This window comes from Corallococcus sp. AB045 (assembly GCF_003668895.1).
Lineage (GTDB): Bacteria > Myxococcota > Myxococcia > Myxococcales > Myxococcaceae > Corallococcus > Corallococcus coralloides.
The window spans coordinates 57,326-100,511 of the sequence record NZ_RAWN01000007.1 but is presented as its reverse complement, the minus strand read 5'-3'; the positions used below and the strand labels follow the sequence as shown (position 1 = coordinate 100,511).

Below are 43,186 nucleotides of genomic sequence, written 5' to 3'. Positions count from 1 at the left end.
GGCCTCCACCCGAGCCTCCCAAGCCCGCCCCCGAGCGAATCGAGTGGCTGGAGCGGGGCGCGCCTGCGTTCGTGGACGTCAACGGCGATGGGACGGAGGACATCGTCGGCCACGTGCGCCGCTACGAAGGCACGGCTCCCCGTGAGTACATCGCCGCGTTCGACGGCCGGACGTTCCAGAAGCTCTGGGAGTCGTCGCCTTCGGAGGGGCCGGACGCCTCCCGCTACACGAAGGTCATCGCCCAGAACGGCCGGCTGGTGATGAGCGAGCAGCGCACGGTGAACCTGCTGGAGCTGGAGACCGGCAAGCGGCTGGGGCGCGTGCCGCTGACGGACTCACCGCGCCGGCTGTGCATCCCTCCCGGGGACACGACGTCCGTCTGGGTGGAGGTGGTGGACCACCAGCACCTGCTCTTCGACACGCGCACGGCCACCGCGAAGCCCGCGCCCCGCGCGCCGAAGGGCTGCGCCACTCCGCCCTTGAGCCCGCAGACGTGCAACATGAGCCGGCCGCCGGAGCACCCCACCACCTGCGAGCGCTCCAGCTACCCGCCCTCCGACATCCGCGGCTTCTCCACGAAGTACCTCCTCCGCACGGACGGCTACACGCTGGCGCTGGGCACGCGGTGGCCGGGGACGCAGGTGCCCCTGGTGGCGCTGTACGCGCCGGGCAACCGCAAGCCGCTGTGGCACGACACCGTGTCGGAGAAGGATCCGCTCCTCCTGCGGGACACCGCGCCGGAGGTGGGGGAGATCACGAAGGACGCCGTGTACGTCGTCTATCAGCTGGAGAAGGGCGGCACGCACCTCATCCGGCGCGACCTGCGCACCGGCGCCGTGGCATGGGACGTGGCCCTGCCCGAGTCCCATTTCAGCTCCATGCTGACGGTCCTCTGGGTCCGGGAGGGCCGCGTGTATGTCCCGCTGTGGGGCAACCTTCTCGTGTTGGATGCCGCGACGGGCGACCGCCTCGGCGGCATTGGAACGCAATGAATCAGTAGATGGAGATGAGGTGGACCCGCACGCGGGGGTTGCCGAGGTACTCCTCCAACCGCCAGCGGGTCCGCATCCCGTCCTCGCGGATGCCCACGCCGCCGTCCGTGGGAGGCTCCGCGCTGGCGAGCGCATCCCGCAGGTGGGACACCGCCCAGGTGTCGAACTTCGGGTCCCCGGAGCCCTCCAGCACCTGGAGGTCGATGAGGCTGCCATCGCGCGCCTGCCGCACCTCCACGATGGCGACGAGCGCGAGCACGGGGGCGGTGACGTCGGTCATGTAGACGTTCGCCGCGCGCCCGGCCTCCACGGCCGCGCGCAGCCGGTCGGACGTCTCCCCGCGGACGTCGCGCGCCTGGGGTGCGAAGGGAGTGCCCGTCTTGCCGAAGCGCTCGATGGACTCCAGCTGCTCGCGCTTCAGCCGGCGGACCAGCACATCGGTGTTGGGAGGGGGCGGGTTCACCAGCCGCTCGGAGAAGCCCTGGCGCAGCTTCGCGAAGTAGGGAGGCGTCGCGCCCGTGGCTCGCGAGGACGCGGTCGCATCCTTGGCCCAGCCATCCACCTTCTGACGCGCCTCCTCCGCCTCACGGGCCGCCAGGGCCTTGGGGTCCGGCTCCGAGCCAGGGACGTTGCGAATCGTCCGCCCCGTCGACGGGGGCCCCTTCAGGAGCCCACCGCCCAGCAGGCCGGGTGGTTCCAGTTGGAGAGGGACGTCCCGGACCGGAGGTGATGTGCGCTCGGAGGGTGCCTCCGCGAGCGGCTCCGGAGCGGCATCCCCCGGGGTCGCGGGAGCCTCGGCTGAAGCTGGCGCTTCGTCCTTCTCCCCCGCGCGCGTGGAGGGCTCGCGCTCCGCCAGGTGCGCTGGCGCTCCGTCCTTCCGCGCGCGCGTGGAGGGTTCGCGCTCCGCCGGACGCGCTGGCGAGCGCGGGGGCCGCGGCTCATCTTCTGGCACGGGGGGCACGGGCGGCACGGGGCGTGCGTCCCGGGTGACGATCTCCATCTCGACGACCCGCGACGGCTCCCCGTGATGGACGCGGGCAGACGGGCTCCGCCACAGCGCGAAGAGGAGCGCCGCGTGCAGGAGCCCGGACACGCCGAGCAGGAGGAGCAGCTGTGAGCGCCGGGACACGAAGGTCAGCTTGCTCCGTCCCGCCGCACGGGAGAAGTGGCGCGGAGCGTGGGTGTTGGACCTCCACGCTCCCCTGCCCTCCCCTCGCGCCCTACGGCGCCGCCGGTGTCCGGAACTCCGGAATGAGCTCGCCCGTGAGCCGGATGCTCTTCAGGACCTTGTCGTGCGCCAGCGCGCCCACCTGGTGGAAGGACATGAGCGCGTCGATACCCAGCGCCTGGTAGCGCTTGAGCCCCGCGCGCACCTGCTCCTGGGTTCCAACGATGAGCGAGTCCTGCGCGCTCAGCACCTCCCAGACCTGCTCATCCGGAACCTGCTCCCCGCCCATGATGCGGCCCAGGAGGCGCTGCGCCTGGGACTGCGGCGCGTTCGGGTCCTTCTTGCGCAGGTACTGGCCCGTCAGGCCGCCGCCCGCCGGGTCCTTCGCCAGCACCTCCAGCTCCGCGGCCGTCTTCACGAAGGCGTCCTTCGCCTCGAAGAAGGTGAACGACCCGCTGGTGTACCAGGCAGCGGCCTTCGCGGCGCCGTTCTCCATCGCCTCGCGCTCGCTGTCCGCGCAGTGCACGAACGTGAAGAAGGCGACCTGGTCGTTGACGAACGCGCCCACCGGCTCGCAGCGCGTGCGCAGGGCCTCGCGGTAGATGTGGATCATCTCCGCCACCTCCTCTGGAGAGGCCCAGAGTGTCACGCCCAGCGCGCCCACGCCGTTGCGTCCCGCCTGTTCGAAGGACGCGGGGCTGGAGCACGCCTGCCACAGCGGCGGATGCGGCTTGCGGTACGGCTTCGGGATGACGCTGACGTCTTTCAGCCGCAGGTCCGGCCCGTCCCACGACACCTTGTCCTGCGTCCACAGCTTCGGAATCAGCTCGAAGGCCTGCTGCATCTGCCCGCGAGTGGAGTCAGGCTCGATGTTGAAGGTGCGCCACTCCGGGATGGTGCTGCGCGCCAGTCCCAGCTGGAAGCGGCCCCCGCTCAGGTGGTCGATGAAGGCCGCGCGCTCCGCGACCCGGATGGGATGATTGAAGCGCGTGGGCGCCAGCACCGACGAGTGTCCGACGTGCAGGTTCTTCGTGCTCCGCGCGATGGCGGTGAGCATGATCTCCGGCGCGGAGCTGTAGCTGAACTCCACGGCGGTGTGGTGCTCCACCTGCCACCAGACGCCGTAGCCCATCTCGTCCGCCAGCCGCGCCTGCTCCAGCGTCTCCTGGATGAGCTGGTGCTCGTGGTCCGGACCGCTCCAGCGCTCCTTCGGGTGCTGCATCTCCGAAAAGATATCGAGCCGCATGATGTCCCCCTGAAATCGATTTCACTTCGCAAGCAACAACGGGAACGACTCCCGCGCCGTCCGGAAGCAAGCCGCTCCGGACGGCGTAGGTCAGACCGTCAGTCCGCCCAGTGGACCTTGCCCAGCCCCGCCGGGATGAGGTCGCAGACGTAGAAGATGTCGTCGTACGGGTAGTTGTCGTACACGCCCCGCGCGGGGATGCAGCGCGCCTGATTGGGATACGGCGCGTTGAACTCCGCGGCGAGCTGCTGGCAGTAGGAGTGGTCGCTGGGGCCACCACACTCCTCGGTGCACTGGTCCGCGCGGATCCACTGCGAATTGTAGATCGGGTACGAGTCCGCCTCCGTCCAACACAGGCCCGTCGCGCACTGGGTGTCAGCCGAACAGCCCTGGCCCACGGCGTTGAGGCCCTGCTCCTGCTGCGTCGGGGCGGGGGTCTGCGGCTCGGCGGCGGGACTGGCGCCACAGGCGAGCAGCGCGAAGGAGAAGAGGGTCACGGGAACGGCGAAGAGCTTCCGCATCTTGGGAGTACCTTTCAGGGAGAAGGAAGAGGGAACAGTGATTACGGCCCGTCGGGGGGAAGGGTGCAGGTCCAGGTGTTGTCGAACTTGCAGTAGCAGCTGCCCGTGGGCAGCCCGTTCAGACAGCAATCCCGATAGGTGCCGGAGGAGGGACACGACGTGCCGTCAATGAACGTGCACGAGTTGGCGCGCGTGCAGGCGGGCGGAGGATCCGCGGGACAGGACAGGAAGTTGCCATTGCAATTCACATACTGGCCGTCCACGGAAGAGCAGGAGCTTCCCGAGCACGACAGCGTCACGCCCGACGCGCAGGTCGTCGAACAGGTCGACAGGGCGCCTGAGACCTCCCCCAGCTCCTCCTCCGACACGTCGCCGGAATCCACGCCACCGCAGGCCGCCATCGTCGCGATGACCAGTGCCGCGAACACACCCGATACAAACTTCATGAGGCTCGTCCTTTCTTGCTGATACATCCAGCTAGACAGCTTATCCCCACAAGATTTGATTCGATAGGGTTCACACCGAAGGCGAGGACGCGGGCGTGGGGTACGCTGGTGGCACTTCACGCGAAGGGACCCGCCATGTGCCGGAGCATCAAGACGCTGTTCAACTTCGAGCCCCCCGCGTCCGACGCGGAGGTCCGGGCGGCGGCCCTGCAGTTCGTGCGGAAGCTGAGCGGCGCCAGCGCTCCGTCAAAGGCGAACGAGGAGGCCTTCAACCGCGCCGTCGAGGACATCACCGAGACAGCGCGACGACTGATGGACTCGCTGGTGACCACCGCCCCGCCGCGCAACCGCGACATGGAGGCCATGAAGGCGAAGCTGCGGTCCGCGAAGCGCTTCGCACCGCGCTAACGTGCTCCCCATGTTCCTCGCCTCGCTGCTGTCCGCGTTCGCTGGCGCCTGGCTGTTCGCGGCGGCGCCGTTCACCGTCACGATGAAGTCCGCGGGCTACTCCGCCCGCTCGGATGGTGAGACGGTCACCGTCACCCGGGTGGAGCCCAAGAGCGTCGCCGCCGAGGCGGGACTCCAGAAGGGCATGAAGGTGACAGGCATCACCCAGCCGCCCAGGGGCTTCACCCGGGTGCCCCTGCCCCAGCTCGACGCCACCGACCTGCAGGACGCGCTGACGCCCCAGCCCGCCGAGACCCTCTGGCTCCAGGTGGAGACGAAGCGGGGCTCCGACCAGCTCATCCTCAAGAGCCGGGAGCCCCTCCCCGACAACCCGTTCCCGGTCGTGCCGCTCACGGACGCGCAGCAGGCGCGCCTGACCCCAAACCAGGCCAGCCGCTACCAGCAGCGGCTCGTGCAGTTCGCCGTGGAGGCCATGCGTCGGCCCCAGGTCGAAGCCCGCCAGAACACCACCGCCTACGTGATGAAGGGAAAGCTCAGCGGCATCGACGGCGGCGGCGCAACGCCCCTCTGGCTCCATCCGAGCATCGAGCTGCGGCACTCCTGTGGCGACAGCCTGGAGAAGATGGAGCTGAGCAGCGCCGCGGGGAACGTGAACCTCACGCTGCGGCCCGAGGATGCCACCCAGGCGGGAGGCCCCATCCAGCTGGCCCCGCCGCTCTGGCCCATGCAGCAGGTGCTCCGCTGTGAAGGCGCCCCCACCGCCTTGCAGCAGACCCTGCACGTCAAGCTGGCCTGCAAGGGACGGCCTCCCGCGGAGCACGACTTCAACGTGAAGCTGACCGTGCGCTGTGACGATCTCCACTCCCAGCCCGGGCCGGCCCAACCGCCGCTGGTCCTGGAGGAGCCCAAGGACTTCCTCGTGGGAGACACGACCCCGCTCCAGATGAAGGTGTTCGCGCACCAGCTCGTCCCCCGCCCCACCGAGGCGACCCTCGTGGAGCTGGATGCCCAGGGACAGGTGCTCCGGCGGCTGACGCCAGTTCGCATGGGGAAGAACGCCCACGAACCCGGCCTGCCGCTCCAGGTCACGCTGGACACGACGGCGAGGCGCACCGCGCGGCTCGCGCTGGACGTGCGCTTCTCCGACGGAAGCACCTGGCTCAGCGAGCCGCAGACGCGGGAGATCCGCACCCGGGCGCAGGTGGACGGTCTGCGCCGGGAGGCGCTCGAGACCAACGCGAGGGCCTCCGCCTTCCTGGAGGAACTCAACGACACGTTCAGCGAGCCCTGTGACGACGTGCCCACCACGATGAAGTGGATCCTGGCCCATCCCGCCATCGAGGCCGCGCACACGGGATTCCGGAAGCTCCACTACAAGGTGAAGGGCAGCTCCCACTTCTCCGTCTTCATGTGCGGCTACGACTAGGCCGGCGCTTTCACGGCCGCTACAAGCGGCCGAGGATCTCCGCCTTCTTCTCCTCGTACTCGCGCTCGGTGATGAGGCCGCCGTCGGCCATGCGCTTCAGGTCCTCCATCGCCCGGACCGGATCCGCCGGGGGCGATGGCGGGCTAGCCGGGGCGGCCATCGCGAAGCCGGTGATGACGACGCGCTGGGGCTTCATCGGGTCCACCATCACCTGGACCCGAAGCCCCGGCCCCCAGGTGGCCGTGCTCGAATGAGGCGGCAGACGCTTGCTCACCCGCGCCTGATAGGGAGCACGGCCGGGGATGTGAACCTCCAGGAGCAGTTGGAGGACCGGGCGCTTGTTGATGCGGATCGCGGTGTCCCGCACCTCCAGCACCGTGGCCTCGCCGGCCCTTCCGTTCTCCAACTCCGCGCGATCCAGCCCGGCGCCCAACAGCCCCAGCAGCCCACCCTTCGGTCCGAACGCCACGCCCAGCCCTCCCGCCACGACGATGAGGAGGACGAGGAGCGCGGGGTCGGAGGTGATGGCGTCGAACATGGGGCTTCCAGCCTAGGGGATGTTGATGCGCGAGTGCAGGGCCCGGCCGTCATAAGCGGCGGCGCCGCAGCGCGCGTGGGCCCAGTCGCCGTTCACCGCGGAGCAGACCCGGAAGGCCTGGATGTTGGAGAACGGCACGTTGATGCCCGGCGTGTCGCAGCGTCCCTGGTAGGTCCACGCCAGGCTCTTGTTCACGGCGCCCACGCCGATGCACGGGCCAATCCACGCGCCCGTGTCCCGCCGCTGCACGTCGATGGAGTACTGCGCCAGCGTCTCCTCCTCGCTCCACTCCAGGTCCACGAAGGGCGTGACACCGCCGGGCAGCTCCAGGGACACGTCGTCGGAGATGCCGTCATAGGCCTTCTCCACGGAGGGCCCCCAGACGTTGTTGTTGGAATAGAAGAGGCGGAACGCGGCGATCTCCCCCTTCGTCACCACGCGGTCCCCGGCGCTGCGGCACACGCCGTCGAACACCGTCTTGTTGGACTGACCCAGCAGCACCACGGACGTGCACGGCCCCACCACCGAGCCATTCTTCAGCACGACGTCCAGCGAGTAGCTGTACCCCGCGAGCCGGTTCCAGCGCACGTTCACCTGGTTGAGCGACGTCATCGCCCCGTCCGGCTTGAACGCGACGCGCTGCTTGTACGTGCTGCGTGAGGTGAGGTTGCCCGCGCTGTCGAAGGCGCCCTGATGGAAGATGTTGAAGTACTCGCCCCGCCGCTCGACGATGACGTTGTGGCCGTGGGACTGCACCAGCCGGCCCGCGGAGTTCTTCAAGGGCAGGGACTGCCGCCGCACCGCCCGCGCCCGCGTGAGCTCCGGAACGGAGTCCGCCATCACGTAGTACATGGCGTACTGGCTGTTGTACCAACCGCCGCTGAAGACCATGTAGTAGCGCCCGTCGCGCTTGAAGAGCTCCGGCGCCTCGTTGATGCCCTCCTCGTAGGCCGGCGTCGAGAACACCGCCGGGCCCGCGTGGTTGTAGACGGTGCCGGGCGCGGCCAGCTTGAACGAGGAGATGTTGTTGCCGTTCTGGAACCAGACATAGAAGAGCCAGCGGTCCGCGCCATCGTTGAACGTCGCCGAGTCGATGCGGATGTTCCGGTTGCACCCCTGCGGCAGGCACGCCGTGCCGGTGGTGGTGCGCGGCCAGGTGGTGTTGGCGTTGATGGACTGGGGCACACCGAAGACCAGGTTCAGGTCCGTCGCCGTGGCGACGAAGGTCGTCACCTCCTGGCCCGCCGGAGGACACGCCGCGCCGTTGGGCACCCGGTGGCCGGAGAAGTGGAGCTGGTAGACGCTGCCCACCTTGCTCAGGTCCGGCGCCCACAGGAAGCAGTAGTCGTAGGTTGGATCCGCCGCGGACGGGTTGTAGTCGCGCTTGAAGCGGAACGCCGTCAGGTCGTTGGACTCATACAGCGGAATCAACACTCCGTTGCCCGTGCCGGTGAGGAAGAACAGGTCGTCGTTCTCCTTGTAGACGTCCGGATCCGCCAGCCACTGCATGAGCAGCGTGCGCGAGTTGTCCTGCGCGAGCGCACTCCCGGCGAACGTCGTGGTGAGGAGGGACAACAACAGGACGGCTCGGACGGGCTTCATGAGGCCTCTCCATGGAAGTCTTGAAATTCAAGCTTCCAGGGAAGACCCGGGCCGCGCAAGGCCGATGGGTTTTGACCGTCCAGCGGCGATCCGCTATACCGCGAACTTCGATAATGAAAATCAATTTCATTTGATATCGCCTTTCTCTGGATTGCCTTTCCCGTGAGCACCCCTCCCCGGCGGTTCCCTCCCCTCCTCGCGGCCCTCATCGGGGTCGTGGTCATCGCGCTCGCGGTCTTCTTCTGGTGGGGCCCGCGAGCTCCGGCCCCGGCTCCCGTGCCCTCGGAAGGCGCGGCGCCGGCTCCCGCGCCAGGGGCGGGCCGGACCATTGCCCACGCGCAGGGCAGCACCGTCGTGACCGAGCACCCGAAGCAGGTCGTGGTGTTCGACCTGGCGGCGCTGGACACGCTGGACGTGCTGGGGGTGGACGTGCAGGGCGTGGCGGGTGAGTACTTCCCCGGCCAGCTGGCGAAGTACGCGGACGCGAAGAAGTACCCGCGCTACGGGACGCTCTTCGAGCCCGACTACGAGGCCCTGCACGCCGCCCGGCCCGACCTGGTCATCACCGGCGGCCGCTCCAGCGCCCGGTACACGAAGCTCGCCGCCATCGTGCCCACCATCGACCAGACCACGGACGACGCGCACTTCCTGGACACCGTGGTGGGCAACACGCAGCGGCTGGCGGCCGTCTTTGGCAAGGAGGAGCAGGCGCGCGCCCTGGTGGAGTCGCTGCACCAGTCCATCACGACGCTGAAGGGCACCACCGCCAGCCGGGGCAAGGGGCTCATCGTGCTGACGTCCGGAGGGCGGATGAGTGCGTACGGCCCGGGCTCGCGCTTCGGCGTGCTGCACGACACCTTCGGCATCCCGCCCGCGGCCCCGTCGCTCAAGGCGTCACTGCACGGGGAGGCCGTGGGCTCGGAGTTCATCCTGGAGACCAACCCGGACTGGCTGTTCGTCATCGACCGGGACGCGGCCATTGGAGAGGGCGGCGGCGCGCAGCGGCTCTTGGACAACGAGCTGGTGCACCAGACGACGGCCTGGAAGCAGGGACAGGTCGTCTACCTGGAGCCAGCGAACACCTACCTCATCGGCGGCGGCATCCAGTCCCTGCGGCGCCTGATGGAGCAGATCTCCGATGTCTACGCGAAGCCCCGACAGCCCCCCGCTCCCTGAGCCGGGCTTCGCACTCCCCGGGTCCGAGGCTCCCCTGCCCCTGCTCGCCGTGGCCGTGCTCGGGGTGCTGGTGCTCGCGGGCATCAGCCTGCTGATTGGCGTGAGCCACGTGTCGTGGGAGGCGCTGCTGGCGCCGTCGGAGCACCAGCGCGCCGTGCAGGTGCTGGTCATCAGCCGCGTGCCACGCACGCTGGCCCTGGTGCTGGCGGGCATGTCCCTGGCCGTCGCGGGACTCATCATGCAGATGCTCGCGCGCAACCGCTTCGTGGAGCCCTTCACGGCGGGCACGGCGGAGTCCGCGAGCCTGGGCCTGCTCGCCGTCACGCTGCTCGCCCCCGGCCTCCCCATCCTCGCCAGGACGGCGGTCGCCGCAGGCTTCGCCATGGCGGGCACGGCGCTGTTCCTGCTCATCCTCCGGCGCATTCCGCTGCGCTCGGCGCTCGTCGTGCCCGTGGTGGGACTGGTGCTGGGCGCCATCTTCGACGCGGCGACGACGTTCTTCGCCTACCGCTTCTCCCTGCTGCAATCGCTGATGGCCTGGACCACGGGCGACTTCTCCAGCGTGCTGCGCGGCCGGTACGAGCTGCTCTGGGGCGCGTTCGTGCTGACCGTCATCGCCTACGTCGTCGCCGACCGCTTCACCGTCGCCGGCATGGGCGAGGCCTTCACCACCAACCTGGGCTTGAGCCACCCGCGCATCATGGCGCTGGGGCTGGCCATCGTCGCCATGGTCACCGCGGTGGTGGTGGCCACCGTGGGGATGATTCCCTTCATCGGGCTCGTGGTGCCCAACGTCGTCAGCCTCATCGTGGGTGACAACGCGCGCCGCTCCATTCCATGGGTGGCGGTGCTGGGCGCGGGCTTCGTGCTCCTGTGCGACATCGCGGGGCGGGTGGTGCGCCAGCCCTATGAGATTCCCGTGGGCACCGTGGCGGGCGTGGTGGGCAGCCTCCTCTTCCTCCACCTGCTGCTGCGGAGGGACGACCGTGTCGGCTAGCACGCTGCGCCTGGAAGGCCATGAGCGGCGGCTGCTCCTCCTGGGGGGCCTGGCCACCTTCTGCGTGGTGGTGTTCATGACCGTGGACGCGGGTGGCAAGTGGGACTTCGTGCTGCCGTTCCGCGCGCGCAAGGTCGCCACGGTGCTGCTGGTGGGCTACGCCATCGCCGTCTCCACGGTGCTGTTCCAGACCGTGGTGGAGAACCGCGTCCTGACGCCCGCCATCATGGGCTTCGACACGCTCTACCTGCTCCTGCAGACGAGCCTGCTCTTCTTCCTGGGCTCGCGCACCATGGCGAGCCTGGACCCCAGGCTGCTCTTCACGGTGGAGGTCGCCATCATGGTGGCCTTCTCCGCGGTGCTGCACCGCTGGCTGTTCGAGGGCGGCCGGCGCAGCGTCCACCTGCTGCTGCTCACGGGCGTGGTGCTGGGCGTGCTGTTCCGCAGCCTGTCCAGCTTCCTCCAGCGCCTCATCGCGCCGGGCGAGTTCGACTTCCTGCAGGACCGCTTCTTCGCCAGCTTCAACAACCCGGACTCGGACCTGCTCATCGTCTCCGCGCTGATGACCCTGGGCGCATCCATCCTGGGCTTCAGCCTGCTGCGCACCTGCGATGTGATGAACCTGGGGCGCGACGTGGCCATCAACCTGGGCGTGGACCACCGGCGCACGGTGTCGCGGCTCCTGGCGGTGGTGGCGGTGCTGGTGTCGGTGTCCACGGCGCTGGTGGGGCCGGTGACCTTCTTCGGGCTGCTGGTGGCGAACCTGGCGCACGGGCTGGTGCGCTCGCACCGGCACGCCCACGTGCTGCCGGCCGCCGTGTTCCTGGCGGTGATTGGCCTCTTGGGCGGTCAGCTCGTGCTGGAGCGCGTCTTCTCCTTTGGCGCCAACCTGCGCGTCATCATCGAGTTCCTGGGCGGCCTGATGTTCATCACCCTGCTCATGCGAGGCGTGCTGCGATGATCGAAGCCCGGAACGTGTCCCGCCGCTACGGAGACGCCGTGGTGGTGGACGACGTCACGCTCCAGTTCCCGGAGACGGGCGTGACGTCCATCATCGGGCCCAACGGCGCCGGCAAGTCCACCCTGCTGTCCATGGTGAGCCGCCTGTTGCCGCTGTCCTCGGGCACGGTGATGGTGGACGGCATGGACGTGGTCCGCACGCCCGGCGACGCGCTGGCGCGCAGGCTGGCCATCCTGCGGCAGGACAACGCCGTCACCTCGCGGCTCACAGTGCGCGACCTGGTGACGTTCGGCCGCTACCCGCACTCCAAGGGCCGCCCCACGGTGGAGGACCGCGCCTTCGTGGAGGGGGCGCTCCACCACCTGGGCCTGGAGCCGCTCGCGCACCGCTTCCTGGACGAGCTGTCCGGCGGCCAGCGCCAGCGCGCCTTCGTGGCCATGGTGCTGTGCCAGGACACGCACTACGTGCTCCTGGACGAGCCCCTCAACAGCCTGGACATGAAACACGCCGTGGCCATGATGAAGGAGCTGCGGCGCGCGGCGGACACGCTGGGCAAGTGCGTGGTGCTGGTGCTGCACGACCTCAACTACGCCTCCTGCTACTCCGACCACGTCATCGCCATGCGCGCCGGGAAGGTCGCCTTCCAGGGGACGCCGGAGGAGCTGATGCGGCCCGCCGTGCTCCGCGACATCTACGACATGGACATCGACATCCACCTGCTCGACGGGAAGCGCATCGCGGTCCACTACCGCTGAGCCCAGGATGTGACACGCGTGTCGCGCCCGGGCCGGAAGGACGGCGGATCCGGACAGCTGTTCCCTCTGGGACATCCTGGCATCGGGCTTGCTCAGGGGCCCGGGCACCATGTCCCTCTCCCGCGAAGCCCCTCCGAATCCCGGCCTGCGTCGTTGGGCCACCCGGCTGATTCTGTTGGTCGCGTGCGCCAGCGTCGTGGCCACGTCCGAAGGCACGTCCGCCGACGTCGTCTCCGAGCCCTACACGAGCGCGCCCCTGACCCTCACGACGGAGGCGCCCAGGCTCACGCGTCCCATCACCGTGAAGGTCACGGTGCCGAAGGCGCCGTCGAGGACCGCCGAGGCGGAGCTGACGGTGCAGGTGAAGGCGCGTTGGACGCCAGCGGACCCCACGCAGACGGCGCAACCCTGGATGCGCGTCTCGCTGTCCCGGACCGGGGAGTCTTTCGCCTGGCCCGCGCACTCCGTCGTGCTGGAAGCGGGGGCGGAGGTGCCGGCGCAGACCGTCGCGTACCTGGATCCGAACTGCGAGCTGGGAACAGAGTGTGGATGGGGCACGGACCTGACCATCGAGCTGCAACCGGACGCTGGCGCCGGCACGGTCGAGCTGGAGTGGACGGGAGTCGCCCGGGCGCGCGTGCTGAACACGTCCGACCTTCCCAAGGGCATGAGCGTGAGCGTTTCGGAGCCGTGACCCCTGACATGGAACCGCACATGCGCCCCTCCCTCCCTGCCCATGCCCTGCTGCTGCTGTTGACGCTGACGGCCTCCGCCTGTGTCCCCGAAAGGGATTGGGTGATGAAGGAAGGCCCGGCTGAATCCCTCACGTTGACCGCCTCTTCCCCCAGCGCCCATCCCCGGTTGCGCGTGCAGGCCACCGGCCGCAAGGGCTCCGGCGTGGAGGTGTCCCTCGTCGACATCGCCTTCGTGGTGGAGCCCCGCTGGGAGCTGCCCGGGGAAACCAGCACGGGGCCCCGGCCCTGGCATCGCGTCCGCATCGTGGATGAGCGCGATGACAAGGTCCTGGGCGAGTACGTCTTCGTGCTCATGACGCCGAACGTGCCGGGCGTCATGAAGTTGGGGTTCCCCGTGTCGATGGAGGACTCCGCCTCCCAGCTCGACGTCACCTACCGCCTCGAGCTCGACTGGCAGGGAGCGCCCGCCGAGGGCGCCATCCAGGTCGGCTGGAAGCCCCAGGTGACCGTGGAGACCGGCAAGGAAGACACGGACGACGTCGAGTTCACCTTCACGTCGCTCTGAGCAGCACGTCCTCGGGTTGATCTCCCTCCACGGAGAGTGAAAGCCTGTGCATCCCTCTTCCTGAAAGGCAGCCGGAGATGCGCGAGAAGAACCTGGAGTACACGTTGGATTGGATTGCCGTGCAGGAGCTGGTGGCCGAGTACGGGCAGGCCATCGACCATGGCAAGGACACGGGTGACTGGACCCGGTGGGAGCGGGTCTTCGCCCCGGAGGTGACGTCGGACTACTCCCGCTTCATGGGCGTGCCTCCCTCCACCGCGCCGCGCGCCGTGCTGGCGCAGTTCGGCAACAAGGCGCTGGAGTGTTTCACCCGCGTGCAGCACTCCACCGCCAACACGGTGCGCACGGAGTTCACCAGCCCCACGCACGCCACGGCGCACGCCTACGCGGAGGTGTCCCACTTCTTCACCATGAACGGCGTGCCCCAGGAGTGGACCCTGGTGGGGCGCTACACGCATGAGCTGGTGAAGACGGCCGCGGAGGGCTGGCGCATCCAGAAGGTCACGCTGGATCCCATCCACCACCGGGGCAATCTGCTGGGCCTGGAGTTCGCCCGGGGCAAGCGGCTCGGCACGCCGTGACTCCGGGCGTGCGGTGACGCGGCCCCGTCACCGCGCGCGCTTCTTCCGGGACCTGGCCGGAGGCTTCGCGAGCGCCTCCGCCTGCTTCCCGATGGTCTCCGCCAGGAAGTCCACCACCGCGCGCACCCGCACGTTGTGGGCCAGGTCCTCGTGGAACACCAGCCACACGGTCCGCTCCAGCGCCGGCAGGGCGTCACGCAGGGGCACCAGCTCCGGATGCAGGTGGCCGAAGAACGCCGGCAGCAGCGCCACGCCCAGGCCCTCTCGCGCGGCCTGGAGCAGTCCCAGGATGGACGTCAGCCGCAGCGCCACGGTGGCCTTCGCCGCGTGCACGTCCAGCCACTTCGACTCCGGCCAGCGCCGCGAGTCCTGCGCGTAGCCCACCACCGAGTGCCCCTGGAGCCCCGTGTCGAAGCGCACAGGCCCCCGGCGGGCGAGGTACGCCTTCGACGCGAAAGGCACGACCCCGATGGCAGCCACCTTCCGGGCCCGCAGCGACGCCTCCTGGGGCCGGACCAGCCGGATGGCCACGTCCGCCTCGCGCCGCACCAGTGAGAGTGACTCGTAGCCGGAGAGCAGCTGCAACTCGATCTCCGGATGGCGCTCCTGGAACGCGGCCAGCCACGGCATCACGTTGTGGACCAGGAAGGAGTCCGTCGCGGTGACCGTCACCGGCCCGGAGGGGCGCAGGTCCTCGCCGCTGGCGAGCCGCTCCACCCGCAGCGCCTCCGCCTCCACCGCCTCCGCGGCCGGAAGGATGCGCAGCGCCACCGCCGTGGGCCGCAGGCCCGTGGGCGTCCGGTCGAAGAGCCGCGCCCCCAGCTCCTTCTCCAGCACGGCGAGGCGCCGGCCCACCGTGGTCTGGTCCACCTTCAACCGCCGCGCCGCCGCGGAGAGGCTCCCCTCCCTCGCGATGGCCAGGAAGTGCCGCAGGTCGCTCCATTCGGGCATGGTCCGCACTTTCGCAGAGGCGCCCTGCGGAAACGGGCATTTTCGCAGACCCCGTCCCGCCGCCATCCTCCCCGGCGTTTCCTTCCACCGAGGAGTGCCTCCCGTGAAGACCCTGCCCAAGCTCGTCGCCGCCGCCGTCGTCGTCTCCGCGTTCACCTTCGCCGCCGCCAGGGGCAAGGAGTCCGCGGCGTTCCAGCAGACCGCCTATGACAAGCTCACCTGGACGGAGATGATGCCCGGCGGCCCGTCCGTGCACGTGCTCTGGGGCGACATGAAGAAGGGCCCGTATGCCCTGCTGATGAAGTTCCCCGCCGGGTTCGACTCGGGGCCGCACACCCACTCCGCCGGCTACCACGGCGTGCTGGTGAAGGGCCGCATGACGAACACCAGCGAGGGCGCCGCCGAAGCGGGCGCCGTGGAGGCCGGCAGCACCTGGGACCAGCCCGGCAAGGTGGTGCACCGCAACCAGTGCGCGCCGGACGCCGAGTGCGTGATGCTCATCGCCCAGGACAAGCCCTTCGACTTCGCGCCCGCCAAGGCGAAGTAGCCGCCCCGCGGGCCCGGCAACGCGTCAGACCTTGATGGGCACCACCAGGGACACGGCATAGCCCTCCGTGGTGTTGCCCGTCACGGTCGCCAGCTGCGTGGACGCGCCGTCGCTGAACACGTTGTCGCTGGAGAGCGAAATCTGGCTGAGGTTGCGGACGCTCTGCGAATAGCCGGACGTCGCGTAGACGGTGTCGCAGACGTCCTCTGGCAGGGCCAGCTGGGACGTGGCCACCTTGTTGCGCGAGGACGAGGTCGCCTCCACCGAGGGGTAGATTTCGAAGTGGATGTGCGGCCAGCGGCCGCTGTAGCAGGCGGGGAAGATGCTGGTGAAGGTCACCTTGCCCTCTTCATCCGTCACCTGCACCCCGCGCAGGTAGTTCTCGTTGGTCACGCCCGACGAGTACATCGAGTAGCGCCCCTCCTGGTCGCAGTGCCACAGGTAGATGGCGTAGCCCCGGAGCGGCGTGCAGCTGTCGTTGCTGGCGACCAGCGTGAGGGTGAGGGTGAGCGGGATGCCCGCCGCGACGCCGCTCGCGCCCGCGATGCTGGAGCGGATGTCGCTGCGGACGATGCCTGACAGCACCAGCGCGTTGGCTCCGTTGGAGCCGTCACCGGGATAGGGACCGGCCGTCTCCTCCGGAATCCGCGCACAGCCGGACGCGTCGTCGCTGCCGCCGCCGGAGTCCGGCCCTCCGCAGCCGATGACGGGGATGAGGCTGGTGAAGGCCATCCAGCGCAGCAGCTCCCGCCGGTCCGTGCGCTTCGCCAGGACCCGCAGGTCCTGCTGGAGTCCGTCGTGGTGGTTCCGTTCGTCGTCACTCATGCGCCCTGCCCCCTTGGAGTGACCGTGACGGTAGGGCAAAGGTCTTAAGCGAGTCCTAAGGCGCCGGGGGTGACGCGTTTTTGCAATCCAGGCGCGGGCTCCTGGCGTATCTGTCCCGCCACCCAGCAAGGGAGCAGACACCCATGACGAAGCGCGCGAGTGGTCCATTCGACGTCAAGCTCACCCCCATGGCGCCGGAGGCAGGCGCGGTGGAGGCGGCCCCGGGCCGGATGATGCTCGACAAGCGCTATCACGGCGCGCTGGAGGCCACGAGCCAGGGGCAGATGCTCGCGGTGCGGACGCCGGTGGAGGGGTCCGCGGGGTACGTCGCCATGGAGCGCGTCAGCGGGATGCTGGACGGCCGCGCCGGCACCTTCGCGCTCCAGCACTTCGGGGAGATGACGCGCGGTGCCCCCCACCTCGTCATCTCCGTGGTGCCGGACTCCGGAACCGGCGAGCTCACGGGGCTCGCCGGCTCGATGACCATCGACATCGCGCCGGGCGGGAAGCACTCCTACGACTTCCAGTACACCCTGCCAGAAGCGCCGTGACTCACGCGCCTCTCGTCACCCGGAGCCACGAAAGGGCTTGAAGGGCCGCGAGCCACGCGCCTCCCGCGAGCACATGCCGGAGCTGGTTCATCCGGGCCCACCGCATGGCGGTCTCCACGGCCGCCGGAGCGTCTGGTGATTGCATCAGCCGGACCATCGTGGGGATGAAGTACGAGAAGGTCAGCAACCGGTCGACGAGCGCCACCAGCGCGGCCGCGAGCCACCAGGAGCGCAGCGGCCCGGTGGCCCGCGTGGCGAAATAGAGGCTGGCCAGCGTGAGCAGCGTCAACGGCCCCGTGGTGACAAAGCCCCAGAAGCGCAGGCCCACGTCATCCTGGCGCGCTGCCTCCGCGGACCAGTGCGCGCCCGTGACGTCGAGCCACCGGGGGAGCGAGATGCGGTGCTCATAGAGCCCCGCGCCGAACGCGACGCCCAGGTTGAGCACGAAGAGCCACAACAGGATTTCCGCCGCGGAAGGCTTCAGGTTCATCATGGGGCCAGCATGCGTCCCGTGCCCACGAACGTCTTTCGTGCCCTTGTGCTGTTTTTCTCAATCCTGCGGTGTTCTCCATGAGCCCCCGGCACTCGCTGCTCGCCCAGATTGGCGCCGACATCGTCCGCTTCCAGGAAGCCTCCGCGGAGTTCGACGCGGCCGTGGGAGAGGTGCTCGCGCTCGGCCGCGAGGAGCTGAAGTGTCTGGCGCAGCTACACTTCGGAGGCCCCGCGCCCCTGAGCGCGGTCGCACGAGGCGCGGATGTGGAGCGATTGGAGCTCGCCGGTTACGTCCAACGGGAGGGCTCGGGAAGCACCAGGAGGCTTACGCTCACCGGGCATGCGCGCGAATGGATTGAAACCCTCTGGGGCCCCGTCCAGGCGGATGGCTTGCAGTTGATGGCGCCCCTGCCGGACGCGGAATTGAAGATCATCGCCCGGTTCCTGGGCGAGGCGAGGAAGGTGCAGGACCGCCACTCCGCTCGCGTGGCGAAGCTGCTCCAGGAGCCCGGAGGGACGCGAGCGGCGCGGCGGCGCGGTGGCCTCTCCGCAGCGGCACTCCACCGCGTGCGGCTCTTCATCGAAGCGCACCTCGCGCGGAGGATCCGGGTGGGCGAGCTGGCCCAGCGCTCGGGGCTGAGCGTCTTCTACTTCACCCGCGCCTTCCGGCAGTCCATGGGCATGACACCGCACGCCTACGTGCAGCAGCGCAGGGTGGAGCGGGCGCGCGGCCTGTTGAGCCACACGACCCGCTCCCTCGGAGACATCGCGCTCGCGGTCGGCTTCAGCTCACAGAGTCACTTCACCACGGTGTTCCGCCGGGTGACGGGGCTCACGCCAGCGGTCCTCCGGCGCGCGGGACGCTGACGCCTACGAGCAGGTCTTCTTGCAAGCCGGTGGGTTCGTGTTCGGCGGCACCGTGAGGGTCCCCCCGCAGATGTAGTACTGCGTCGAATTGCAGTTGGCGCGGTACCACTGGACGTTGGTCCCGGAGCCGGACTTGTACTGGGTGCAGTCCCAGTAGCTCCACTTGACGCCCCCCGGACAACTCGAGTCGGAGAAGCCGCCCGACGGGAAGTCCAGACATCCCGCGACGGCCAGGCCCGGATTGCACACAGCCTGCTCGGCAGACCCGAGCGACTCCTCCGGTCCAGCCTCGTCCATCGCCCCTCCACAGGCGGAAGCAACCGCCATCACGGCACCCAGGCACAGCGAACGCACGACGTGTCTCGACATGGATTGCCCCCTCACGAAGGCCTGCCCTCGCGGCAGGTGGCGGACACCCTACGCACCCCGCGGAGCGGATGGGATTAAACGCGGTTAAATCCACACGCGCCCCCCGCGGGCATTCGCGCCCCTTGGGCTCCATTCGTGAGGGGGGGTGAGAAGATCCGGCCCGCTGGGCGTAGAAGCAGATGACCGGCATTTCCACCGGAATGTCCCGCGCGGCCCGCACTCCTTCCCAGGCATCCACCATGGCCCGTCCCAAGAGTCCCCTCGTCTGGATCCTCCTCGCGGTCGGAGGCGCCTGCGCGTTCTGCTGCACCGGAACCCTGGGGCTCATGGCCCTGGGCCTCTTCGCCGGAGACAGCGACGCTCCCGGAACTCCAGGCACGGTGAACCGGGCACGCGGCGGCGGCAGTCCCGGCGAGCCCGGAGGCTTCGCGTTCGACGCGCCCAAAGGGTGGAAGACCCAGGAGGACGGGCGCTTCATCCTCGAGTGGGACGACCGGGGCGACACCCTGGCGGTGGAGGTGCTCCGGCTGCCGGCCCTGCCCGGGCTCGATGACGCCGAGGGCAAGCTCGCGAGGCTGTGGCAGGAGCGCATTGGCGCGGACTGGAACCGCGTGCCGCAGAACCCGCTGGTGATGCGGCGCTTCATGTCCAACGGGGCCCGCGCCTTCTTCACCGCGGCGGAGGTGCGCGCGAAGAACAACGACCGGAGCTTCCGCGTGAGCCTCTATCTGGTGGAGGCGGGCGACCGCCTGGAGCCGCTGGTGTTCATCCAGAGCTTCATGACGCCCGGGGGCCTGGGTGAGGCCCTGTCGGCCTCGTTCTCCTGGAACACGTCCTACGCTCGGCTGGAGGAAGCGCTGAAAGGGGTGCGCGGGAGCCCCGTGGGCCTGCCGCTGGTGGATGACACGGAGGTGGTGGGCCACTTCGTCTACGGCACCAGCACCGCGGCCCAATGGGTCAACGCCTATACCGGCGGTACCACCATGACGGCGGTCTCCTACAGCATCGACTACACCTTCGGCGCCAATCACGCGTTCCAATACAAGTACGGGGGCGCGTCCGGACAGGTGGGCGCGATGAGGTTCGGTTCCGAGGACGACCAGGGCACCTGGAGCGTGAAGCACGACGTGCTGACGCTCACCGGAGCGAAACGGACACGCCGGTACCTGCTCATCGGGGCGGCGCGCTCGCCGGAGGGAAAGCGCACGCTCTACCTCATGCAGGAGGGTCAGGGATGGTCGCTTTCCCCCGGCGCCATCGGTCGGGACGGCGAGCTGTACGTGGCGGTGGATTGAAGTTCCGCCCTGCCCGGTGACACCGCCCGGGGTCACCGGTGTTCCATCCGCCGGCCGGAAAGCGCCGGCCTTCCCTCACAGGAGATGGAACATGGCTGTCCTGCACCGCGGACTGCGGCTGGGTATGGCATTGCTCGCGAGCTTCACGGCCCCTGCCTGCGGGCCGGAGGCACCAGCCGGTGCCGCGCTGGAGGTGGGCGACCAGGAGCTGGAGGCGGTGCAGTCGACCCTGCCGCCCCTGAACCGCGAGGCGCTGCGACAGGCCATCGCGGGGCTGCCGAACGCGGAGGTGACCGGCGCGTTGGTCCGGGTGAGCGGCGCGGACGGGCGCTGGCTGGGCACGTCCGGCGTGGCCGACATCCGCACCGGCGCTCCGGTGCCCGCCGACGCGCACTTCCGCATTGGCAGCATGACGAAGACGTTCACGGCCATCGTCGTGCTGCAGCTCGCCGCCGAAGGGCGCGTGGACCTGGACCGGCCCGTCCAGCACTACCTGCCACGCCTGCTGCCCGCGGGCGTCTACGCGCCCATCACCGTGCGCCAGTTGCTCAACTTCACCCACGGCCTGCCCGGCGTGCCGGTGCCGCAGAAGGACCCCGACTGGTTCTTCGAGAACCGCTTCCGGCGCTTCAGCCCCCGGGAGCTGCTCTCCCTGTCGCTCCCCCAGGGTCCCCGCTTCGCCCCGGGCACGCAGCAGGAGTACGGCAACATCGGCTACCTCGTGGCGGGGCTGCTCATCGAGCAGGTGACGGGCCGGCCCTACGGGGACGCGGTGCGCGAGCGCATCCTGCGGCCGCTGCACCTGCGGGACACCTTCGTGCCCGGCAACGACGTGACCCTTCCCGGGCGCCATACGCGTGGCTACGAAGAGGTCGCGCCGGAAGAGACAGGCTGCCCGGCGGGCGCCATCGCCTACGGCACGCGCTGCCTGGTGGACGTCACCGAGGCCAGCCAGTCCGTGCCCTGGGCCGCCGGAGAGATGATCTCCACCGCCGAGGACCTGGACCGCTTCCTCGTCGCGCTCTTCCAGGGACGGCTGCTGCCGCGCAAGCAGCAGGAGGAGCTGTTCACCGTCCCGGACCTGCCCGCCACGGGAGGCGGCCGCGCCAGCTACAGCGCGGGCCTCAGGCGCCACGACATCAACGGCGTCATCTTCTGGGGTAAGACGGGCGACCGGCACGGCTACAACAACGGGATGGGTGCCACGCGGGATTTGCGCCGGCGCATCATCTATTCGGTCAACACGCTCCACATGGGAGGGGACCAGCCGGACATCGCCGTGCGGATCATCATGGCGGCCCTGCAGGGGCCCTCCCAGCCATAGGGGGTTGGGGCGAGATGGGGTTAGCCTGCCACGTCACATTGACTGGAGGCTCCCATGTCCGCGCTCGACAAGCCTGTCATCATCGGTCGTTCAAGCTCGCATTTCACACGCATTGCCCGGCTCTTCGCTGCGGAGCTGGGCGTCGACCATTCCTTCCAGGTGGTGCGGGACCTCCTGTCCACGAACCCGGAGGACTATGGCGGCAACCCCGCGCTCCGGATCCCCGTCCTGAAGACAGCTCAAGGTGCCTGGTTCGGAGCGCTCAATGTCTCCCGGGAGCTGTGGCGGCGGTCGAACTCCAGGCCCCGGGTGGTGTGGCCGGAGGACCTAGACGTGCCCCTGCTGGCGAACATGCAGGAACTCACCCTGCAAGCCATGGCGACAGAGGTGACGCTGGTCATGGAGAAGATGGCCGGCGCCGGTGAAGGCACGACCCACGCACGCAAGCTCCGTGAGTCCTTGGGCAACATGATGGCGTGGTTGGAGGCGAACGCGAGCGCCGCGCTGGCCGCCCTTCCACCCGAGCGGGACCTGAGCTACCTGGAGGTCACGCTCTTCTGCCTCGTGACCCATCTGGAGTTCCGGGACGTCCTGCCCACGGCCTCCTATGAAACACTGAACCGCTTCTGTCAGCAGTTCGCACAGCGCCCATCCGCCAGCGCAACCCTGTTCCGCTTCGATGTCTGACCATCACCAAGAGCTCCACTGATGTCCGTCGCAATTCTCATCACCTTCAAAGCGAAGGACAGGGACTCACTCTACATTCCGGTTGCCACCCAGGGTGGCGTACCACGCTTTGTGGCTTCCCACGGCGGAGAAGCTCGGACTCAAGTGGGTTCCCCAATTCGAGAATGGCCCCATTGTCGAAGTGGGAAACCTGCCGGCAGTGATGGATGAACTCCGGAAGCTGCGGGATGCGCTGGCAGGCAACCCGAAGAATGATTCGCTTCTCGAACGCATCGATTGGATTCTGGAGAAGTTCAGCGAGCTGGACATCGCCGAGGTCTCCAGAATCGCCATTGGTTGATGACTGAGCCCGTCCTCGCTCTACGGCCGCCGCGGTGTTCTCTTCCTTCGCGCGCCCACCGCGCCTGACGCAGCGCCTCGCAGGAGGCGGCGGAAGGTGGGGCACTCCATGTGGCTTGGCGCGGGGCAGGACGCGGCGTGCCGCAGGCCGTCGCGCATCGCGCTCAGCTCGCGGATCGTCTTGTCCAGCTTCTCCGCCTGGGCCGCGAGCATCTTCCGGTCGATTCGCGGTCGCCCGTCCGGTGCGAACATGAGTGCTATCTCATCGAGCGAGAAGCCCGCGGCGCGCCCCATCGCTATCAGCGCCAATCGTTCCAGCACCTCGGGCCCGAACAGACGGCGCAGCCCCCGCCTTCCGATGGAGGCGATCAGCCCCCGCCCCTCATAGAAGCGCAATGTCGAGGCAGGAACGCCGGAGCGCCTCGCCACCTCCGTGATGTCCAGTTCAGTCATCCTCTTGACCTCAAGTCGACTTGAAGTGGCACCCTGCGGCTTATGGTTCTTGAAGGCAAGCAGGAGGAGCTCCCCATGGATGACACACGCCAGCCCGAGGACGAGCAGACGAAGCTGTGGAACGGCACCGCCGGACACGCGTGGGCTGAAAACCAGGAACTGCTCGACGCGATGTTCAAGCCGTTCGAAAACCTGCTCGTCGAAGCAGTCGTCGCAGGCTCCGCGAGCCAGGTGCTCGACATCGGTTGCGGCACGGGTAGCACGACGCTTGCCGTCGCTCGTCGGCTGGGCACGAAGGGCCGCTGCACCGGCATCGACATCTCCGAGCCAATGCTCGCCGCCGCCCGGGCCCGGGCCGCTCAGGAAGACACTCCGGCCCGCTTCCTCCGCGCCAACGCGCAACTGCACGCCTTCGAGCCCGCCAGCTTCGACATGATCATCTCGCGCTTCGGCGTCATGTTCTTCGATGACCCCGTCCGGGCCTTCGCGAACCTGCGGCGTGCCGCGAAGAACGACGCCGAGCTCCTGGCCATCGCGTGGCGGAGCCCCTCGGAGAATCCGTTCATGACGACGGCCGAGCGCGCCGCGGCGCCGCTCCTGTCGAACCTCCCTGTCCGCCAGCCGGACGCGCCAGGGCAGTTCGCCTTCGCGGATTCGAACCGGGTTCACCGCATCCTGGAGCAGAGCGGCTGGGCCGGAATCGATATCCGCCCCATCGATGTGACCTGCACCCTGCCCGAGAAGGAGCTGGTCAACTACCTGACCCGATTCGGGTTCCTCGGGAGGGCCCTCCAGGACGTGAACGAGAAGACTCGCACCCAGGTCATCGAAACGGTCCGCGCCGCGTTCGAGCCCTTCGTGCACGGGGCGGAGGTCCGCTACACCGCTGCCTGCTGGAAGGTGGGGGCCAGGGCGTCAGCGAGCCCCTGAGCTTTCAACACAGCCCGGGATGAACCTCCTGGCGGAATGCATTCGCCAGGAGGCTCCAATCCGAGGAGTCAGCTCAGATGGCGACGCAGTTCGTGCCGTTCGAATCACAGGCGTAGCACGTGCCATACCAGCACACGTTGTTACCGCCCGGGAAACCGCAGCGCATTCCGCACCAACCACAGTTGCTGAGGTCGGTGTAGGTGCTCGTACACACGCCGTCGCACACCGCTTCGCCATCCCCAGAACAGGTGAGCTCGCTGCCGACGCTGGTGACGTCGGAGGTGTTCGCTTCGTTCTCGGGCTGCGGATTCCCACCGCAGCCGGCCAGCAACGCGACGCAGCTCACCATGAGCACTGCTGCTCTCTTGAACATGACTGTTTCCTCTCAGGTCCGGATGCAGTTCTTTAGCGGTCCCGGCACGGGTAGCCGGGGCGGACCTGAAAGTTCTCTAGACCATTATTCCTGAAACTCACAGACAATCGCCAATTCAATACACACAGTGAAATCAGGGCATTTCACGGCCCGCTGGAGCCGCGGCGGCGGTCCAGCGGATCCTGCTTTGTCTCCACGCAGGTGGCCCCCTGGGCCTGGGCCCTGCGGACCCGCGCATCGCAGTGCTGCCACGCCCCCGCGGGTGTGGCCATGCTCCCGCCGAGGTGGACCGCGCATGAGGGGGTGTGTCCCCAGATGTCGCCCCGTATCCAGTAGAGGAACGTCTCCGTCATCTCTCCCGGCCGGGAGCATTCGATGTAGTGCGGCTTGCCGTCCGCCTTGAAGAACGCGCTCGTCGTCGCGTTGGGGACCTGCTTCTTCGGCGGAAGGACCGTTTCGAATCGCGCCTGGAAGCCCGCCACCCGGGTGCCATCGGCCGCGAGCCGGATGGGAGGTGTCACCGGCTGGCCCGCGAACTCGTCGAAGAGCCCATCCACCACCACGGACCCGTCTGGCATCGCCGCCACCATCCGGAGGAAGCCCGAGGCATCGGGATTGCGCTTCACTTCCGCCGCCGCCTTCCGGTAGCGCAGTCCCGGGCCGAGCCCCTTCTGGAACCGCGCATCCACCGAGCCGTCCGCCTTCAAGCGCACCAGGCCCGGAGCGCGCCAGGGGCCCTCCGGCGGATCCACGGCGGGGACGTAGTTCTGGGCGAGCACGAGGCTCCCGCTCGGTCCAAGCCCCATCTCCGACACGCGCATGAAGCGGCCCTGGGGGTATTCCCCCTCCTGCCGGAAGGTCTTGTAGGTGGGGTCGAGCCGGCCGTCGGACGTCAGGCGCATGACGTGCGCGCGCGTCTCTCCCTGGACAACGTCTCCCACCCCGACGACCGAACCGTCTGGACGGGGAGCGATGAGGCTCAATTCGATGCCGCCCTCCCCCTTCATCACCCAGGAGATGAGAGGCGTGTTGAAGCGCGTCTCAGGCTTCCACTGAGCGTTGAGGGCGAGGACGGGAACCTCGGACCGGCTCCCCTCGGGTTGGAACCGGCCGCTCAGGAAGAGGCCTCCGTCGGCCCGGGCGCGGACCTGCTTCAACACATACCAGCCCAGCCTGAGCTCGTTCAGGACCGAGTCGAAGCGCTCGGCGCGCTCGAGGGCACCAGCGGGGGTGAAGCGCAGCAGCCACAGCGGCACCTGCTTCAGGTAGGTCTCGTCTGGCGTTGACGCCGCGACGATGAGCCGCGACTTCGCATCCACCTCCGCGGTGATGATGAACGACGAGGCGCCCACCTTGTCGAGCAGCGCCGCGCGCACCTTGCTGTTGTAGGCGTCCGCCCTCGCCCCCGCCGCCGTGTGGCGGACGAGCTCATGGGCAATGCTCGCGGGCCCGCTCTCGCCTCGGGGAGCCTTCTCGTCGCGGGAGGAATACGTCGCGATGTAGCCCCCGGAAGGCACGGCGAGCAGTTGCACCAGCTCCTTCATGCGGTCCCGGTCGGACGCGGCTTCGAGCGCCACGGAGGCCGGCGACGTGTCGCGCTTGCCCAGGGCATCGATGACCACGACGCTGCCCACGGGCTCGCCGTTCAATCGATTGCAGGTGTGCCCCACCACGCCCCAGGCCCCTTTGGGCGCGGGGAGGACGGCCACGAGCTCGCAGTCCTCATTCGGCTCGTGGAACTGGTCATTGGGTGACCAGATTCCGTCCTCCTCCGCGAAGGCCCCACCGCCCAGTGCGAGCACGAGCAACACCGTGCCCGCGTTCCTCAAAGCCTGCATCGTGCGCTCCCGTTTGACTCAAGGTCGCACCATGGTGTCACGCCGCGTGCTCCCCTGGAACCCACGCGCGGGTGAGCGCTTCAAGCGGGCCAGTTGCCTTCCATGGGATCCGGGCCGTCCGTGAAGGCGCGCACCAGGTGGGTGCCACCGACGAAGGCGCCTGCCCATGAGCCGCCCTTGCCGCCGAAGGACTCCTCACGGTCGCCACGCGAGCGCAGCGCGTTGATGCCCACCTTGAAGGCATGGAGCCGCTCCGCGATGCGCCGGGCAAGCTCCGGGTCGTCCGTCGCCACCGAGGCCACGAGCGCGCCGTTGGAGACGTTGGCCTCCCGCAGCAGCTCCTCCTCGGAGTCCACCGACACCAGGACGTCGACGGGGCCGAAGGGTTCGCGCAGGTAGAGCTCACTGTCTCGCGGGACGCCGAAGAGCAGGACGGGCGGCAGGTATGCGCCCCGCTCCTGCCGCGCGGTGAAGGCGTCCTCCGCGACCATCCCCTGATGCAACACCTGCGTGCCCTGCTTCCGCGCCTCGGCGATGAGGGCGCGGAGCTCCTCGACCTTGCTGGGGGAGATGAGCGGCCCGAAGTCCACGTGCGCCCCCAGGACAGGATTGCCGACGCGCAACGAGGAGACCGTATCGACATACGTCCGGACGAACTTCGGGACGAGCGACTTTTCGACGACCCAGCGGGTGTAGGCGGTGCAGCGTTGCTTGCCGAAGTCGAAGCCCGCGCGAATCTGTTCGCCGAGCCCGTCCCAATCCGTGAAGTGCGTGATGGCGTAGGCGTTCACGCCCTCCATCTCCAACGCATAGCGCTTGTCCGTGTCACGCAGGCGGCGGTGGACCTCACCACCGTTGGCGCGGCCGCCAATGAAGGCGACGCCCGCGATGTGGGAATGGCCGACGAGCGCCTCGGAGAGGTCCCTCCCGCGTCCGCCGACGAGCGAGACGGGAAGGCCCGCGCGGCGCAGCAACGCGAAGGCGAGCGTGAGTGAGACGCCGCCGCCCTGGGTCGGAATCTTCGCGATGACCGAGTTGCCCGCGAGCGATTGCACGAGCACGTTGAGCAGCAGGACGGAGAAGGGATAGTTCCAGGAGGCGATGTTCGAGACCAGGCCGAGCGGCTTGCGGCCATCGATCATCCGGTCCATCTGCTCCAGGTACCACGCGATGCCCGCGAGACACCGGTCCACGTCGTTGGAGGCCGTGGGCAGCGTCTTGCCGATATCCCACGCGAGAATCCGGACCAGCAGGTCCCGGTGCGAATGGAGCAGCACCACCGCCTCCGCGACGGCGCGCGCGCGGTCATCGAGCGGACGGGCTGCCCAGGGCGCGAACTCCGCCGCTGCCTGCTCGACGCCCGCGGCGACCTGGGCCGCACCCAGCAGCGGCAGCTCCGCGAGGACGCTGCCGTCAATGGGCGAGACAGCGTTGAACCAGGCAGGCGGCTGGACCCACCCTCCAGCGACGGAAGAGAGCAGCCGGCCCTGGGAGTCGAAGGCTTCCGGCACGGCCCTCCGGGCCTCGGCCAACAGGAGACGACTTTCAAGATGACGAAGGGGCTCTCCAACACGTTCGGTATCCAGCATGGGTGCTCCTCCTCGCGCGTTGATGCGCGTTGAATCCATTGAAGCGCCGGCCCATGACGAGCTGCGGCATGAGCGCAATATCGTCATGCACGCCCCGTCTGTCTGGGGAGGCAGGCAAGGGCCCGGTCCCCGGTGCGTCCCGGACGTAAAGGTCACTGCCCCAGGATGAGGATGGCCCTCCCCGCGACGAGGGACCGCTGGCGAGCGGCGGCTGCTTCTCCAGCAGCAACCACGGCCGCTCTGGCGACGACCGCCATCACCGGCCCGTCATGGCAGACTGCGTCCATGACCCGCTCTTCTTCTTTCGCAGTCGTCGCGGCGCTGAGCCTGGTGTTTGTAGCCACGGCCTGCACGCCCCCAGACCACGCCCAGGATGAACTGGACCTGCGCCAGTTGGTGAAGGCGCAGACCGAGGCCTGGAACGCCCACGACGCCACGGCATGGACGCGGGACTTCACGGACGACGCCGACTTCATCAACATCGTCGGCACCGTGTTCCAGGGCCGCGCGGAAATTGAAACGCGCCACGCCGCCATCTTCGCGAGCATCTTCAAGACCAGCCACGCCGAGGTCACCGTGCGAAAGATCCTCTTCCCCAGCGAGGACATCGCCGTGGTGGACACGATGCACGAGGTCACCGGCCACACGGGCCTCCCTCCGGGGGTGCAAAACACCGAGGAGGGGCTGCTGCGCACGCAGATGCGGTATGTGCTGAAGCGCACCCAGAAGCAGTGGCGCATCGTCGCGGGCCAGAACACCGACGTGAAGCCCGCTCCCAAGCCCGCCCCCTAGACATGGATGAGGGTTTCATCCCCCACCCGAAGGCCTGGGCGGACAGGGATGCACTCCCGAAGCCGTACCGGTGGCGGCTGGCGGAAGTGGCTCGCGAGCGGGCCTCGAAATGAGCCAGTGAAGGCACGGCGCGTCACACATGCGCCCTGGACAATTGCAGCCACCGTTCAAGTGATTGCCACGCATGCGGCGGGCAGCCACGCTCGCTCCCCATGGGACACAAGCGGCTGATGAGGATTGGCGTTGTCGGCGGTGGAGCCATGGGGTGCGGCATCGCACTCGAGCTCGCCATCGCCGGCAGACAGGTGGTGCTCTTCAACAGGCAGGCGGAGAGCAGCAAGGCAGCGCGCGCGAAGCTGGAGCGCGACGCCGCCCTGCTGGTGGAGACGGGGATGCTCGGCGCCGAGCAACGCACCACCGCGCTCGCGCGCATCCATCGCACCACGGTGCTCGCCGAGGCCGCCGTGGTTCAGGACCTGGTCATCGAGTCCATCCCCGAGGACCTGGCGCTCAAACAGCAACTCTTCAAGGAGCTGGACCGGCTCGCGGCACCGGACACCCTGCTCGCCACCAACACCACCGCGCTGAGCGTGACCGCCATTGCCCGCGACTGCGTGCACCCCGAGCGCGTCCTCTCCGCGCACTACTACCTGCCCGCGCACCTGGTGCCGCTGGTGGACGTCATCCCCGGCGAGAAGACGTCACCCGCCGCGGTGGAGACGGTGCGGCGCTTCCTCGAGGAGTTGGGCAAGTCACCCGTGGTGTTCGCGCGGGACGTGCCGGGCTCGGTGGGCCCGCGCCTGCAGCAGGCGCTCATCGGCGAAGCGCTCCGGCTCGTGACGGAAGGCGTGGCCACGCCGGAGATGGTGGACCGCGTGCTCACCCAGGGCATCGGGCGGCGCCTGGGCGCCTCTGGCATCTTCGACCGGCTGGACCTCGTGGGGCTGGACTTCATCACCAGCATCCTGCGCGGCTCGGGGCGTCCGGTGCCGCCGGTGCTTGCCCAGAAGGTGGACCAGGGCGAGCTGGGCCTGAAGACGGGCCAGGGCTTCTATCCGTGGACGCCGGACAGCGCCGCCGCCTTCGAGGAGCGCATGGCCCGCCACCTCATCACGCAGCTGAGCGAGGACCGGGCCGCGGGCCGCATTCCCACGCCGGAGTCCGGGGAATGAGCGCCGACGTCGTGCTCGTGGATCCTGCGGCGCTGTCTGACTTCATGGCGGACGCCGTCCGGGAGTACACGGCGTGCACTCCGGAGCTGCCGCCCCGAAGCTGGGCCGTGCTGCTGGGGCGCTTCACGGACGACGCGATGCACGTGGAGCGCGTGGGCTTCGCCACCAACATCCGCGAGACGGACGACACCGTGATCCAGGAGTTCGAAGCGGCCATCATCCCCCGCTTCGGCGCCTGCTACGCCAACGGCCGGCGCGGCTACTGGTGTGAGCCGCGCGAGCTGCTGCGCATCACCGCCGAGGCCGAAGCCGAGGGGCTGGAGGTGCTCGGCTCCATCCACCTGCACCCGGACTGGCACCGCATCGGTCCGCCCCACGAGCGTGGCCTGCGCGTCAGCCATGAGCCCACGCCCATGGACCGGCACCTGTTCCAGGGCAGCGGCTGGCCCCTCAACATGATCCTCTACCTGGAGCGGCGCGAGGGCAGGCTCTATCACTCGCTCGGAGCGTGGACCCCACCCGCCGACACGGCGCCGGAAGCGGGCTGCCGTGCGCTCGCCATCCGGATGCGCACTCCGGAAAGGGGCGAGAAGTCAAAGAGCGTGACGCCTGGAATTGGCAATAGCGCTTGAACCTACCGCCAGACCGCGCTGAGAAAGGAGGAATGCCCCCTCTTCCAGGATGCTCGGCGCTGGTTGCCACGCGAAACCGCTGGGAGCTTCTTGTCGGTCGTTCATTGCCCTCCATCCACCAGCAGACCCACGCGGTTCGCGAGGTCGTCGTGGTGAATGACGGTGCGTCATTCAATGCCGAGCAGCAGGCGGCGCTGCGGGGATTACTCCATCCGCTGCCTCTCGTCGTGCTCGACAACCGGAGGCCCCCAGGGGCAGCGGGCGCGTGGAACACCGGCCTGGAGTACCTGCTCGCCCTCTCACGAGACGGATTCGTAGCCCTCCTCGACGATGACGACACCTGGGAGGCGTCGCACGTCGCCGAGAACCTCCGTGCCGCCGAGCGCGCGCGGGCAGACATCGTCGTGTCTGGACTCCGGCTGGTGATGGATGGCCTCGAGCGGGAGCGCGCGCTTCCGGAAGGACTTGTTCCCGGCGACTTCCTCGTCGGGAATCCGGGATGGCAGGGGTCGAATACGTTCGTGTCCCGGCGCCTGTGGGCGACGGTTCGCGGATTCCGGGATGGGCTTCGGAGCCTCAACGACAGGGACCTCGCCATCCGCCTGCTGAGGGCGCAGAGGAGCAGAATCGCATACACTGGCCACTGGACGGCGACCTGGCACCTGTCCACCCATGGGGATGCGCTGTCGTCACCGCGCTCACCGGCGAAAATCTCGGGTCTGCGCTGGTTCTGGCGGCTCTACGGTGGTGAGATGTCGGAAGCCCAGGCCGAAGCGTTCTTCGCGCGCGCCGAAGGGCTGTTCGGCGTGCGCCGCACCGAAATCGAAGCGCGCGGGGAAGATGTTCCCCCGCACCAGCAGCCGTGGGGGGATTTGCATGAGAGCGTCTGAGAGCAGCTTCGGCAGGCCGCCGAAGGCATCAGGCCGGTGGCTGTTCCCGCTACGGATGTGGTACCGGGCGCGGGCGTGGTGGCGCCATCAGCGCGTCTCCCGAAGCCTCACACACGTGCTTGGACCTCAGTACCGCCGCAGCCAGGAACTCATCGAGATAGACATCACCTATCTCTGCAACCTGAACTGCTTCAACTGCAACCGCTCCGTGAGGCAGGCTCCGGAGGCACTCCACCTGCCTCTTGAAGCCGTAACCTCTTTCGTCGATCAATCCCTTACACGGGGAAAGCGCTGGCGGCGCATCCGCGTGCTGGGCGGCGAGCCGACGCTCCACCCCGCCTTCTTCGCCATCATCGAGGAACTGCGCCGCTACCGCCGGTCGCATCCGGAGTGCCTCATCGAGGTCGTGACCAACGGTCATGGGGAGGCCGTCCGGTCGAAGCTTTCCCGGCTGCCAGCGGACATCTGGATCGAGAACTCCGCCAAAACGGGCGAGGTACAGCCGGCCTTCGGCCCCTTCAACCTTGCGCCGGTGGACGATGCCGCGTACCGGAACGCCGACTTCCGCAATGGCTGCGCCATCATGCGCGACTGCGGGATGGGACTGACGCCGCTCGGCTACTTCCCGTGCGCCGTGGCGGGCGGGGTGGCGCGCATCACCGGAGAGGGCGGCCGGCGGGAGTTTCCCAGCGATGACGATGACATGGCGGACCTCGTCGAGCGCAACTGCCGGCTGTGCGGGCGTTTCCGCGACGGACACTACGTGCCCACGAACCTCCGGCCGGCGCTGCTTGAGGAGCGCATGTCCCCCTCCTGGATTGCGCTCTATCGGGCCTGGTGGCGGAGGCACAAGCCGGGCCGGCCGCTCCCCATGGTACTCGCCGGCGAAGCAGCCGCGCCTGTGTCCGCGCCAACGGCCTCCCGTTTCGAGAAGCAGACATGACGCCGGAACTCGCAGGATTCGGACACGCGCGGACCGTGAGTGTTGCCGGGGCGCTTGTGGCGGCGGTCGCCAGCGAACCGCACGTGTGGAACTCCGAGGTGGTGGTCGCAGTCAACGTTCACGACCAGGCCGGTCCGCTCGCCCGCTGTCTCGAATCCATCGCGAGGCAGGAACGCCCCGCAGGCGGCCTGGGTGTCCTGGTGATTGATGACGGTTCGAGTGACGACTGGGCGGTGACGGTCGGACGCTTCCGACAACGGCTTCCGCTCATTGTCTGCCGCATGCAGTGTGGCTCTCCTTCTCGAGCGCGCAATGCGGCGCTCTCTTTCGTCGACGAGGCGATGCGAAACGCACGATGGGTCGCTCGGCTCGACGCGGATGACTGCTTCTCGACCGTGCACTCCCTGGCCGCGGCGTGCGAGTTGGGCGACCGGCGCCATGCACACTGGGTGCTCGGAGGGAACCGGCTCGTCCGGGACGGACGGCTTCTTGAGCGGGAGAACCCCGCGACGGATGCGCTTCTTCAACCGGTCGATGTGCTCTCCGTACTGAGGTCCATGGCCGAGGGCACCGCCGGGAACGAGCTGCCCTCATGCAACCTCCTGCTGCGTCCACGAGCGGGTTGGCGTTACCCGGAGGTCTGGAGTGCCGAGGACCACTGGCTCGTCGCGGACCTGCTGTTGAACCACGCTCCCTCGGGCGCGGTGCTCACGGACCCGCTGTACTGCGACTACAATCTGGGAGGAGACGTGACTGCGGCGAACCGGCGTTCAGAGCGATACCTTGCCTCACGGCAGGCGCTGTTCGCGCAGGCGCAAGCGTGGGCGGTACGGCAGGGCCACGTACGATGATTCTGGGGGCGGGCCAGGAGGGAGTCGTCCGGCGCGTAGGCGACTTCGTCGAGAAGCGATTTCATCCGGGCGCCATCGACACATCAAAGGTGGACTGGTTGAGCCGCGCACTCCGCGGCACCATGCCATTCATTCCCGAACCGGAGTGGACGTTCACAGAAGAGGCCTGGGTGCTGTTCTATCCCTGGTTCGAGACCTGTCCCGCCGAGGACCTGCCCCTGGACGAGCTCAGGGACTTCCTCCTCTTCTGTCTCGAAAAGAATCTCGTCTGCGCGAACATCAAGCGCGCGAACTTCCGTCGGCGTCCAGGGGGCGGACTGACGTTCGTCGACATCGGTTCGTGGATCGTCCCGATGAACGTCGACTACTTCCGTGACGCCGCGGCGCGGGCGTTTACCCTTGCCGCGCTCGGGTGGACGGATGAGGCGCTTCGACAGCGCAGCCGGGAGTTACGCGAGGACGGCGCGCTCACGAGCCTCCCTGGCTTCTCCGACTTCTACCGGGAGTTGCTCACCGAGCATGCGCATCGGCAGTGGCGGACCGCCGGATTGCCAGAGCAAAGCGAGCTCGCACCGGCCTCCGACGTTACGCTCCTCATCAAGGCGTGCGCGATGGATGTGGCGGTGCTCCTCACGCAGGTGCGGCACATCGTCGGGCAGCTCGAATCCCCGCGCCGTTTCGCGAGACGCGTCCTCCTCGTGGACCCGTTCCCCGGACCATTTCTGCGCGAATACGCGCCGGGGGACCTACCGGGCCTGCTCACCTCGGCACAGCGACTTCTGCCGGAGGGAACCCTCGACGAGGTCTGGGTTGCGCCCCAGGAGCCGGGACTCATCGCGGCAGTGAACGCGATGTGGTTCGGTCTCGCATGTGAAGCCACGCACTCCGCTCGCGGCGTCCCCATCACTCCGCAACTCTGGGGCTTCGACCAGGTACGGACCCGGTATGTGCTCCAGTGCGACCTCGACGTGCTCGTCGGCCGTGGCGACTTCGGGCACGACTATCTTGAAGAGATGCGGGCGGCCGCATCGCCGGAGGACGCCCTGGGAGTGGCGTTCAACATCCCGCAGCCCGCGGGGGTGGTGTCCCAGCCGTACGATGCGCCCTCCGGTGCGTTCGTCCCAGAGGTGCGCTGTGGCTTGCTCGACCTGGAGCGGGTTCGTGCATGCCGGCCGCTTCCAAACGAACTCGTCAATGGGCGGCTCGCGCGCTCCTGGTACCGCTCGCTCGAAGGGCACCAGCAGCGGCATGGATTGAGGACCCTGCGCGGCGGCGATGCACGGACCTTCTACGTCCACCCCCCGAACGCCTTGAAGACGGATGAGGTGTTCCTCGCCCGTGCACGTGACCTGGTCGGACAGGGACGCGTGCCAGACGTGCAGCGGGGCCAGTGGGACCTCATGGGGCACGCCAAGGACTGGGCGTATGAGCCACGCCGTGAGTCTATCGTGTTCCTCATCAAGGGGCGGAACGCGGGCCTGTCACGGGTGCGGCGCTGTCTCGGAAGCCTCGCCATGCAAGAGGACCCGCGCTTCGGAGTCGTCCTCATCGACGATGCCAGTGAAGGGTTGTCGCCGTGGCGGCTGGGCCCACTGCTTGAGCCATTCCGGGACCGGTGCACGCTGGTGCGGCACGCACGGCATGCGGGACGAATCCCCAACTTCCGGATGGGCATCCGTGAGCTCTGTGCCGACCCGGAAGCGCTCGTGGTGGTACTCGACATGGATGATGCGCTGCTGAGCCGCACTGCCGTCGGTCGGCTACGAGCCGAGTACGAGCGGGGCTGCGATGTCGTGTTGGCGTCCATGTTCCGGCCGGACAAGCCGACGAAGCTCTACCACCCCGACTTCGTCGAGCCTCGGAGGCACTGGGGCGGCGAGGTATGGATTCACCTGCGCGCCTTCAGGAAGCGGCTCTTCGACGCCATCCCGCCAGAAGACTTGCAGCTCGACGGACGGTGGATCGAGCAGTGCACCGACTACGCGACGATGCTCCCCATCGTCGAGGCGTGCCGACAGCCCGTGTACATCCCGGAGTATCTCTACTTCCACGAACGCTCGACGCCTCGCACACCCGAGGTGCGAGCCGTCAAGGACGACATCATCCGACGCATCCTCGCGAAACGGAGCTGAGCGGCATCCACTGGAGCGAGGCTGAGAAGCATCGTCCTCGGGAACCCTCGCGGTCTGCCCACATGCACCGTGAGCAAACCGAAAGGGCCCATACCCCTCCCGCCTCTACGCAGCGGCGTCGGGCGCCTGCTGGAGCTCCGACGCGTCGCTGACGGCCACCGTGCGCGTCTTGGCGATGAGCAGGTAGATGGCCGGCACGAAGTAGAGGGTGAAGAGCGTGCCCAGCGCCATGCCCGTCACCAGCACGAGCCCGATGCTGTTGCGCGCCGCCGCGCCCGGGCCCGACACCAGGACGAGCGGGAAGTGGCCCGCGACCGTGGCCACCGTCGTCATCAGGATGGGACGGAGCCGTTCGGAGGCCGCTTCCTTCACCGCCTCGAGCTTCGATTTGCCCTCCTCCTGGAGGCGGTTGGCGAAGTCCACGATGAGGATGCCGTTCTTCGCGATGAGCCCCACCAGCGTCACCAGCCCCACCTGCGAGTAGATGTTGAGCGTGGTGGTGAAGCTGTCCGTGAAGTACGGCATCATCGGGTTCGGCATCCGCAGGAACGTGGTCACCAGCGCGCCGAAGAGCGCCAGCGGCACCGACCCGGCGAGGATGATGAGCGGATCCCGGAAGCTGTTGAACTGGGCCGCGAGCACCAGGAAGATCAACACCACCGCCAGCCCGAACGCCGGAGCGAACGAGTCACCCTCCGTGCGCAACTGCCGGGACTCGCCCGTGTAGTCGATGCGGTAGCCCGCGGGCAGGATGCGCGCGGCCTCCGTCTCCAGGTAGGTGAGCGCCTCGTCCAGTGGACGGATGGCCACGCCGCTGAGCTTCACGGCGTTGAGTTGCTGGAAGCGGTTGAGCGACCGGGGCGCCACCTTGTCCTTGATGGACGCGATGGCCGACAGGGCCACGAGCTTGCCGTCGGGACCGGTGACGTGGATGTCCTTGAGCTGCTCCGGGGTGAGACGGGAGGAGCGCAGGACCTGCGGGATGACCTTGTAGCTGCGGCCGGCGATGTTGAACCGGTTGACGAAGTTGCCACCCACGGCGGACCCCAGGTCCTGGCCCACGGTCCCCAGGTTCAGCCCCAGCTGCGCCACCTTCTCGCGGTCCACCTCGAGCTCCGACTGGGGCTGGTCGAGCTTCACGTCGATGATGGGCGGGAAGGCGAACATCCCGCTCTGCGTCGCCTTCTCCTGGAGCTGCTGCGCGAAGCCCAGCAGCTCGTCCGCCTCCGCCGTGGAGGCGATGACGAACTCCACCGGGAAGTTGCCACCGCCCGGCAGCGCGGGGGGCTGGAGGGTGAACGTCTGGACCGCCGGGATGGTGTTCACCCGCTCCTGCGCCTCCGCCAGCACCTGCGCCGTGGTCCGCTGGCGCTCCTTGTACGGCTTCAGCACCAGGCCCCAGAAGCCATTGCTCGGCTGCACGATCTGGAAGTTGAAGCTGGACTCCGGCATCTCCATCAGCAACTCGCTCGTCTTGGTCACCGACGGCTTCAGCTGATCCAGGGTGCCGTTGGACGGCGTGCTCATGATGCCGATGACGAAGTCCTGGTCCTCCACGGGCGCCAGCTCCCGGGCCGACTGGTTGAACATCATCAGCGCGAGCACGCTCAGGAAGATCCACGCCGCGTAGATGGGCCCGCGGACGAGCAGCGAGCTGTCCAGGGTGCGGGCGTACGCGGCCCGCAGGCGCTCGAAGCCGCGGTTGATGACGCCCGCGAGTCCCTTGTCCTCGTGGCCCGCCTTCAGGAGCACGGAGGACATCATCGGGGAGAGCGTCAGCGCCACCACGCCCGACAGGGTCACCGCTCCGGCCAGCGTGAGCGCGAACTCGCGGAACAGCGAGCCCGTGAGGCCGCCCTGGAAGGCGATGGGCGCGTACACCGCGGCGAGCGTGAGGGTCATGGCGATGATGGGACCCACCAGCTCGCGCGCACTCTTGATGGCGGCGTCCACCGGGCGCAGTCCGGCGCGCAGGTGGCGCTCCACGTTCTCCACCACGACGATGGCGTCGTCCACGACCAGGCCTACTGACAACACCACCGCGAGCAGGGTGAGCAGGTTCACCGTGAAGCCGAACACCTGCATCAGGAACACCGTGCCAATGAGCGACACCGGAATGGCCACCACCGGCACCAGGATGGAGCGCACGGAGCCCAGGAACAGGAAGATGACCACGACCACGATGAGCAGCGTCTCGCCGAGCGTGCTCACCACCTCGTCGATGGCGTTCTGGATGTAGTCCGTGCCGTCGAAGGCGACGCCGCCGTGGATCTGCTCGGGCAGGTCCTTCTTGAGCGAGTCCATCTCCTTGCGGATGCGCTGCATGACGTCCAGCGAGTTGGCGTTGGGGAGCGACCAGATGCCGACGAAGACGGCCGTCTCCCCGTTGAGCGTCACGTCGGTGTCGTAGTCCTCGGCGCCGAGCACCACGTCCGCGACGTCCGACAGCCGCACCACCGCGCCGCCATCCTTGCGGACGATGAGCTGCTTGAACTCCTCCACGGAACGCAGGCCCGTGTTCGCCGTGAGGTTCACCTGCACGAGCGAGCCCTTCGTCTGGCCCACGGCGGCGAGCGAGTTGTTCGTGGCGAGCGCCTGGCGGACCTGGATGGGGCTGACGTTGAGCGCGGCCATCTGGTCCGGCTTCATCCACACCCGCATGGCGAACGTGCGCGCCCCGAGGATGTCCGCGCGCTGCACGCCCTCCACCGAGGACAGCCGGGGCTGCACCACGCGCACCAGGTAGTCGGACAGCTCGTTCTGCTCGAGGAAGTCGGAGGTGAAGTTGAGGTACGCGATGGCGAACTGGCTGTCCGCGGACTCGATGCCCATCACGGGCACCTGCGATTCGGGCGGAAGGTCGCCGCGAACCTGGTCGACCTTGGCGCTGATTTCACTCAGGGCGCGGTTGGCGTCGTAGTTGAGCTTGAGCCGGGCGCGGATGATGGAGATGTTCTGCGAGCTCGTGGACTCGACGTAGTCGATGCCGTCCGCCGCGGCGATGACGCGCTCCAACGGCGTGGTGATGAAGCCACGGACGAGCTCCGCGTTGGCGCCGACGTAGACCGTGGTGACGGTGATGTCGGCGTTCTCGCTGCGCGGGTACTGCCGCACGTTGAGGGAGCGCAGGGCCTGCAGGCCGGCGATGATGATGATGAGGTTGACGACCAGCGCCACGACCGGGCGCCGGATGAACAGGTCGGTGAGTTTCATGGGTTCGCCTTCTTGCGTCCCTACGGGTTCACCGGCTGGGGAGCGACCTCGATGGGCGGCGCCAGCGCGTTGTTCACGACGACGCTCGCGCCATTCCTCAGCTTGAAGACGCCGCTGCTGACCACGGTCTGCCCGGGCTTCAGGCCGGACGTCACGGCGACGTAGTCACCCCGGCGCTCTCCCAGCCGCACGAACTGCTGCCGCGCCAGCAGGGCCGTCTTGCCCGCGGCGTCCTTGCCCTCGGCGAGGGTGAACACCGAGTCACCGTACGGGGCGAAGAGCACGGCGGTGGCGGGAATGGCCACCACCTGCTCGCTGGCGTCGGAGAGCACCTCCACGCTGACGAACATGCCGGGCAGCAGCCGGCCGTCCGCGTTGGGCACGGTGGCGCGCATGCGCACGTTGCGGGAGGACAGCTCCACCTCGGGGTTGATGGTGGTGAGGTCGCCTTCCCAGGACTCGCCCGGGAAGACGTCGACGCGCAGGCGCACCTTCTGGCCCTGCTTCACCTGGGCCAGCGCCTGCTGGGGCAGCTGGAACTCCACGAGCGCGGGGGTGGAGGACTGCAGGGACGCGATGGGGTTGCCCGGGGAGACGAGCTGTCCCAGCTCCACCTGCCGGATGCCGATGCGGCCATCGAAGGGAGCGCGGATGGTCTTCTTGGCGATGAGGGACTTCAGGTGGGCCACGGTGGCGGAGGACTGGAGCGCCCGCGCGCGGACGGCATCCAGGTCCGACTGGGTGTTGGCGCCCTGGGCGTTGAGCTTCTCGGCGCGCTCGCGGGTCAGCCGCGAGAGCTCCGCGTCGGCCTCGGCGCCGGCCAGCTGGGCCTGCTCGCTGGAGGTGTCGAGCTGGATGAGCACCTGGCCCTTCTTCACCGAAGCGCCGTTCTCGAAGCGGATGTCGTTGACGACGCCCGGCAGCTCCGCGCTCAGGGTCACGCCCCGAAGCGCCATCACGGTGCCCACGGCGCTCCGGGTCCCCTGCCAGCCGAAGGACTCCGCCTGGGCGGACGTGACGGACTCGGGCGGCTGCACGAAGGTCTCACCGGCGCTGATCATCGAGACGATCTGGCCCGCCTTGACGGCGACGAGCCCCGCGAAGACCGCGAGCAGGAGCACCACGCCGATGATCCATCGCTTGAGGCGGCTGGCGCGGGGCGGTGAGGACGAAGGCACTTCAGCAGAAGGGGCATGCATCGTGGGCACTCGAACCGGCTGGCGGGAGCAGCCGTGTCAGGGAATTCGCCGCCCTGTAGCCGAACCGCCGTGCGTTTGCGCCCTTGAAAATCTGTTCAGGTTGTGACCACTCCCTGGGTTGGCCTGGGGTGCGATTTTTTCGAGCGGCCACGTGACGAGCCCGTTACGGGCTCGTGCTGGATGTGCCGGAGCAGCCAGGCGGCGGACGACTCAGCCTTCCACGGGACGGGTGAGGCCCAGTGTGTCCGCGTAGCTGTGCAGCCCGCGAATGTGATTGCCACCGTCGACGGCGAGGGTGTCACCGGTGATCCATGACGCGAGGTCGCTGCAGAGGAACGACACCACCTTCGCCACGTCCTCCGGCTCGCCACACGGTTTTCCGAGCGGCGTATGGGCGAGGAACTCCCGCCCCATGGCGCCCTTCATGAGGCCGGCACCCTCGGCCAGGGGGGTGCGGATGGCGCCCGGGGCCACGACATTCACACGAATGCCGTACCGCCCCAGCTCCGAAGCCGCGACCTTCGAGAAGTTCGCGAGCCCCGCCTTGGAGGCGCAGTAGTGGGCGAGCCCATCCGTCACGGCCGTCTGATTCAACGAGGAGATGTTGACGATGGAGCCCGGCTGCTTCGCGGCGACGAGCGCCCTCGCGAGCGCCTGGGTGAACAGGAAGGGCCCCTTGAGGTTGATGGCCAGGATCTGGTCGAACTCCTCCGCCGGCAACTCAAGGAGCGGGCGGAGGGTGGCCGACCCTGCGTTGTTCACCAGGATCCCCGGGAGGCCGAACTCACGCGTGGCAACCTCAATGGCCTGCGCCACGTCCTCCGCACGAACCACGTCGCCCGCGAAGGGCACGGCCCGCGCGTGCCCCTCCATCATCCGGTTGAGCTCTCCGGCGGCCGCCTCCACCTTCTCCCGGGTCCGCCCGAAGAGAAGGACGTTGGCTCCGTCCCGCATGAGGCGCGCGGCGATTCCCAGTCCGATGCCCTGGCCCGACCCCGTCACGATGGCACTGCTCGATATCAGCTTCATGGTGGCTCCTGTGTGCTTCGCGGACGGGTGTGAACCTACTTCACCGCGCGTGCGAATCGAACGGCACGGTCATGGGCGTCGGCCGCGGCACGACGTCCCCTGTCTCCCGTACAGCCGAAGGACGCGGCTCACCCTGGCCTCGCCGATGCCCAGCAGGCGGGCCCCGCGCCCGTGTGCATTGCAGGGACAATCCAGGGATGATCCAGCACGTCCCGCCCCGCCCTGGGGCGACGCATGGGATGGGTGCCGCGTTGAGTGAAGAGATCGTCTACCGCCATGCCATCGAGGGGCTCTTCCTGCGCTCCGTGGGCACGCGCCTCACGCCGGAACTCAAGGACCGGCTGCGGGCCATTGGCCTGGACCTGGATGAGAAGATCCCGCACCACACGCCCCGCCACGTCTTCGCGGAGGCCCTGGGCATCACCGCGCGCCACCTGTACCCGGACGTGGACGCGAATGAAGGCTACCGGCAGCTCGGCATGGCCGTCATCAAAGGCCTGGAGCACACGCTGCTGGGCAAGGCGCTCGTGTCCCTGTGGCCCATCTTCGGGCCCGACCGGGTGCTCTCCCGCATGCAGGAGAGCTTCGCCACGGTGAACAACTACCTGAAGACCGAGCTCATCACCCACGGCCGCGCGAACCACACCATCAAGGTGAGCGAGTGCAACGGCAACCCGGGCTACCACATGGGCATCATCGAAGCAGGGCTGACCCGGGCCGGCGCGAAGAACATCCGCGTGGAGCCCTTCGACTTCAACGGCCACGCCTGTTCCTACCGCGTGCGCTGGGATTCGTAAGTCTTCAGCGCGGGCTCCCACCGGACAGGACCGGACAAGGGCGAGCTCGGTTCAATCGGGCGCAGCACCCGCCCCTGGATATCGAGCGCCAGAGCCTCGGAGGCCTCCCCCAGCACCTTGCCCGTTCGCAGATCAATCCGTTTCCCCATGATGAGCACCGTGTCGCCTGCCCGGAGCAAGCCGGAGTCCGGCGATTCGCTCAAGACGTTCGGTGGAAACCCCGTCTCCACGTTCCAGAGCCACAGCCGTTCTCCCCACCGGCCATCGGGCTCAACGGGTTTGACGCGCTCCTGCAGCAGGGCATGCGCCCCCAGGGACGCCACCAAATCCCCAAAGGGCACCACTCGAACGGTGCGCTGCTTCAGGTCAATGACGGTGTCCACCGCCTTTGAAGGCCCGGGCTCGGAAGAAGCCAACAACGACAACAGCCTTCCGTCGCTTCCGGACAAGCCGACGTACCTGTCCGAAAACGGGAGAGAGACCCGCCAACCCAGGGGTTGATGAACCCTGGCGCCGTGCAACTCCACGGGGCCAAGTTCCGGCTGTGTCTCGCATACCACTACGACCTGCTCGTGCACCGCGTCCGCGAACACCAGGGTTGCGTTGCAGCTCGATGGGACCCAGGTCTCACGGCGTCCATCCGCATGTTCGAGAATGATGGAGCGGTCCGGAGCGCGCCGCAGCATTCCTTCACCCATGGGTTGCAGGATGTCGTCGCCCTGGAGGAGCGGGCCTCCCTCCAGCCGGCGGTAGCGGCGCACGGGGGTGTCTCCCTCCCAGCCGAAGTGCGAGCTGGAGCTGACCGGCCCCCGGCATGTCGCGGATGCGAGCGTGGTGTCCTCTTGGGGCCAGCTCTCTTTTCCGTCCGAGTTCGTGTCCTCCACCACGTCGAACACCGCCCACTGACCAGAGGGATCCAGCAGGACCTGCCCAATCAGGCCGCGACCTGCATCAAGCACGCGCTCGGTCCCCTGAAGCAGGTCTCGCACGACGGCGACAGGGCGCCCGGCCTCGGGACGCAGGTAGAGAAGCCGCAGGCCATCCCGGGAGAAGCTGGCGCGGAGGGGAGGCTGGGGGCTCGTCGTGTCAGGTATTACCTCCGAGGCCAGCACCTTCTCCTCGCGGGCCTCCACGTCGAGGAGCCAGAGCGTGGTGTCACGGACCAGGACGAGAAAGCGTCCCGTGGGAGCTACGGCGAGCACCTCGTCGATGCGGATGCCTGCTCCGGGCTCCAGGAAGAGGTACGGGCGAAGCGCGTCACCCACGATATTGCCGTGGTAGCCGAAGACGGTCTCGATGCGCCCATCGCCGTTGGTGTCCTCTCGTGCCTGGCAGGCGAGGATCCACCGCCCGTCCGATGCGGAGTCCAGGAGCAGGAACGGATGCGCGGTGCCGTAGTCCTCGGAAGGGGTGGAGGGAGCCACTGCCGCCACATGCGGCGTGAAGAAGGTCGGACGTGACGCGGGCCCCTGGGAGGCGCACGCGGACAGCATCACGGTGAACAGCAAGAGATGAAGACGCATATGACCTCCGTCGCATGCTCCGGCAGAGTCTGAATCCGGGGTGCTCGGCATGGTGGCGACATCCTTTATTCCCTGTCTTTTGTTCCCATGCACTTTGACAACTGACGCCTTCGCAAGGTTCTGAGGAGTGCGTACTCAAGCTCGCACGGCCGTGCCTGCTCGCGCTGACAGAGCAGTCGACCGAAAGTGCACTTCCAGCGGGGGCCACGAAAGCCGGTGGTCTCCCAGAGCTCGCCCCAGGGACAAGCGGCCCCGAGCATGCCGGCACACCGATGATGTTCCTCGGCCTGGACAGTGACGACGACGCCTGGTCTGCCGACAGTGACCTGTCTTCCCTCCGTGAAGAGGTGCTCATGGGAACCAGATTCTGGGGCACCCGGTGGCCAGGCAGAACGAAGTGTTACGCGAGGTCCACCAGGCAGCCGTGAACCGGCAGACGGGCAGTCCTGACGACGGGGGCTTGCTGATGCAGTACGCACGGGACGAAGTCCCGAGCGCGAAGCAGA

The 43,186-nt window shown here is 68.3% G+C and carries 45 protein-coding genes; 26 read left to right on the top strand and 19 right to left on the bottom strand.

Going from position 1 to position 43,186, the window contains the following annotated elements:
* The coding region (locus D7Y21_RS03260; RefSeq protein ID WP_121711182.1) for a PQQ-binding-like beta-propeller repeat protein at positions 1–992 on the top strand (992 nt) is incomplete at its 5' end.
* Position 993: 1 nt separating this feature from the next.
* Here D7Y21_RS03260 and D7Y21_RS03255 read toward each other — a convergent pair.
* The 4 genes from D7Y21_RS03255 to D7Y21_RS03240 form a co-directional block, all read right to left on the bottom strand.
* Complete coding sequence (locus D7Y21_RS03255) at positions 994–2,121, bottom strand: ferrichrome ABC transporter substrate-binding protein (RefSeq protein ID WP_199735347.1); 1,128 nt, start codon at positions 2,119–2,121, stop codon at positions 994–996.
* A 91-nt stretch (positions 2,122–2,212) separates the two neighbouring features.
* On the bottom strand, positions 2,213–3,406 hold the full coding sequence (locus tag D7Y21_RS03250) for an LLM class flavin-dependent oxidoreductase (RefSeq protein WP_120561532.1): 1,194 nt from the start codon (positions 3,404–3,406) through the stop codon (positions 2,213–2,215).
* 98 nt (positions 3,407–3,504) lie between these two features.
* Positions 3,505–3,927 carry a hypothetical protein gene (locus D7Y21_RS03245; protein ID WP_120561531.1) on the bottom strand — a complete coding sequence of 141 codons (423 nt, stop codon included), beginning with the start codon at positions 3,925–3,927 and terminating at the stop codon, positions 3,505–3,507.
* Between the two features lie 41 nt (positions 3,928–3,968).
* Complete coding sequence (locus tag D7Y21_RS03240; RefSeq protein ID WP_147443104.1) at positions 3,969–4,373, bottom strand: hypothetical protein; 405 nt, start codon at positions 4,371–4,373, stop codon at positions 3,969–3,971.
* A 135-nt stretch (positions 4,374–4,508) separates the two neighbouring features.
* Between D7Y21_RS03240 and D7Y21_RS03235 the strand changes: the two genes are divergently transcribed.
* Both D7Y21_RS03235 and D7Y21_RS03230 read left to right on the top strand, forming a co-directional pair.
* A complete protein-coding gene (locus D7Y21_RS03235) occupies positions 4,509–4,781 on the top strand; it encodes a DUF2277 domain-containing protein (protein WP_120561529.1) in 273 nt (90 codons plus the stop codon).
* A 10-nt stretch (positions 4,782–4,791) separates the two neighbouring features.
* Positions 4,792–6,207: a PDZ domain-containing protein gene (locus tag D7Y21_RS03230; protein WP_147469176.1), complete on the top strand. Its 1,416-nt coding sequence runs from the start codon at positions 4,792–4,794 to the stop codon at positions 6,205–6,207.
* A 19-nt stretch (positions 6,208–6,226) separates the two neighbouring features.
* Here D7Y21_RS03230 and D7Y21_RS03225 read toward each other — a convergent pair whose 3' ends face one another.
* Positions 6,227–6,745 (bottom strand): SHOCT domain-containing protein, encoded by a 519-nt coding sequence (locus D7Y21_RS03225; protein WP_120561527.1) that lies wholly within the window; start codon positions 6,743–6,745, stop codon positions 6,227–6,229.
* A 12-nt stretch (positions 6,746–6,757) separates the two neighbouring features.
* Positions 6,758–8,347, bottom strand: coding sequence for a family 43 glycosylhydrolase (locus D7Y21_RS03220; RefSeq protein ID WP_121711169.1), 1,590 nt, complete (start codon positions 8,345–8,347; stop codon positions 6,758–6,760).
* Positions 8,348–8,509: 162 nt separating this feature from the next.
* Between D7Y21_RS03220 and D7Y21_RS03215 the strand changes: the two genes are divergently transcribed.
* The 7 genes from D7Y21_RS03215 (at position 8,510) to D7Y21_RS03185 (ending at position 14,077) form a co-directional block, all read left to right on the top strand.
* Entirely contained in the window at positions 8,510–9,523 is a 1,014-nt protein-coding gene (locus tag D7Y21_RS03215) for a siderophore ABC transporter substrate-binding protein (protein ID WP_121711167.1), read from the top strand.
* Positions 9,486–10,520 carry an ABC transporter permease gene (locus D7Y21_RS03210; protein WP_233591371.1) on the top strand — a complete coding sequence of 345 codons (1,035 nt, stop codon included), beginning with the start codon at positions 9,486–9,488 and terminating at the stop codon, positions 10,518–10,520. Before D7Y21_RS03215 ends, D7Y21_RS03210 begins: the two co-directional genes overlap by 38 nt.
* Entirely contained in the window at positions 10,510–11,481 is a 972-nt protein-coding gene (locus tag D7Y21_RS03205) for an iron chelate uptake ABC transporter family permease subunit (RefSeq protein WP_120561524.1), read from the top strand. Before D7Y21_RS03210 ends, D7Y21_RS03205 begins: the two co-directional genes overlap by 11 nt.
* Positions 11,478–12,236 (top strand): ABC transporter ATP-binding protein, encoded by a 759-nt coding sequence (locus D7Y21_RS03200; RefSeq protein ID WP_121711165.1) that lies wholly within the window; start codon positions 11,478–11,480, stop codon positions 12,234–12,236. The genes D7Y21_RS03205 and D7Y21_RS03200 overlap by 4 nt, the downstream gene beginning before the upstream one ends.
* Positions 12,237–12,345: 109 nt before the next feature.
* Positions 12,346–12,930: a hypothetical protein gene (locus D7Y21_RS03195; RefSeq protein ID WP_147443102.1), complete on the top strand. Its 585-nt coding sequence runs from the start codon at positions 12,346–12,348 to the stop codon at positions 12,928–12,930.
* A gap of 20 nt (positions 12,931–12,950) precedes the next feature.
* On the top strand, positions 12,951–13,496 hold the full coding sequence (locus tag D7Y21_RS03190; protein WP_120561521.1) for a hypothetical protein: 546 nt from the start codon (positions 12,951–12,953) through the stop codon (positions 13,494–13,496).
* Positions 13,497–13,573: 77 nt separating this feature from the next.
* Positions 13,574–14,077, top strand: coding sequence for a nuclear transport factor 2 family protein (locus D7Y21_RS03185; RefSeq protein WP_121711163.1), 504 nt, complete (start codon positions 13,574–13,576; stop codon positions 14,075–14,077).
* A gap of 27 nt (positions 14,078–14,104) precedes the next feature.
* Here the strand turns inward: D7Y21_RS03185 and D7Y21_RS03180 are convergent, their stop codons facing one another.
* Positions 14,105–15,028 carry a LysR family transcriptional regulator gene (locus D7Y21_RS03180; RefSeq protein ID WP_158627220.1) on the bottom strand — a complete coding sequence of 308 codons (924 nt, stop codon included), beginning with the start codon at positions 15,026–15,028 and terminating at the stop codon, positions 14,105–14,107.
* A 103-nt stretch (positions 15,029–15,131) separates the two neighbouring features.
* Between D7Y21_RS03180 and D7Y21_RS03175 the strand changes: the two genes are divergently transcribed.
* Entirely contained in the window at positions 15,132–15,575 is a 444-nt protein-coding gene (locus D7Y21_RS03175) for a DUF4437 domain-containing protein (RefSeq protein WP_120561518.1), read from the top strand.
* A gap of 24 nt (positions 15,576–15,599) precedes the next feature.
* On the opposite strand, the gene D7Y21_RS03170 is transcribed toward D7Y21_RS03175, so the two are convergent.
* The gene (locus tag D7Y21_RS03170) at positions 15,600–16,400 is read right to left on the bottom strand and encodes an intradiol ring-cleavage dioxygenase (RefSeq protein ID WP_121711159.1); all 801 of its coding nucleotides are present in this window, start codon (positions 16,398–16,400) and stop codon (positions 15,600–15,602) included.
* Positions 16,401–16,543: 143 nt separating this feature from the next.
* Here D7Y21_RS03170 and D7Y21_RS03165 point away from each other — a divergent pair, with 143 nt between their 5' ends.
* Positions 16,544–16,951 carry a DUF3224 domain-containing protein gene (locus D7Y21_RS03165; protein WP_121711157.1) on the top strand — a complete coding sequence of 136 codons (408 nt, stop codon included), beginning with the start codon at positions 16,544–16,546 and terminating at the stop codon, positions 16,949–16,951.
* Position 16,952: 1 nt separating this feature from the next.
* Here D7Y21_RS03165 and D7Y21_RS03160 read toward each other — a convergent pair whose 3' ends face one another.
* On the bottom strand, positions 16,953–17,444 hold the full coding sequence (locus D7Y21_RS03160; RefSeq protein ID WP_121711155.1) for a DUF1772 domain-containing protein: 492 nt from the start codon (positions 17,442–17,444) through the stop codon (positions 16,953–16,955).
* A 77-nt stretch (positions 17,445–17,521) separates the two neighbouring features.
* On the opposite strand from D7Y21_RS03160, the gene D7Y21_RS03155 reads away from it, so the two are divergent.
* On the top strand, positions 17,522–18,310 hold the full coding sequence (locus D7Y21_RS03155) for an AraC family transcriptional regulator (protein ID WP_121711178.1): 789 nt from the start codon (positions 17,522–17,524) through the stop codon (positions 18,308–18,310).
* Positions 18,311–18,313: 3 nt separating this feature from the next.
* On the opposite strand, the gene D7Y21_RS03150 is transcribed toward D7Y21_RS03155, so the two are convergent.
* Positions 18,314–18,679, bottom strand: coding sequence for a hypothetical protein (locus D7Y21_RS03150; protein ID WP_147443100.1), 366 nt, complete (start codon positions 18,677–18,679; stop codon positions 18,314–18,316).
* Positions 18,680–18,918: 239 nt separating this feature from the next.
* Here D7Y21_RS03150 and D7Y21_RS03145 point away from each other — a divergent pair, with 239 nt between their 5' ends.
* The 4 genes from D7Y21_RS03145 (at position 18,919) to D7Y21_RS03130 (ending at position 22,325) form a co-directional block, all read left to right on the top strand.
* Complete coding sequence (locus D7Y21_RS03145) at positions 18,919–19,974, top strand: hypothetical protein (RefSeq protein ID WP_147469174.1); 1,056 nt, start codon at positions 18,919–18,921, stop codon at positions 19,972–19,974.
* Between the two features lie 91 nt (positions 19,975–20,065).
* Positions 20,066–21,298 carry a serine hydrolase gene (locus D7Y21_RS03140; protein ID WP_121711151.1) on the top strand — a complete coding sequence of 411 codons (1,233 nt, stop codon included), beginning with the start codon at positions 20,066–20,068 and terminating at the stop codon, positions 21,296–21,298.
* Positions 21,299–21,352: 54 nt separating this feature from the next.
* Positions 21,353–21,985 (top strand): glutathione S-transferase N-terminal domain-containing protein, encoded by a 633-nt coding sequence (locus D7Y21_RS03135; protein ID WP_121711149.1) that lies wholly within the window; start codon positions 21,353–21,355, stop codon positions 21,983–21,985.
* A 94-nt stretch (positions 21,986–22,079) separates the two neighbouring features.
* Positions 22,080–22,325, top strand: a complete 246-nt coding sequence (locus D7Y21_RS03130; protein ID WP_233611955.1) for a hypothetical protein — start codon at positions 22,080–22,082, stop codon at positions 22,323–22,325.
* A 20-nt stretch (positions 22,326–22,345) separates the two neighbouring features.
* Here D7Y21_RS03130 and D7Y21_RS03125 read toward each other — a convergent pair whose 3' ends face one another.
* Complete coding sequence (locus tag D7Y21_RS03125; RefSeq protein WP_121711147.1) at positions 22,346–22,777, bottom strand: helix-turn-helix domain-containing protein; 432 nt, start codon at positions 22,775–22,777, stop codon at positions 22,346–22,348.
* Positions 22,778–22,852: 75 nt separating this feature from the next.
* On the opposite strand from D7Y21_RS03125, the gene D7Y21_RS03120 reads away from it, so the two are divergent.
* Positions 22,853–23,707 (top strand): methyltransferase domain-containing protein, encoded by an 855-nt coding sequence (locus D7Y21_RS03120; protein ID WP_121711176.1) that lies wholly within the window; start codon positions 22,853–22,855, stop codon positions 23,705–23,707.
* Positions 23,708–23,780: 73 nt separating this feature from the next.
* Here D7Y21_RS03120 and D7Y21_RS03115 read toward each other — a convergent pair whose 3' ends face one another.
* The 4 genes from D7Y21_RS03115 to D7Y21_RS43295 form a co-directional block, all read right to left on the bottom strand.
* Positions 23,781–24,080, bottom strand: a complete 300-nt coding sequence (locus D7Y21_RS03115; RefSeq protein ID WP_147469173.1) for a hypothetical protein — start codon at positions 24,078–24,080, stop codon at positions 23,781–23,783.
* A 143-nt stretch (positions 24,081–24,223) separates the two neighbouring features.
* Positions 24,224–25,918 carry a hypothetical protein gene (locus D7Y21_RS03110; RefSeq protein ID WP_147469172.1) on the bottom strand — a complete coding sequence of 565 codons (1,695 nt, stop codon included), beginning with the start codon at positions 25,916–25,918 and terminating at the stop codon, positions 24,224–24,226.
* A gap of 80 nt (positions 25,919–25,998) precedes the next feature.
* On the bottom strand, positions 25,999–27,429 hold the full coding sequence (locus D7Y21_RS03105) for an aldehyde dehydrogenase family protein (protein WP_233611953.1): 1,431 nt from the start codon (positions 27,427–27,429) through the stop codon (positions 25,999–26,001).
* Between the two features lie 230 nt (positions 27,430–27,659).
* Positions 27,660–27,794 (bottom strand): hypothetical protein, encoded by a 135-nt coding sequence (locus D7Y21_RS43295; RefSeq protein WP_255427299.1) that lies wholly within the window; start codon positions 27,792–27,794, stop codon positions 27,660–27,662.
* Between D7Y21_RS43295 and D7Y21_RS03100 the strand changes: the two genes are divergently transcribed.
* The 7 genes from D7Y21_RS03100 to D7Y21_RS03070 all read left to right on the top strand — a co-directional run bounded on the left by D7Y21_RS03100 (position 27,793) and on the right by D7Y21_RS03070 (position 34,919).
* Positions 27,793–28,299 (top strand): SgcJ/EcaC family oxidoreductase, encoded by a 507-nt coding sequence (locus tag D7Y21_RS03100; RefSeq protein ID WP_120561504.1) that lies wholly within the window; start codon positions 27,793–27,795, stop codon positions 28,297–28,299. The two genes, D7Y21_RS43295 and D7Y21_RS03100, sit on opposite strands and share 2 nt — an antisense overlap.
* 230 nt (positions 28,300–28,529) lie before the next feature.
* A complete protein-coding gene (locus D7Y21_RS03095; RefSeq protein WP_233611951.1) occupies positions 28,530–29,471 on the top strand; it encodes a 3-hydroxyacyl-CoA dehydrogenase family protein in 942 nt (313 codons plus the stop codon).
* On the top strand, positions 29,468–30,103 hold the full coding sequence (locus D7Y21_RS03090; protein ID WP_121711137.1) for a hypothetical protein: 636 nt from the start codon (positions 29,468–29,470) through the stop codon (positions 30,101–30,103). The genes D7Y21_RS03095 and D7Y21_RS03090 overlap by 4 nt, the downstream gene beginning before the upstream one ends.
* Positions 30,104–30,135: 32 nt before the next feature.
* Positions 30,136–30,993 (top strand): glycosyltransferase family 2 protein, encoded by an 858-nt coding sequence (locus D7Y21_RS03085; protein WP_120561501.1) that lies wholly within the window; start codon positions 30,136–30,138, stop codon positions 30,991–30,993.
* 115 nt (positions 30,994–31,108) lie between these two features.
* The gene (locus D7Y21_RS03080) at positions 31,109–31,936 is read left to right on the top strand and encodes a radical SAM protein (RefSeq protein ID WP_199724160.1); all 828 of its coding nucleotides are present in this window, start codon (positions 31,109–31,111) and stop codon (positions 31,934–31,936) included.
* Positions 31,933–32,787: a glycosyltransferase family A protein gene (locus tag D7Y21_RS03075; protein ID WP_120561500.1), complete on the top strand. Its 855-nt coding sequence runs from the start codon at positions 31,933–31,935 to the stop codon at positions 32,785–32,787. Before D7Y21_RS03080 ends, D7Y21_RS03075 begins: the two co-directional genes overlap by 4 nt.
* Complete coding sequence (locus tag D7Y21_RS03070) at positions 32,784–34,919, top strand: glycosyltransferase (protein WP_158627219.1); 2,136 nt, start codon at positions 32,784–32,786, stop codon at positions 34,917–34,919. The genes D7Y21_RS03075 and D7Y21_RS03070 overlap by 4 nt, the downstream gene beginning before the upstream one ends.
* A gap of 105 nt (positions 34,920–35,024) precedes the next feature.
* Here the strand turns inward: D7Y21_RS03070 and D7Y21_RS03065 are convergent, their stop codons facing one another.
* The 3 genes from D7Y21_RS03065 to D7Y21_RS03055 form a co-directional block, all read right to left on the bottom strand.
* A complete protein-coding gene (locus D7Y21_RS03065) occupies positions 35,025–38,132 on the bottom strand; it encodes an efflux RND transporter permease subunit (RefSeq protein ID WP_120561498.1) in 3,108 nt (1,035 codons plus the stop codon).
* 20 nt (positions 38,133–38,152) lie between these two features.
* On the bottom strand, positions 38,153–39,331 hold the full coding sequence (locus tag D7Y21_RS03060) for an efflux RND transporter periplasmic adaptor subunit (protein ID WP_121711134.1): 1,179 nt from the start codon (positions 39,329–39,331) through the stop codon (positions 38,153–38,155).
* 210 nt (positions 39,332–39,541) lie between these two features.
* Entirely contained in the window at positions 39,542–40,360 is an 819-nt protein-coding gene (locus tag D7Y21_RS03055; protein ID WP_121711132.1) for an SDR family NAD(P)-dependent oxidoreductase, read from the bottom strand.
* Positions 40,361–40,611: 251 nt separating this feature from the next.
* On the opposite strand from D7Y21_RS03055, the gene D7Y21_RS03050 reads away from it, so the two are divergent.
* A complete protein-coding gene (locus tag D7Y21_RS03050) occupies positions 40,612–41,157 on the top strand; it encodes a DUF2378 family protein (RefSeq protein WP_233591367.1) in 546 nt (181 codons plus the stop codon).
* Here D7Y21_RS03050 and D7Y21_RS03045 read toward each other — a convergent pair.
* Positions 41,133–42,680, bottom strand: coding sequence for a hypothetical protein (locus tag D7Y21_RS03045; protein WP_121711130.1), 1,548 nt, complete (start codon positions 42,678–42,680; stop codon positions 41,133–41,135). The two genes, D7Y21_RS03050 and D7Y21_RS03045, sit on opposite strands and share 25 nt — an antisense overlap.
* Positions 42,681–43,186: the final 506 nt, after the last annotated feature.

Excerpts from the sequence above, each read along its gene's own strand:
- D7Y21_RS03100 (WP_120561504.1), top strand. The coding sequence starts at position 27,793 with ATGACCCGCTCTTCTTCTTTCGCAGTCGTCGCGGCGCTGAGCCTGGTG.
- D7Y21_RS03120 (WP_121711176.1), top strand. The coding sequence starts at position 22,853 with ATGGATGACACACGCCAGCCCGAGGACGAGCAGACGAAGCTGTGGAAC.
- D7Y21_RS03250 (WP_120561532.1), bottom strand. The coding sequence starts at position 3,406 with ATGCGGCTCGATATCTTTTCGGAGATGCAGCACCCGAAGGAGCGCTGG.
- D7Y21_RS43295 (WP_255427299.1), bottom strand. The coding sequence starts at position 27,794 with ATGGACGCAGTCTGCCATGACGGGCCGGTGATGGCGGTCGTCGCCAGA.
- D7Y21_RS03060 (WP_121711134.1), bottom strand. The coding sequence starts at position 39,331 with ATGCATGCCCCTTCTGCTGAAGTGCCTTCGTCCTCACCGCCCCGCGCC.
- D7Y21_RS03055 (WP_121711132.1), bottom strand. The coding sequence starts at position 40,360 with ATGAAGCTGATATCGAGCAGTGCCATCGTGACGGGGTCGGGCCAGGGC.
- D7Y21_RS03180 (WP_158627220.1), bottom strand. The coding sequence starts at position 15,028 with ATGCCCGAATGGAGCGACCTGCGGCACTTCCTGGCCATCGCGAGGGAG.
- D7Y21_RS03115 (WP_147469173.1), bottom strand. The coding sequence starts at position 24,080 with ATGTTCAAGAGAGCAGCAGTGCTCATGGTGAGCTGCGTCGCGTTGCTG.
- D7Y21_RS03135 (WP_121711149.1), top strand. The coding sequence starts at position 21,353 with ATGTCCGCGCTCGACAAGCCTGTCATCATCGGTCGTTCAAGCTCGCAT.
- D7Y21_RS03065 (WP_120561498.1), bottom strand. The coding sequence starts at position 38,132 with ATGAAACTCACCGACCTGTTCATCCGGCGCCCGGTCGTGGCGCTGGTC.
- D7Y21_RS03195 (WP_147443102.1), top strand. The coding sequence starts at position 12,346 with ATGTCCCTCTCCCGCGAAGCCCCTCCGAATCCCGGCCTGCGTCGTTGG.
- D7Y21_RS03170 (WP_121711159.1), bottom strand. The coding sequence starts at position 16,400 with ATGAGTGACGACGAACGGAACCACCACGACGGACTCCAGCAGGACCTG.
- D7Y21_RS03070 (WP_158627219.1), top strand. The coding sequence starts at position 32,784 with ATGATTCTGGGGGCGGGCCAGGAGGGAGTCGTCCGGCGCGTAGGCGAC.
- D7Y21_RS03235 (WP_120561529.1), top strand. The coding sequence starts at position 4,509 with ATGTGCCGGAGCATCAAGACGCTGTTCAACTTCGAGCCCCCCGCGTCC.
- D7Y21_RS03045 (WP_121711130.1), bottom strand. The coding sequence starts at position 42,680 with ATGCGTCTTCATCTCTTGCTGTTCACCGTGATGCTGTCCGCGTGCGCC.
- D7Y21_RS03145 (WP_147469174.1), top strand. The coding sequence starts at position 18,919 with ATGGCCCGTCCCAAGAGTCCCCTCGTCTGGATCCTCCTCGCGGTCGGA.
- D7Y21_RS03085 (WP_120561501.1), top strand. The coding sequence starts at position 30,136 with ATGCCCCCTCTTCCAGGATGCTCGGCGCTGGTTGCCACGCGAAACCGC.
- D7Y21_RS03220 (WP_121711169.1), bottom strand. The coding sequence starts at position 8,347 with ATGAAGCCCGTCCGAGCCGTCCTGTTGTTGTCCCTCCTCACCACGACG.
- D7Y21_RS03245 (WP_120561531.1), bottom strand. The coding sequence starts at position 3,927 with ATGCGGAAGCTCTTCGCCGTTCCCGTGACCCTCTTCTCCTTCGCGCTG.
- D7Y21_RS03225 (WP_120561527.1), bottom strand. The coding sequence starts at position 6,745 with ATGTTCGACGCCATCACCTCCGACCCCGCGCTCCTCGTCCTCCTCATC.
- D7Y21_RS03240 (WP_147443104.1), bottom strand. The coding sequence starts at position 4,373 with ATGAAGTTTGTATCGGGTGTGTTCGCGGCACTGGTCATCGCGACGATG.
- D7Y21_RS03200 (WP_121711165.1), top strand. The coding sequence starts at position 11,478 with ATGATCGAAGCCCGGAACGTGTCCCGCCGCTACGGAGACGCCGTGGTG.
- D7Y21_RS03230 (WP_147469176.1), top strand. The coding sequence starts at position 4,792 with ATGTTCCTCGCCTCGCTGCTGTCCGCGTTCGCTGGCGCCTGGCTGTTC.
- D7Y21_RS03185 (WP_121711163.1), top strand. The coding sequence starts at position 13,574 with ATGCGCGAGAAGAACCTGGAGTACACGTTGGATTGGATTGCCGTGCAG.
- D7Y21_RS03125 (WP_121711147.1), bottom strand. The coding sequence starts at position 22,777 with ATGACTGAACTGGACATCACGGAGGTGGCGAGGCGCTCCGGCGTTCCT.
- D7Y21_RS03150 (WP_147443100.1), bottom strand. The coding sequence starts at position 18,679 with ATGTCGAGACACGTCGTGCGTTCGCTGTGCCTGGGTGCCGTGATGGCG.
- D7Y21_RS03110 (WP_147469172.1), bottom strand. The coding sequence starts at position 25,918 with ATGCAGGCTTTGAGGAACGCGGGCACGGTGTTGCTCGTGCTCGCACTG.
- D7Y21_RS03165 (WP_121711157.1), top strand. The coding sequence starts at position 16,544 with ATGACGAAGCGCGCGAGTGGTCCATTCGACGTCAAGCTCACCCCCATG.
- D7Y21_RS03155 (WP_121711178.1), top strand. The coding sequence starts at position 17,522 with ATGAGCCCCCGGCACTCGCTGCTCGCCCAGATTGGCGCCGACATCGTC.
- D7Y21_RS03140 (WP_121711151.1), top strand. The coding sequence starts at position 20,066 with ATGGCTGTCCTGCACCGCGGACTGCGGCTGGGTATGGCATTGCTCGCG.
- D7Y21_RS03190 (WP_120561521.1), top strand. The coding sequence starts at position 12,951 with ATGCGCCCCTCCCTCCCTGCCCATGCCCTGCTGCTGCTGTTGACGCTG.
- D7Y21_RS03160 (WP_121711155.1), bottom strand. The coding sequence starts at position 17,444 with ATGATGAACCTGAAGCCTTCCGCGGCGGAAATCCTGTTGTGGCTCTTC.
- D7Y21_RS03210 (WP_233591371.1), top strand. The coding sequence starts at position 9,486 with ATGTCTACGCGAAGCCCCGACAGCCCCCCGCTCCCTGAGCCGGGCTTC.
- D7Y21_RS03090 (WP_121711137.1), top strand. The coding sequence starts at position 29,468 with ATGAGCGCCGACGTCGTGCTCGTGGATCCTGCGGCGCTGTCTGACTTC.
- D7Y21_RS03095 (WP_233611951.1), top strand. The coding sequence starts at position 28,530 with ATGAGGATTGGCGTTGTCGGCGGTGGAGCCATGGGGTGCGGCATCGCA.
- D7Y21_RS03075 (WP_120561500.1), top strand. The coding sequence starts at position 31,933 with ATGACGCCGGAACTCGCAGGATTCGGACACGCGCGGACCGTGAGTGTT.